The organism is Lysinibacillus sp. NPDC093210, from assembly GCF_044753985.1.
Taxonomy (GTDB): domain Bacteria; phylum Bacillota; class Bacilli; order Bacillales_A; family Planococcaceae; genus Lysinibacillus.
Genome location: NZ_JBIVOE010000003.1, coordinates 261,744 through 319,414, shown reverse-complemented (window position 1 = coordinate 319,414; position 57,671 = coordinate 261,744). Strand labels below are relative to the sequence as shown.

Genomic DNA, 57,671 nt, shown 5'->3' with positions numbered 1-57,671 from the left:
GGACCTCGATCAATATAATCCCCAAGTAAAAATAGCTCATCTTGTGTTGCATCGAACTTTACCTTTAGCAATAATTCTTCCAAAAGTTCTAGTTCTCCATGTATATCACTAATTGCTAGTATACGTGTCATAAAAAAGCATCCTTTCCAGTATAACAGGCGTTACTTTACATTATAGAGAAGAATCTTACAAAATTCGACTTTTCTCATTTATTAATGACGGCACAAATACCTGAAACGTAACCATTTTAGAGGTTTATGTTCATTCGATAACGCTTCTTCTACAAATTATCGCCTTCTTTTATCTTATGTCAGTGAGAGTTTGAGCATTTAATCGTTTGTCTATAGATTTGCAATAAATGAGAGGAGGAGTTGTGGTAGTGTAAGCGTTGATAGAAAATAAGAAATATTCTAGATGTTCCTTAGATATTTGTTGCGAAATAAATAATTTGAATATAAACCTCCTTGGGATTAGAGGATTATATTCAAATTAGAAATTAACTGTTTTTAATTTTGTTCCATTCTTGCTCCGCAATACTTTCGTCAAAAGTTGAAAGCAAGCGGTAGTTGTCGGTATCTAAAATTCGATAATGTTGACTAATGACATTTTGTTGTAAACGATAACCTTTCCATTCATTTACATTTTTCCACCATATGTATCCGCCCATCGTTTTTTCCTGTGGTTGTAATGTGCCATTATTGGCGATTAAGTCAACAACCTCAAGGGGATCACCGCCTAGCTCATGCTGTAAAATTGAACTTTCACGACATAGTGCGCATACAGCAACTGCAGTGGTCCAGCCGGTTGTAATACGACCTTTCTCAATTTGCACGAGTGTTTTTTTTGAAAGACCTAATAGGTTGCTCATTTGATCTTGCGTTAATGTTTTTTCTGTTCGAATTAATTTGAGTTTCTCTGAAATGAGGGAAATTAGTTGTTCACGATTCATGCAAACATCCTTTCATCAGGTTGTTACGCTCCATTATACATGAAAGTCAAAATGGTAGTGCGAGATTTGGGGAGCTTGCATTTGAAGTGGTAATAGAATACGGAGCGAAAGAAAAAGACTGCTCAAAGAAGAATCTTACTCATTGAGCAGTCTGTTGTTGATTGTGATAACAGGCAATTAATATTCATATTTTTTTGTGTCAGAAATAACACGGAAATGAATTCCTTTAATTTGGGCACTTACTTTATGGCGTAACGTATCAAGATCGACTAGCTCGTCTCCATCATTTACACACTCAGCGATTTCCTGTAATAGTTTCGTAAATGCTTCTTTGAATAATGAGCGCATATTATCGAAGTCAAGGCTTCTGAAACTTCCATCAATATCAAATGCCTCAACAGAATTTAACTGCTTAGAAGCACCAGCGAAGCGGTCATCGTATACTGTATAGTTTTCGTCGGTTACAACGATAATATATAAAATTTCTCCTGTAATCGTTTTTAATTCGATATTTGTCTTGTGTTTTTTAACATCGGTAATAATGTGGATACCGTCAGAATGATAAAGTTTAAAAAGTTTCATAACATTGCCCCCTGAAAATAGAATCATTTATATAAACATTATATATAAATATGGCTAATAATGGAATGGTCGAAAAGTATATAGAAATATTCATATAGCCTTATTTATCTTCAGTTTTAATTGCCATTTGATGATTCTAACGAAGGGAAATAGTCCAGTTAACTTTCTGTTGTAACAGGGGCAGCTTTATGGAGCGGACGTACTTCGATATAGTGAAGCTGATGACCATGTTGTTCATAAATGCTAAATACATATTGTTCCAGCTCGATGTTTTTACTAGCCCTAATGCCATTATTCACGGTTAAGAACCAACCACCGAGTGTTTCTACATCATCTGTATCTAGTGAGATTTGTAGTAAATTTTCTACATCTTCAACAAGCATTTTGGCATTCAAAATATAATGATTGTCACTAATTTTTCGAATTTCAGCAACTTCATCATCGTCAAACTCATCACGAATTTCTCCAACGATTTCTTCTAAAATATCCTCAACCGTTACAAGTCCACACGTACCACCATATTCATCCATTAAAATGGCCATATGAATGCGTTCCTTTTGCATGCGGCCTAGTAATTGTTGAATAGGTGTCGTTTCTATTACTCGAATAACAGGGTTAATAAAATTTTCAAGCACAAAAGAATCATCAGTTAATTGTTCGAGTAGACCATGAGTAAATAACTCTTTTGCATTAATAAATCCTAAAATATTATCTCGGTCACCATCATAAATAGGGTAGCGAGTATATTTTTCAGCGGCGATAAAATGAATAATATTGGTATAGGTTTCGTTTTTTTCAATGCCTGCTATTTCTGTTCGGGGAACCATAATTTCACGAGCAATACGCTCGTCAAATTCAAAGACATTATTGACGAATTTTAACTCAGTTTTATTAATTTCACCGCTTTTAAAACTTTCAGATAGCAATGAGCGCAATTCTTCTTCCGTATGCGATATTTCGTGCTCATTTGCTGGCTTCATGCCGAAGAAGCCTAGAAGAATACGAGCTGATCCGTTCAAAAACCAAATGAATGGGTACATCAATTTATAGAAAGCGATAATCGGTTTAGCAAAAAGTAATGCAATTTTTTCCGTCTTTTGGATAGCTGCTGTTTTTGGTGCCAATTCACCGACGACAACATGTAAAAAAGTAGCGATAGCGAAAGCGGTACCAATTGTGAAAATCGGTATATACTTATCAGCAATTCCGATCATTTCAAATAATGGATGCAGCATAAATTCAAAGGTTTTTTCTCCTACCATCCCGATACCAAGTGCTGTTATCGTTATGCCAAGCTGACAGGCGGATAGGTATTCGTCTAAGTGATTGACAACATGCTTCGCGGGAATGGCATTTTTATTGCCTTCTGCGATTAATTGGTCAAGTCTAGAGGAACGCATTTTAACAATTGAAAATTCCGTTGCGACGAAAAACGCGGTTAACGCTAATAAAATCGTGAAAATTGATAAATTCAGTATGGTCTCCAAATAGTCGTTCTGCAAAACAGAACGTCACCTCCTAGGTATTAATAAGTAATAATAAAGATTGCATAAGTGCAATACTTTCAGGTGAAACATTTTTTTTAATTGATTGGATATTATTAGTGTCTTGATTGTTCATTTGTTCAAGTAAAGATGATACATCATGTTCTAAATCTTGCATTTTTAAACGTAGCATTTGAACATCGATTTCTTCATAACTAGTAATATTGAGTGCGTTTTGTATTTCTCCTAGTGAAAGCCCTTCTTGTTTACGTTGTTCAATAAAATAAAGTCGATCAATCATGGCAGGGTCATAATAGCGATAGTTTGACTCGGAACGTTCTGCCTCCAACAGGCCTAAATTTGTATAATAATCGATTGTTCTTTTTGTAATGCCTGTTTTTTGAGCAAGCTCACCAATTTTTAGTTTTTCTGTCCCAATGCAATGACCTCCCAACCATCACGTGATACTTTGATTATAACGTGATGGTTTACTAGCATTCAAATAATAAGCTTTAATATTTCTAAATTGTAAGATTTCTTTGTGTCATGGAAATTTGTAGAGGTAAGGTTTTGCAAATGGCGTTAATCTACATAAAAATAGCTTTTCTTAACGATAACCGTCAGAAAAGCTATAAGAATTATTTTTTTAAATATGTATCATATAGATGATGTAGGGCATCATCACCACTTAATTGTAGTATCTTCTCTTGATTGTACACAAGCGTTACTTCTGTCTGTGAGCTATCAATTTGATCGTCTTGCATTACACAAATAACGGTTACCAAACCCGTTTCAGCAAGCTGTTCTTGCATACGATCATCCCAAGCTTGTTCAGAGAATAACGGTGCTTGCCAAGTGCCTTGTACATGAAGCTCGTTTTTTTCGCCGTCATATTCCCAGCGTATGTCACGTAAAATAGTTTTAAATAGGTCATTAATAGTAAAGGATTCGTCGTTGTAATTAATTGTAAGTGCTCTTATTGCATGCACATCTTGGCTAACTGCGCTAGCTGCTGCATCAGCTGCTGAGTTAATGCCCGAAAAAGCATCTTTAATTTCAGTTAGTCTATCACCACAGCCAGCAAGTAAGACAGACAGGCATGTAACAATAGCGAGTTTTGTCATCCATTTCACAAGGAGTACCCCCAGTTCCACTAGTTGTTACTACTATATTAACGAAAAGAAAATTATGAAGAAAGGGTATGTAAGCGGCAGATTGTGACGTTTTTTCAACGATACTGCCTTCTCCAAAGTATGCTTGATTGCAAAAAATCAATAGACTGAATTTTTAAATAATTATTATTTGAAAGGGGAGCGTTTTGGGATGAAAATTAATGATGAAATACTCGACCGATTAGGAACATATTTTGTTTATCACGCAGTATATGATAATTATGGGATAACTTTTGAAAATTTTGTGGAGCGTTGGTTACGGGGGATTCTTGAAGTTTAAAGTACAATAAATTTCTTCGTATACCCGATGTGTTGCCATGGGCGATTTTTAGACAAGTTCTGCATTGTAACAATCTGAAAAGAGTCGTGTTTCACAAAGGAAACACGACTCTTTTATTTAAGATTTTTTTAATAAGTATTATTTAAAGTAATTAGTAATAAATTGATTTGCTTCTTGCCAATTGTAAACGCGCACAACATTGTCAGGTACAGCAAGTCGATTGTATGGTGTGTCGAATAACACGACGGGTATTTTTAATTCTTCAGCGAGCATCACAGCGTTATCATGTTTATCCTCAAAGAAAGCAGCTACACTATGCTTTTTCGCTGTAGCTAGTTTATCATGGCTACCTATAAGTTCAATATGATCGAAAGGGATAGCCTGTGACTTAAACCAGTTCATCGTAATATCAGATACATTTTGACCGCGTGCGGAAATGTAATATAGCTCATAAGTATTTTGCCAAGCACTTAAAATGTCTTTGGCATCTTTTGCAGCTTCAGAAACTTCATACATATAAGGCTCATTTTCCTTAAACCACGCGTTGAATGCTGTGCGATCTACTGGGTGCGGGAAAGCTGATAAAAAATCATATTCACATACATCATCCAGAGTAATATTCACATTGTACTGCTTATTGATGTGAGGAATGAGTGTACTCGGACATGTTACTGTTCCATCAATATCGATTCCAAAACGAGGCTTTGTCATGCAAGCACCTCCTTAGGCGTTCGCTTTTGCTGCTTCTTCAGCCGCACGTTTTTCTGCCATTTCAGCAGCTAGCTTATCGATTTCTTTTTTCAACTCTTCTACCATTGTTTCTTCTGGCACTTTACGGACCGTTTTGCCTTTCATGAATAAGAGACCCTCACCACGCGCACCAGCGATACCAATATCTGCTTCACGTGCTTCACCAGGACCATTTACTGCACAGCCTAGAACAGCAACTTTTAAAGGAACATTCAATTTTGAAATGTATTCCTCAACTTCGTTAGCGATAGAGATAAGATCGATTTCAATACGTCCACATGTAGGACAAGAAATCAATGTCGCCATATTAGAGGCTAAACCAAATGATTTTAATAGCTCACGTGCAACTTTCACTTCCTCCACAGGATCTGCAGAAAGAGAAATGCGAAGAGTATTACCAATGCCTTTTGACAAAATGGCGCCTAGCCCAGCAGCTGATTTTACAGTCCCTGCAAAAAGTGTACCTGATTCTGTAATACCTAAATGTAGAGGGTAATCAAATGCTTTTGCAGCTTTTTCATATGCTTCAATAGCTAAATTAACGTCTGATGCCTTCATTGACACGATAATATCGTGGAAATCTAAGTCTTCCAAAATTTTAATATGGTGTAATGCAGATTCTACCATGCCATCTGCAGTTGGATAGCCGTATTTTTCAAGAATATGACGCTCTAGTGAACCAGCATTTACGCCAATACGAATAGGAATACCTTTTGCTTTCGCTGCTGTAACAACTGCTTCAACTTTTTCTTTACGCCCAATATTACCTGGGTTAATACGAACTTTATCAATACCATTTTCAATTGCTTTTAAAGCTAATTTATAGTCAAAGTGAATATCAGCTACTAATGGAATATGGATACGTTTCTTAATTTCTGCAATTGCATCAGCTGCACGCTCATCTGGGACTGCAACACGAACGATTTGACAGCCTGCTTCTTCAAGTCGAAGAATTTCTGCTACTGTTGCTTCGACATCATGTGTTTTTGTTGTACACATACTTTGAATGAATAATTCATTACTACCACCTATTGTTAAATTACCGACACGTACTGGACGTGTTTTTGAACGGTGACAAATTTCACTCATTAACTTTCTCTCCTTTTCGGGCCACTACTTTCAGCCGTCACTGACACTTATTTTATCAGTGTAAGAAAATAAGGACAAGGAAGAAACGTTAACTTTTCATTTTCCGCATTTATTTTCGAATTCAAATGAGAGGGGAAGCTTAATATTTTCGCCTGGGACAAGTGCTTGTAATTGTAAATGTGGATTTAATTGATAAAAAAGCTCTAGTCGTTCTGGAAAGGTCATCGGCATTTTTGCAGGATGTAGTGCAAATAAGCTATGTATCGTATCACCTTGAATCGTTTGTACACTGATGTAAGTAGGTTCGCGTTGGTCTTCACAAAATGCGTTTTGACTTTCTTTAGGATAGAAGGCAGCAAGAGATAATGTTCCCTCTGTTAAATCTACTTTAACGACAAATGCGATAAGCACAATTGCAACGGTTAATAAGAATGCACGCAAAAAATCCCCTCCTTTTTCTACACTATATTGAGAAGAGAGGGGAATCATGCCTATTATTTTGAAATTGGTTGTTTTGGATATTTTGTAAAGGCAACGATTAATAGAGTTATAGTTAAAAGTAATGACAATATAGAGATAATTGTAGCGGCATTTGGAATGTACTCTGCTAGCATACTTAAAATAGTGGCCCATGTAATAGCGAATGTTGTTGTGCGCCAAATATGGCGGTATTCACCACGGCGTTTCATAATTTTTAAAATAAATAATCCTGCTAACGCATAGAGAGCAATTTGCCCAAAAATCAACATTGTTGTCATTACAAACAGCATAATGAATGTGACAGGGTATAAGAGCCACTTTATTTGTTCTATGTATTCGGTTATACCGCTAATGTCAATCGTATTGATAGACATATCAGCAGAAAAACGCCCAAAAGAAAATACTGTAACAATCGTAATTAATAGAAAGGTATATTGAATAACTTTTCCAATAGGTAGTAAACGATAGGCTGCTAGTTTTTTAGGATGTATTAAGCTATCGATAAATAATTGTGAGTGTTTCATTTATATCTCCTCCAAACGATATTCTAACATGTTCAGGAATGACTAGATATGGAATTTAGTAACTTTATCTGAGAATACGATGCTAAAATGTTAACATTGTGTAAAGAAGTTAAAGGTTTTCTTTACTTTTTGTACAATTTCATTTAATGATTAGGAATAGAGTAGTAGAGACGTAGGAATTGGAGCGAAAACCATTGACAATAGATTGGCAAAGCATATTATTTCAATTTTTAGGTGGATTAGGGGTCTTTTTATTTTCCATAAAATATATGGGAGAAGGTTTACAAAAATCGGCAGATGATAGACTTCGAGAATGGTTGAATCGATTTACAACAAATCCGCTAATGGGTGTGTTAGTTGGTATAATCGTAACGGTTTGTATCCAGTCAAGCTCAGCAACAACAGTGATTACTGTTGGCCTAGTAAGTGCAGGCTTCTTAACACTTCGTCAAGCTATTGGTGTTATCATGGGGGCTAATATTGGTACAACAATAACCGCATTTATCATCGGCATTAATATTGGTATTTATTTTTATCCGCTACTTGCGATTGGTGCAGCATGTTTATTTTTCTTTAAAAAAGCAATCTATCATCATATTGGGCAAATTTTATTTGGCTTTGGTGGTTTGTTTTTAGGGCTAGAGTTAATGAGTGCAAGTATGCAGTCGCTGCATCAATTAGCGGATTTCGCATCATTAACCATTCATCTAAGTAACCAGCCGGTAATTGGAATATTTCTAGGTACTATTTTTACGTTGCTCGTACAAAGCTCGACAGCGACAGTCGGGGTACTTCAAGGCTTATATGCTGAGAATTTAATTGGCATAGATAGTGCGCTACCGATTTTATTTGGTGAAAATATAGGGACGACGATTACAGCTGTTTTAGCTTCATTAGGTGCTTCAATCTATGCAAAGCGTGCTGCGGCAGCACATGTGTTGTTTAATGTTATTGGGACAGTTATTTTTATGTTGCTTTTTACCCCATTTATAAACTATGTACAGTGGATTAGTGGTCTGTTTCACTTGGAGCCACGTATGCAAATTGCTGTAGCACATGGATCATTTAATGTTTTTAATATGATGATTCAGCTACCATTTATTGCAGGATTGACGTTGCTAGTAACAAAATTATTACCTGGTAATGATGGTAATATTGATGTTACGACGAAACATTTAGATCCAGCATTTATCGATTCTTCTCCTGCCATTGCGCTAGGGCAGGCAAAAGAGGAAGTTTTGCGGATGGGCGAGCATGCACTTAGGGGATTAGAAGAAACATTTTTATATATGAAAACTGGGGAATCTGCACATATTCCGACAGTATTACAATTGGAAGTTGGACTCAATCACTTAGATAAAGAAATAACAAATTATTTAGTTATGGTCTCAAAGCAACCACTTTCTCATGCTGATTCGGTTCGTCACCATACTCTTTTAACAAATGTACGTGATATTGAGCGTATCGGCGACCATTTTGAAAATATATTAGAGCTTTTACAATATAAAGATCACCATGAAGTAAGCTTAAGTAAGTCAGCTCGACAAGATTTAATTGGTATGTTTAGTCTCGCAATTGAGGCAGTACGTAAAAGCATAGAAGCGCTTGATACAGCTAGTCTTAGTTTGGCACAAGAAGTTACAGAGCTCGAGAGTTTAATTGATGATATGGAGGATAAACTAAGACAAAAGCATATCGCACGCTTAAATACGAATGAATGTAGTGGCGCTGCGGGTATCGTGTATACGGATATTGTGAGTAACTTGGAGAGAATAGGGGATCATGCTGTTAATATTGCAGATTCTATATTAGGTATTCGTCATTAGGTATGAAACTTTTGGCAATATGTTTCGTATTAAAGGCAATGCACGACAAAAGGAGAGAATGTTTATGGAAGTCGTTGGCTGGATCGTAGTAATTGCCTGCTTTATTATTTCATTTGTAGGTTTAGTGTATCCGATAATCCCTGGCGTTTTATTTTTACTCGGTGGTTTTTTACTGTATGGATTATTTTTCTCATTCGCCGATTTAAGCTGGTGGTTTTGGGCTATTGAAATATTATTTGTTGTCCTGCTATTTGGTGCTGATACGGTTGCAAATGCTTTTGGTATTAAAAAATTTGGCGGCTCAAATGCAGGAATGTGGGGAAGTACAATTGGCTTATTGATTGGTCCATTTGTTATTCCAGTTGCAGGAATATTAGTAGGTCCATTTTTAGGAGCGGTTATTGCGGAGCTTCTAGTGGAGCGAAGAACAGTTGGGGAAGCAGTAAAAAGTGGTGTTGGTTCCCTTATCGGCTTTTTAACATCAACGGTAGCGAAAGCGGTTATTCAAATTGTGATGATTGTCATTTTCTTTATTGCCATATAATGTGGTCGTGCACTTTTGTGGGTGTAATTATAAAGTTTAACAAAATAAAGAAGTGGGTATGATAGAGATTGGATTGGTTTTTCGGTCAAAAGGCTGAAATCTTTGATTTGAGGTATTTTTAATTGAATGGTTTGACCAATTTTGATAATCTAAGGATGTACTAATTATTTCTTTATTTTAGGGAGGAACTTAAAAATGGCTTACGAATTACCACAATTAACTTATGCTTATGACGCATTAGAACCAAATATTGATGCAAAAACAATGGAGATTCACCATTCTAAACATCACAATACTTATGTAACAAATTTAAACGCAGCAGTAGAAGGAACTCAATTTGCTGAAAAAGACATTAATGACTTAATCGCAAATATCGACGCACTTCCAGCTGACAAACAAACTGCAGTTCGTAACAACGGTGGCGGACATGCTAACCACACACTATTCTGGGAATTAATCGCTCCAGGCGGTTCAAAAACTCCAGTTGGTGAAGTAGCAAAAGCAATCGATGCTAAATTTGGTTCTTTCGATGCTTTCAAAGAAGAGTTTGCTAAAGCTGCAACAACTCGATTCGGTTCAGGTTGGGCGTGGTTAATCGTTGATGGTGATTCAGTAGCTGTTACATCTACACCAAATCAAGACTCTCCAATTATGGAAGGTAAAACACCAATCTTAGGATTAGATGTTTGGGAGCACGCTTACTACTTAAACTACCAAAACCGTCGTCCAGATTATATCGGTGCTTTCTGGAACGTAGTAAACTGGGATGTAGTAGAAGCTAAATTCCAAGCTGCAAAATAATCATTTGCGAGAAAACAATTATGTTTCTGCGAAGCTGACATTAGTGAAGTGGAACTATAAAAATTAATTTTTAAGTAGAGGGCTATGCAAAGGGTGAAAGATCACCTGGGCATAGCCCTTTTTAAATGAATTTATCGCATCAAACTGAAAACTTACTATAGTCGTTAACTGTTTTAAAGAAATCAATATATATTGAAGGAAACTTTTCTTGCAAAGTACCGTCAAATAATTGAAGCTATTAGTAAGGAATTCTAAAGTGAGTTTATTTCATATGGTTTTTTTAAAAGGGAAAATAACGATTTTCAATGGAACAAAGTTCGAAGATTCCAGTGGGATAAACAAGCCTGGACTTAGCATAGCGAAGGAAGGTGCTCGATGCTTGCCGAGGAAAGCGTTTGCCTATTGCATAATGATGCAAACAATCCTATTCTATATTTTTTCAATATTTTCTTTTAATGGAAAACAACAATTATAAAATTGATTCAAGTGTATGCTTTTCTGACTCAGCTTCGAATGGTATACTAGGTATCGTGTATTTAAACAGTTATTAGATGAGGAGGGTAATACATATGCGCAAAGCACCGGGAAAAAATCGCGCAGCGAGTGTTAAAGCAAAGCATCACTCTAATTTAACATTTCGTATGAATGTCCTTTTCTTTGCTATATTTATCGTGTTTTCGATGTTAATTTTTAGGCTTGGTTATATGCAAATAGTAAAAGGGGAAGATTATGTTCGTATTTTAGAACGGACAGAGGAAGTACCTGTTAATACTAGTGTGCCTAGGGGTAGAATGTATGATCGTTATGGGCGAATTTTAGTTGATAATCAGCCAGAAAATGCAATTACATATACGAAAATGCAGACGACAAAAACTGAGGATATGCTTGCAATAGCAGAAAAGCTTGCGCAGCTAATTGATCAGCCGACAGATCGTGTCACATTACGTGATAAATATGATTTTTGGATTTTAAAAAATCATGATGCGGCATACGCAAAAATTTCTGATGCAGAGCAAACGAAAATTAAAACGCAAGAAAATATTACGACAAGTCAAGCAAATGCAGAGATTGATAAGGTTGTGCGTGAGCGCATTACCGACGAAGAATTAGCACAATTAACAGATGCTGATTTAGAAGTACTAGCCATTTATCGTGAGATGGTATCAGGCTATAATTTATCGCCACAAATCATTAAAAGTGAAAATGTAACTGCTGATGAATTTGCACGTGTTTCCGAACGTTTAACAGAGTTACCAGGTGTCAACACGACGACAGACTGGAAGCGTGTCAAGCTATCTTCACTTTCTGTGTTAGGACGGACAACAGTTCCAACAAAGGGTATACCGAAAGATAAGCTAAATTATTATTTAGCACGAGATTACTCACGTAATGACCGCGTAGGAGAAAGTTATATTGAAGCGCAATATGAGGAGCTTTTACAAGGGCAAAAAACAGTTGTCAAAAATATTACGAATAAAAAAGGGCAAGTAGTCGATACTGTCACAACCTATGAGGGTGAACCTGGAAAAGATTTAGTATTAACTTTTGATAGCGAGTTACAAGCAGCGAATGAAAAAATTGTTGAGGAAGAATTGCTTAAATTAAAAGCAATGTCAGGCTCTAGTTTATTAGACCGAGCATTCTTAGTCATGATGGATCCGAACACGGGTGACATTTTATCAATGGTCGGTAAAAAAATCGAAAAAGATTCTGAAACAGGAAAAAATGTCGTTGTGGATTATGCGTATGGATCATTCACAACAGCTTATGAAGCAGGATCTGTAGTAAAAGCAGCCACTTTGCTGACAGGTTATAAACTAGGGGCCATTACGCCGAACACAGTATTGGGAGATGAACCGATCCATTTACTTGGTACACCAGTAAAAAAATCGATCTTTAACCATACTGGGTATATTTCAATGGACGGCTTAAGTGCACTTGAACAATCTTCGAACGTTTACATGTTTAAAACAGCAATGCTTATCAATGGAACACCATATAGTTATAACATGCCACTACGATTAAATGATAAGACATTCCCAAATATGCGAAATTCCTATGCACAGTTTGGCTTAGGCGTTAAAACAGGTATTGATTTACCGAATGAATTTAGTGGAGTAGAAGGTCCATCTGGCCCGACAATGGGTGGTAAAACGCTCGACTTAGCGATAGGTCAGTATGATACGTATACACCGCTACAACTTGCTCAGTACATTTCAACGATAGCAAATGGTGGTTATCGTATTCAGCCCCATGTTGTGAAAGAAGTGCGTGATCCATCAAAAGATGGTCAACAACTAGGACAATTAGTGACAGAAGTAGGACCAAGAATATTAAATCATATCGATAATACAGATGATGAAATTAATTATGTTAAACAAGGTTTGCGTCGTGTTTATACAGGTACTCGTGGTACAGCACGTTCAGCATTTTCAAATGCGCCGTATACAGCTGCCGGAAAAACTGGTACAGCCGAAGTAGTTTACTATGGACCGTTACGTGAGCGTTATGGCACAAATACGACCAATTTGACGCATGTTGGTTTTGCGCCATATGAAAATCCTGAAATTGCTTATGCTGTTGTAATTCCATGGGTGTCAACGAACCTTGATCAACATATATCAAGTAATAACATTATTGCAAGACGTGCATTAGATAAGTATTATGAGCTAAAAGAAAAGTATGACACTACAAAAGTGACAGATAATAAAGTAGAGCAACCAATTTTACCTGCAATTACAGATGAAAAAATTGGTGAGGATGAACAAGAATAAAAAAACCGCTAGCGCATGTTAAATGCCTAGCGGTTTTATTTTGTTTATAGTCAAAGCGTTTGGATTTCTATCGGCGATTATGTCTAGGTAAGCGGCGATTCTTGGGCATTTATCGGCGATTTTTGAGTGCTTATCGGCGATTTCTACATATCTATCGGCGATTTACTATACAGAAAGTTGTTGAATGGCTAATTCAAACTGTTGCTTCGGTTTTTTTCCATACAGCTCTATATTATTAAAGAAATAAGATGACATCATAAAATCAATAGCCTCCTGTAAAGACAACTCTCGATGGTCCATGATAAGTGTTAAATATGTTTTGAAGTAATCGGCATTTTGTACTTTTGCATGATTAATCACAAAGTCAAACTCCTCTTATAGTATTTCCTGACACAAATGCTTATTATAGCATTTTTCCTAAAGGAAGCAAGTATGAATGGGATTGTAAATGAATCTTTACAATCGTTTACAAAGCATTACATTCCTTTACGTGTCTTTTACGAACGATTTATACGAATTCAACAATAAGTCATTATAGTAAAGATTGTAAGGCAAACAACAAATAAAAAAGTTAGTGACGGAGGCAAATGAGATGAAAAAGTGGAAGTACTTAACGATGACAGCGGTAATGGGTTCAGCATTAATGCTAGGTGCATGTAGTGGAGACAACTCAGCGCAAAATGGTAACAATGCAGAAACGAATGCACCAGCGAACTCAGGACAAGAAGCTGCTGACGAGAAACTGCAAGGTTCAGTTGCTGGTGATGGTTCATCAACAGTAGCACCAATCATTGAAGCAGTCGTTGAAGAGTATGCAGGTGCACAACCGGATGTCAAAGTATCGGTAGGTGTTTCTGGTACTGGTGGCGGTTTTGAAAAATTCATCGCAGGTGAGACAGACTTTTCAAATGCATCTCGTTTTATAAAAACTGAAGAGAAAGAAAAACTAGAGCAAGCAGGAATTGCTTACACTGAGTTAGCTTTAGCATATGATGGTTTATCGGTAGTGGTGAACCCTGATAACGATTGGGCAAAGGATTTAACGATAGATCAATTAAAGAAAATTTGGACTGAAGATGGCACAGAGAAAAAATGGTCAGATATCGACCCATCATGGCCAGCAGAGAAAATCGTATTCTATTCACCAGGTACTGACTCAGGTACGTATGATTACTTTGATGAAGTAGTTTTAGATGGTGCTGATCTAGTAAGTGCTGCAACATTATCAGAGGATGATAATATGCTAGTCCAAGGTGTTGCTGGTGACAAAAATGCTATTGGCTTCTTCGGCTTCGCTTACTACTTAGAAAATAAAGATAAATTAAACATTGTGAAAGTAAATGGCATTGAACCAACACATGACACAATTGAGGCTGGGGAGTATACGCCACTTTCACGTCCGTTGTTCACATATGTGAAAAACAGTGCAATTAAAGATAATGCAGCAGCGTATGATTTCATCAAATTTACACTTGAAAATGCAGGGGATATGGCAGAGGCAGTAGGTTATGTTAGTCTACCTGACGAAAAATATGCTGAAGGCTTAAAAACTTTAGAAGGTTTAAAATAAGCAAACATGCATAGAGGGAAAGAGATGTATGCTCTTTCCCTTGCTTAATGGAAAGGAGTACCCAATGGTTTCTCATAAAGAAAATAAGACTTCATCTGTGCAACAATTAATTGCAAATTCGCGCAATCATAAAACTAAGAAAATAGTGGAAAAAGCCATGCCAGCTTTATTATTTTCTGCAGCGCTTATCTCGATTTTGACGACATTTGGCATTGTTTTCACCCTTATTTTTGAAACGTTTGAATTCTTTAAACGTGTTTCGATTACGGATTTTCTATTTGGTACACAGTGGCTACCGTTTTCTGGTAAGGAACCTTTGTTTGGGATATTACCACTTATCGCAGGCACACTTAAAGTAACATTTATTGCAGTAGCAGTAGCAGTACCATTTGGGATTGCTTCAGCAATATATTTGAGTGAGTATGCAAGCGAGAAAATACGACGTACAGTTAAACCGATATTAGAAGTGTTAGCAGGTGTTCCTACAATCGTCTATGGTTTCTTTGCATTGACGTTTGTAACACCAATGCTACAAGGAATCATTCCACAACTTAAGCTGTTTAATGCACTTAGTCCAGGGATTGTCGTGGGCATTATGATTTTGCCAATGATTACATCACTATCAGAGGACGCGATGTCATCTGTACCAAACAGTATGCGTGAGGGTGCGTTAGCCCTAGGTGCAACGAAGTTTGAAGTTGCTATAAAAGTCGTGCTACCAGCGGCTTTATCAGGGATTATAGCATCGGTAGTACTCGCTATTTCCCGGGCAATTGGCGAAACGATGATTGTATCACTTGCTGGGGGATCAACACCGAAATTTGATCTTGATGTTACAGATTCCATCCAAACAATGACAGCGTATATTGTACAAGTGTCAACTGGTGATGCTGGTTATGGGACGACGATTTATTACTCGATTTACTCAGTTGGATTCACTTTATTTATCTTTACTTTAGTAATGAATCTACTTGCTCATTATATTTCGAAACGCTTCAGGGAGGTTTACTAGAATGCGCTATATCGATGATACAGTCGTCAAGAAACGAATGACAAAGCGTATTACATTCAATAAAGTGTGGAAGTTCTTATTTTTCTTGGCAACTACATTTGCACTTGTGATGCTAGCTATTTTGCTCTACCGTATTGTGACGCAAGGAATTGGCTATTTAAACTTTGATTTCTTAACAAATTTTGCTTCTCGTTTTGCGAATAAGGCGGGAATTAAAGCGGCATTAGTGGGCTCTTTGTGGTTAATGGCGGTTGTAGCTCCCGTGTCAATCATTCTAGGTGTAGGAACAGCGATTTATCTAGAAGAATATGCAAAGAAAAATAGACTAAACGATTTTATTCGTATGAATATATCAAACTTAGCAGGTGTACCTTCAATTGTTTTTGGTTTACTTGGCTTAACAATTTTTGTTCGGATGTTGGGACTTGGTAAAAGTATTTTAGCTGCAGGTTTAACAATGAGTTTGTTAATTTTACCAGTGATTATCGTGGCAGCACAGGAAGCAATTCGTGCTGTACCGAATGAACAACGTGAAGCATCCTACGGTATGGGTGCGACAAAATGGCAAACAATTTTACGTGTCGTATTACCAGCAGCTATACCGGGAATTTTAACAGGTAGTATTTTAGCTTTGTCACGTGCGATTGGTGAAACAGCGCCATTAGTAGTACTTGGGATTCCTGTTATTTTACAGTTTTTACCTAATGATCTTCTAAGTCAGTTTACTGCATTGCCAATGCAAATTTACGATTGGGCAAAACGTCCGCAAGAGGCATTTCAATATGTAGCGGCAGCGGGAATTTTAGTGCTGATGATCGTGCTGTTACTGATGAATTCGATTGCCATCTTTATTCGAAATAAATTCCAAAAACGTTATTAATGAGGTGACCTTATGGTACTAGATTTTAAAGAGGAAAAATCAGTTGTTAAATCGATTAATATAAATGTAAAGGCTAGCGCTGAAGTTGCGAAAAAAGTAGTGTATGATACACGTAACTTAAATTTATGGTACGGGGATCATCATGGTTTAAAAGACATTAATTTAAGTATTTATGAAAATGAAGTAACAGCCATTATCGGCCCTTCAGGGTGCGGGAAATCAACTTATTTAAAAACATTGAATAGAATGGTAGAGCTAGTACCAACTGTCCGTACTTCCGGAGAGATTTTGTATCGTGAGCGTAATATTTTAGATAAAAGCTATACAGTAGAGGAATTACGTACTCGTGTGGGGATGGTTTTCCAAAAGCCAAATCCGTTCCCAAAATCTATTTATGACAATATTGCTTATGGTCCTCGTATTCATGGCATTAAAAACAAAAAGATTCTTGATGAAATTGTTGAAAAGTCTCTGCGTGGTGCGGCAATTTGGGATGAAGTAAAAGATCGTTTAAATCAAAATGCATACGGGCTATCAGGTGGACAGCAACAGCGAATTTGTATCGCTCGCTGTTTAGCGATAGAGCCAGATGTTATTTTAATGGATGAGCCAACATCTGCACTTGACCCAATTTCTACATTAAAGGTAGAAGAGCTTGTACAAGAGCTTAAAAAGGATTATTCGATCATTATTGTTACACATAACATGCAACAAGCAGCACGTATTTCGGACCGTACAGCATTTTTCCTTAGCGGCGAAGTCATTGAATATGACAAAACAGATGTGATTTTCCAAACACCTGCTGATCAACGTACAGAAGACTATATTTCAGGTCGCTTCGGCTAAGCATAGGAGGAACGATAGATGGCAGTACGTGAACGCTTTGAGCAAGAGCTTAAAGAAATCCAAGAACAGTTTGTGGAAATTGCAACAAGTAGTATTAATGCGTTAAAAATTTCATTTGAGGCATTACAAGAGCAAAATTTAGAGAAGGCGTTAAAAATTCTTGAGGATGATTTAATTATTAATCGCCTTGAAGAGGAAATTAATGATCGAGTTATTTTAATGATTGCCAAGCAGCAGCCCGTTGCGACAGATTTACGTCGTCTTATGGTGCTTGTAAAAGCGGCATCCGATATGGAAAGAGTGGGCGATTATGCGGTCAATATTGCTAAAGAGACAATCCGTATAGGCAAAGAGCCATTAGTCTTTCCGACAACCAATTTACAAACAATGTGCAATAAAACAGTAGAAATGCTTGAGAGCATTATTACCGCATTTAAGGACGAAGATACTGTTCGTGCCAAGGAAATTGCTGAGCTAGACGATTATGTAGATGATTTATACGGAGCTACGGTTACATTATTGCTTCGTGCAGGTGCTGAAAATCCAGCACATATTTCGCAAATAACACATTTAACGTTTGTTTGTCGTTATCTTGAACGCTCAGCTGATCATGCAACTAATATTGCTGAACATTTATTTTACTTAATCAAAGGTAAACATTATGAATTGAATAATTAAAAGAAGGTTGCATTGAGGCCCTCCAGACTATAGCTAACTCGAAAAACTTCGAATTGGCTATAGTCTTTTTTCGTTTTAAAATTGATATTTTCGGCCATCTTTACCTTTACGTATGAAGCATTAAATTGTTTGAGTGCCTGGCACTTTGGGTTGCTTTCGGCATTAAATAACTAAATAAACAAAATTGCAGCAACATTGCACTCTGCGGATGCGTCAAATACTGTAGGGTGTTATTGTATTGTCAAAAAAATAATTTGGTTATACTATAGACATTATCCCGAAAAAATAGGTGCTTAGGAGGTGCTGCTGCATGAAAGACAGTGTAGAATCACTTATTAAGAAATTTGGTCTAGAAATTTCAATAGAACAACGCAAATACTTAGGTTTTCTATATGAAAATTTACATCTAGAAGAGTTAAGTGATAAGGAACAACATTTTTTTATTGACTATTTTTACAAGAGTGAGACACTACGTAATATGGCAGCATTTGCACTTGAGCTAGCGGATGTCATGCATGAGATTCGTGAAAACGTTCCAACTATTGAACAGGCAGAGCAGTTAGCGAATGGAAAAGAGCAACGTTTGTATTATGAGCAAAAGTGGCAAGAAGCTAGACGCCAAAAACTAAAACAACAAACGACAAAAAATGGGAATATCCTATACGTTCCATTTGTTGATTATAAGGAAGAGCAAGGTCCAATGGTTATATGTCTTGAGCAAACATCTGGAATGGCCAAATATTCAGAGCTGTGTAAAAGCATGATTTTGTCTTTATTTATGGATGCGCATCAGGAGCAAAGAGATTTATATATCGTGCCATACGATTGTCAAATTCATGTCCATTATCGCTTTGAAAATGGACATTTAAATCTATCTGATTTTAAAGATTTTATTGAATATAAGGCAAAAGGGGAAGCGGCGATTTTGCCCGTTCTCCAGTTTGTGAAAGGATTGCTACAGGAAAATCAGCAATGTGCAGAAACAGATGTTATTATTTTTACTGAAGGTAATCCTGTTGATGGACAATATTTATTAGGGAAGCGTGCAAAGACTATGATAGAGGAAATGAAGCAGCGTTATCATGCCGAATTTTCAGTAATTGCAATGAATGAACAACGTTTTAATGAGCATCATTTTTGGTTTGCAAATAAGGCTATTTTTGCAGACGATGCGATTCAATAAAATGTACAGCTGACCAGAGAGCTTTTGGTCGGCTTATTTTTACTGAACAGTCATATCGTTTTGACAGTATAAAAACAATTTACAATAATGTACATAGGTAAGTAAAAGGAGAATTACATGGATTCAATGAAGTGGTTATTACCGAACTTGACTGCACCAACATGGATGGATATTACAATTGCAGTCGCGTTTTGTGTATTTGGTTGGCTATTCCAGCATTTTGTGCTGAAGAAAATAATTACGAGCAGTGTAACGTTTTTAAAAAAGAGACAACGTAATTTTCAAGCGACTGTACTTGCACAATTTAATAACGCAATCCGTTATGCGTTTATGTCAGCAGTAGTTGTACTTAGTTTATCAAATTTACTTAAAATATTTTTATTTACACATTTTGCAACAAAAAATTTCGTATTATCTATCATGGTGTTTTTTGCATTTAAAGGTATATATGATGTGCTTCATTATTATACGAAGCAACCATTACAGTTAAATAACGATGAAGAGCAAAATGTTCTTCTACCGTTCTTCCTTCGTATCGGTAAAGTGCTTGTGATGATATTAGCCATGTTTACAATAGCTTCATTTTGGAACTTTAATATAAATGGCTTCTTAACAGGGATTGGGCTAACAGGAGTAGCGATTGCTTTTGGTATACGTGATACGTTGGCGCATGTTTTTGGTGGGATGTCGGTTGCACTTGACAATCCTTTTCAAATTGGCGACTGGATTGCAACGGAGGACCAAAAAATAGAAGGCACAATTGAAGATATCAATCTTCGTAGTACGCTCATTCAAACAGGCGACAAAGGGCTTGTATATGTGCCAAACTCTTATTTAGTTAATCGTCCAATCTATAATTTATCAAAACGAGAAAAACGAAAATGTGAACTGTTTTTATATGTAGCAGCAGAAAATGAAGAGGAACAATTGCGTAGTGCTTTAAGTACAATTCATCAGCAAATTTATTTGCATGCTAATACTGAAAAAGAAATGATTCATGTTTATATTGATGAGTTTCACCAAACATCATATCGTGTTCTTGTTCGCTTCTATGTTGCTACAAATGATACGGCAGTTATGCTAAGTGTCCGACAGGATGTTTTATTTGCTATTCGACAGGTTGTACATGAGTATGACATTGTCCTTGCCGAGGAAACGGACGACGAATGTTGATGACATGGTAAAATATAATTTGAATTGTTTGATACTTTACATTACAATGTATACTAGTAATAAGCTTAGATGAAGAGTAGTAACTATTATGATTTGTTCTAGAGAGCTAGCGGTTGGTGGAAGCTAGTACAAATAAATAGTGAATGGACTTCGGAGCTCTAATTCAGAAATGAGTAGTATGGATTAGCGTTTGCCTACGTTACAAGGCATTGAGAGGGTCTTTGTAATAAGACCAATGAAGGTGGCACCACGGCTTTTCCGTCCTTTTGTGATGGAAAGGCCTTTTTATATGGATTTCTGGTGTAGCAGAGCAGAGTAGAGCATAGCGAAGGAGAGATTAAGTATGACAGTTGAGCTTAGCAGATTTGCCATAAAGGTATTACAAGGGGACATGATGACGCCCATTTCGGTGTATCAATCCCTTGCAGGAAAACATAAGATGTTATTTGAATCTTCAGCCAAGCATGAAGAAAGTGGTCGTTATTCCTTTATCGCCGTTAACCCAATAGCTGAACTTATTGGGGATAGAAACGGGTATCAATTTTCAAAGGGCGACGAGATTGACAAGTCTAGCGATAATGTGTTGAAAAAATTAAAAGAAGTCATGCCATTCCATGAAGCGGACTATCCATTTGCCTTTTTCGGGGGCGCGATTGGCTATTTTGGTTATGAAACGGCCTTTTATGCAGAAAAAATTGGTGAGTATTTACATGATAATTTAGCTATGCCAGATGTCCATGTTTTTTTCTATGATACATTTATCGTATTCGATCATTTAAAACAAGAGGTTACATTAGCGGCAATTGATTTATTTAATGAAGGACGCACACTTGAAACGATGGAAGCCGAACTCGTTGAAATGGAGAATCAGCTATGTGCTGGTACTACATTTGGTTTGATGGATCTAGGTACAGTAGATTTCCAGCCAATGATACAGAAGGAAGAATTTATTACTATTGTTGAGCGCGCAAAACAGCATATTGTAAAGGGAGATATATTCCAAATTGTATTATCTCAACGTTTTTTCTCCCCATTTGCGGGCAATCCATTTGCCTTGTATCGTCAGTTAAGAACATCCAATCCATCGCCATATATGTTTTATATGGATTTTGAGGCTTACACTATTTTAGGAACTTCTCCGGAGAGTCTTGTAAAGGTCAAAAATCGGAAAGTCACGACAAATCCAATTGCTGGAACAAAACCCCGTGGTATAACGCAACAGCAGGATGAGGCAATTGCAGATAGTTTATTATCGGATGAGAAAGAAATCGCTGAACATCGAATGTTAGTTGATTTAGGGCGTAATGATATTGGCCGAATTGCCAAGGTTGGCACAGTGAAGGTTACTAAATATATGAACATTGAACGCTATAAACATGTCATGCATATTGTATCAGAGGTGGTAGGTGAGCTTCGAGATGAAGTGCACGTATTAGACGTCCTTAGTGCATGTTTGCCAGCTGGGACAGTATCCGGAGCACCAAAAATTCGAGCGATGCAGCTAATTAATGAGATGGAGCCAGTAAAACGTGGTGTTTATGCAGGTGCAGTAGGCTATATTTCGGCTACAGGGGATATGGACTTAGCGCTAGCGATTCGTACAATGGTTATTAAGGATGGGCATGCCCATGTGCAGGCAGGTGCAGGAGTCGTTTATGATTCAATCCCTTTATCAGAATATGAAGAAACACTTAATAAAGCTCGTGCGCTACTGGAGGTAAAAAAATGATTTTACTAATCGATAATTATGATTCATTCACATATAATTTATTTCAGCAAGTTAGTATGCTTGGTAAGGAAGTAAGGGTAGTACGCAATGATGAAATAACAATTGAAGAAATAAAAGATATGGATCCAGAAGCGATTATTTTATCCCCAGGTCCAGGAACGCCGAATGAGGCTGGAATTACAGTGCAAGTCGTACAAGAGCTATATAAAAAGTACCCAATTTTAGGAATTTGCTTAGGGCATCAGTCGATAGGGCAGGCTTTTGGGGGCTCGATTGAACAAGCAAAAAACATTATGCACGGCAAGTTATCAGCATTAAGCTACAAACAAACAGGGATTTTCGCACAATTAGATGGAGAAGTAGAAGTAATGCGCTATCATTCGTTAATAATAGAGCCGACTACATTACATGAGGATTTTATTATTACTGCAACTTCTAAAGATGATGGGGAAATTATGGCTATACAGCATAAACACCATCCACTAGTCGGATTACAATTCCATCCAGAGTCAATAGGAACAGAAGCAGGTAACAATATCGTGCAAGCCTTTTTAAACCAATATAGTGCCAGTCACTAAAACAATTCTGATAATTTAGTAACTAATTATCCAAGTGAAAAATCCACTAAGGCTTCTGCAGCTTACGAGTTCCCGCAGAAGACGAAGTGGATTTTTTAAATTTACGAGTGCCAGTCACTCAAACAATTCTGAATTTTGGCAGTGTATTTATTGTTTTTTACCTGTAATTAACTTAGCGATTTCCTCTAGTGTCATAGAAGAATTGACTTCATAGGATCCAATCTGTAAGCTTCGAGCATATTTTGCATTGGCAAGGAGTAGTTCCATTTCGACACTATTTGTAATAATGCCACCATCCTCTAGCTTCTGTGCCACAATATAAGGCGTTATTCCGCTATAAATTTGAAGCGTCATCGCTACTTCATCGTCGGAATCAGGTGTACTACTCTCAGCATGCTCACTCTCAGCAGTAGCGTCAGTTGCATTTTCTTCCTTCGTATTTTCTATAGCAGTTTCTTTAGCAGTTTGCGCTTTTAATGAAGCAATTTCTTTCGTTGCCTGTTCAAGCTTTTTTTGTAGCTCCTCCACATCCTTATCATTTGTAGAGGCAACTGTTGGTAGACCAATATTGAGATCAAAGCGGTCTGCTATGGATAGTAACGCGCCGACTAGAAAAAGGGCGACCCCAAATGCACGGATAGAGGATTTGTTCATAATCAGCGACCTCCGTTTGCAATCACTTGTTGCACTTGCTCTTCTGTTAAGTTGGAGCGAATACTAATATCAGCAATAGAAAGACCTTGTTTGTTCAATTCAAGCACTTGACTGATAATAATATCGTGAATTGGTTTAAGGTTGTGAGGCATCGGCTCTGACTTTTTTGCTTGTGTTGCTTGTTGAACAGCCTGCATAACCTGTTGAACCTTTGGATTGTGTAGCGTTTGATTTTTAGTCACTGGTGATTTAACTTGGAATTCTGGTTCTAGTAATAGCTCCTCTTCCACAATTTTTAGACGACGCTTTAAATTATTAGTTTCTTGGAAAATAGAGATAGATAATTCTTCGACATCTTGTTCGACTTTTTTCGCACTATTTTTGAAAAAGAACGATAAAACGATAAGAACGATACCGACAATCATAAGTATGATGGATAAATCCAATAGTTTCACCCCGTTAAATTATGTAATTATAAGGTATTTTACCACATGCAAACTTAATATGAAATGAAGGTAGATTTTTTTTCAGTTTATGTTATAATAGGTTAGTCGTATAAATCATGCTCAAATTTAAAAATTTAATTCTTGATATAGAGTGGGAGGGTTAATGATGCGCGTAAACATTACTTTAGCTTGCACAGATTGCGGCGAACGTAACTACATTTCTAAAAAGAACAAGCGTAACAATCCAGAGCGTCTTGAACTTAAAAAATATTGCTCTCGCGAGAAGAAATACACTCTTCACCGTGAAACGAAGTAATCGCTCATTAGGCCAAAACCACATGTGGTTTTGGCTTTCTACATTTTAATAGGAGGTAACTTATCGTGGATAAAACAACATTACGCAACGAAGTACGTGAAGCACTTGCAAATCTGAGTGCAGCAACGTATCGTGATCAATCATTTGCTGTAGCAAAAAAAGTGCTACAGGAACCATATATAATAGAAGCAAATACGATTGGCATCACAATTTCCAATAAGCCAGAAGTTGACACTATTCATTTAATTGAAGCACTTTGGCAACTAGGTAAAAAAGTGGCTGTTCCTAAATGTAACGCAAAAACGAGAGAAATGTCGTTTTATGCTATAGAGTCATTTGCACAGTTAGAAACTGTTTATATGCATTTGCGTGAACCAATTCCTGCAGTTTGTGAGTTCGTTGACGCAAATGAAATGGATATCATACTTGTTCCAGGTGTTGTTTTTGATACAAAAGGTTACCGAATTGGCTACGGCGGTGGTTATTACGATCGCTATGTATTACACTATAAAAAAGGTAAACTGATGTCTCTACTATTTGATGAGCAACTTTATGAACAAGTGCCTAGTGAGACGCACGATTGTCCAGTGGATCTTATTATAACACCGACAAAACGTATTGATTGTGTAGCGCAACGAGGAGCGAAATAAAATGGATAAAATGTTAGATATTTATGAATTGTTAAAAACATATGGCACTTATATTTATACTCGGGATCCAATCGGCGATTTGATGTTAATGGAGGATGAAATTCGTGAGTTGTATAAGGCGAATGTCCTGGACATTAAAGATTACCAAATGGCTTTATTATTAATTCGACAAGAAGCTACAAGACTTCGAGTTGAACAAAATAAGCAATAATGTTTTAATTGCGAATAATTTGGGTATCGTAAAAATATTGTAATATGTATGTAAAATTTATCAAAAACAGTGGTTTTCCACTGTTTTTATGATTTTACGAAACTTTTTACAATTAAAGACGTATATATTATTGTTAAGTGTATAATTGGGTAGTCGTGAGGGCTTCCAAAAAAATATATCTGTTGATTATCTGTAAAAAAAGGATTAAGATATATTTTGTTTCAGTAACAATTTGTAACAGTTTGATTAATTTTATTATTTTTTTGTAAGGAATAGGGAGGATGTTAGGAATGAAATTAACAAAGTGGCCTAAACATTCATTTATGATACTAGCAATTTTAGCAACTTGGATAAAAACGGTCATTGTTTACCACACAAGCTTTGAGTTGAAGTTAGAAAATGCGATGCAACAATTCATATTGTTTATCAATCCATTAAGTTTTGTGCTGTTTATTTATGGATTATCGTTATTCTTTAAAACACCAAAAATACGAAATCGTTATATAATTACTATTAGTGTATTATTATCTATTGTTTTATATGGAAATGTTGCGTTCTATCGATTCTACAATGACTTTATTACATTACCGGTATTATTCCAAACAAGTAACTTTAGTGATTTAGGAACATCAGCTGCAGCTATTATCAACCCTTGGGATCTTTTATATTTTGCAGATGTATTTATATTAATTATTGCAAATAAATATTTACCAAGAATGAAAGAAGCGGTAAAAGTAAACGTTGAATTCCGTCGAGCATTTTTCGTTTTAGCGATTGCAATGACTTTCTTAAACTTAGGTTTAGCTGAAACTGAGCGTCCTCAATTGTTAACACGAAGCTTTGACCGTGAACTTCTTGTAAAAAACATCGGTACGTACAACTATCATTTATATGATATTTATATTCAGTCCAAATCATCTGCACAACGCGCATTAGCGGATGGCAGTGAATTAGTAGAAGTGAACAACTACATTCGCTCTAATCAAGCAGCTAGCGACGAAAATATGTTTGGCAAATACAAAGATCGCAACTTAATTGTTGTTTCACTTGAGTCGTTACAAAACTTTGTAATTAATAATGATATGGACGGTCACGAAATTACGCCGTTCTTAAATTCTTTAACAAAAGATTCAGATACGTATTATTTCAGTAATTTCTATCACCAAACAGGTTTAGGAAAAACGTCTGACTCAGAGTTTATTTTAGAAAACTCTATGTTCGGACTTGGTCGTGGTGCAGTATTCTTCACACATGGTGGTAATACGTATAACTCAATGGCAGAGCGTCTTGGGGAAAATGGTTACTTTACAAATGTTATGCACCCGAACAACAAATCGTTCTGGAATCGTGACATGATGTATCAATCTTTAAAAATCAATAAATTCTATGATGTAGATTCATATACTGTAGAAGAAGGGCAAGCTGTCAACTGGGGAATGAAAGACATTCCATTTATGGAGCAATCAGCTGCATTGATGAAAGACATGCCACAGCCATTCTACTCTCGTTTAATTACGTTAACGAACCACTATCCGTTCACATTGGATCCAGAAGACGTAATGATTCCTGAATACACGTCGAACTCAGGAACATTAAATCGTTATTTCCAAACAGTTCGTTACATGGATGAAGCTTTAAAAGACTTCTTCCAAGATTTAAAAGATCAAGGTGTTTACGATAATTCGATTATCGTTATGTATGGTGACCATTACGGTATTTCTGAAAACCATAATAAAGCAATGGCGCAATATTTAGGTAAAGATGGCATAACACCATATGATAATGCATTGTTACAAGAGGTACCTTTATTCATCCACATTCCTGGTGATGGGGAAGGGAAAGAAATGGAAGAGGTTTCTGGTCAAATAGATTTACGCCCAACAATTTTACATTTACTGGGTGTTGAAACGTCGAAAGATATGCAGCTTGGTGCAGATTTATTCTCACCAGAGCATGAGGATTTCGTTATTTTCCGTGACGGACGGTTCATTACAGATAAATATGTTTATGCTGGTGAAGCATGCTATGATAAAGCAACAGGTGAACAAATTGATGTTGAGCCTTGCCAACCATATGCAGATCGTGCGACAACCGAATTGGAAAACTCAGATGCCATCATCAATGGAGACTTACTCCGATTCTATGATGAAAAAACAGGTAATTTAAAACAAAATGCTGTGAAGTAAAAAGATAAATGGTGTACTAGTAATATTTCTAGTACACCATTTTTTAGTTTATCAAGTGCCAGGCACTCAAACAATTTTGAATATTTATAGTATTGCTAGTAGAGATATCGAAGTAAAAATCCATGAAGACTCCTGCGGGAACATACAAAATGTAAGAGGCAACATGCCGCGCGACAGCGAGCGTTGCGGCTTACATTTGTACCCGTGGAAAGCGAAGTGGATTTTTACGACATAGAAAGAAAGAGACGAAGAAAGTAAGAGCGACCGAATGTGAAAGCAAATAACCAATATGCTTATGACCCTGCTTGATAGATATTTACAATATGTAATGGCGGACTAATAGTTAGTAATTTAAAGATTCGTTACTAATTGCTGTAATTGTTGTTGAGTTAATTGCCCCTCGATTGTATGCTTTAACACACCTTCAGTATCAATAATAAAGGTAGTAGGGTAGGCCATAACTTCAAATGACTTACCGAGTGATCTATCAAAATCTAAAAAAATAGGGAACTTCAAATCGTATAATTGCTGAAATTTGATAGCATTATCACGACTGTCATTAGAAGTTGCATTAATCGCAATTAGCTCAACATTCGCGGGCTTTTGCTCATAAAAAGTATTTAAATCTGGCGCTTCCGCCTGACAAGGACCACACCAAGATGCCCAAAAATTAATAACAAGAATTTTACCTTTATAATCTTTGAACGTCGTCGTTGATTCATCTAAAAGAGTTAATGTCGTGTCAAAGTTAACCGATTTTGAACCACTTTGTTTATCTACAATCAATTTTGGTGCTTCCTCTTTGAATATTTCGTTCTTCACAGTAATGCCAATAAGTGACAATATTACTACTAATGAAATGACGATAAAAATGTTTTTCCTTTTCATGACAATCTCCTTTATGTAAATGTTAGAGGATTATAAAAATAGATATTCCATTTTTTCAAAATCCTTACTTATATCATATCGTAATTTATAAAAAGATACCTCCTAATTTTAAACATTATATCGTATGCAGATGACGCTATAAAAAAAGAGCAGTCTCACATAGAGACTGCTCTTTTTCTGTCTAAATTTTAGTGTAATGTTGGAGGATATCCGCTATGAATGATTGTCATGATGACGAACCAACCGAATACCCCAGCGCTTGCTAAGTTGAAAACAATACTTAGTAAGTTCTTTTCTTTAATTGCTTGGAATGTACCAACGACAGCTAAAATCGCTACTAGACCAAAAATAACCATTAATAAGTTCATTAAAAAAGACACTCCTTTCGACATCAGAAAATGAATGTCGTAAACAATATTCCTCCTTAATTGTAAACGTTCTACCTGTTTTTGTCGAGGACTATTATAGTGCAAAGTATGAACTTTTATCGTCAAATTGTGGCAAAGAATGTATAATATGAAGTTGAGGTGATAAGTATGATGAACGTACGAAGCTATTCCCTTGGACCAGTCCAAACGAATTGTTATATCGTATCGAATAAAGAGAAAGAATGTTTAGTTTTTGATCCAGGAGAAGAAGCTGCAAAAATTATGAAAGCGATTCGCAGTAATGGACTGAAGCCATTAGGCATTTTTTTAACGCACGCCCATTTTGATCATATTGGTGCAGTGGATGAAGTAAGGGAGACTTTTAATATCCCGCTATGGATTCATGAAAAAGAGGTAAGCTGGCTAAGTGATCCAGCGAAAAATGGCTCTAGTAAATATGCGGCACTACCAGATTATACAGTTGCAGCTCCTATGGAAGAACATATTATTAAAAAAGAACAACTTTTTGAAATAAGTAATTTCGTTTTTAAGGCAGTATTTACACCTGGACATTCACCAGGGAGTATTTCATATATTTTTGAACAGGATGGATTTGCCATTGTTGGAGATACACTGTTTGAGCAAGGTGTAGGGCGTACGGATTTGCTTGGAGGGTCGACAAAACTATTACTTACATCTATTCATGATAAATTATTATCATTACCTGAAGATACTATTGTTTACCCAGGCCATGGTAATTACACGACAATTGGTGCAGAAATGGAAACAAACCCATTTTTAAATGGATTTTAATTGTTATCGACATGATATGATGTGTGTTTTACAATAGTGTTAAAGTGAAATAAGTATGTATACGGATTAAAAAAAGCGTGTCTCAAAATTGTTTTGAGACACGCGATTTTTTGTATTAATGACCGCCGCCAGGTACGTGTATGAATGTTGTATAGTACGTGAAGCCAGCGAAGAATACAGTTAAATATGCTCCGAAAATGTACATGTACATACGCTCTGAAAGGTTTAAGAAGCCTAATAATAAGAATAAACCTGTATTACCTAAGAATAATAGCGATACCTCGTTCATACCACCAAGGTAGAACATAACTGCAAAAATACCTGTCCAGAATGCCATAACTTTATACATATTATCCATGAAGATTTCCCCTCCTTTTGCCCACGACACAATAATCTCTTACTCATTATAAATGATATGAAAGGTGTCTGTAAACTGGAACTTCTGCTTCTTTGTGACAAACAAATGGATTTTTAATTTAGCTATCGATTTCTGTCACGTTAATTTCATATTTGCATAAATCGCAGTTATGTACCATACTTTCGATTTGAACAAATTCATTATTGGAAAATAATGCGTTTAATTGTCCTTTTAAATAAGATTCATGTAATGTACAAACAATATCAGAGTGGGTATTAAGCTGCTCTTGGAACGGGCAGTTAAAAATGGAGAAAATCACTTTTTTACCTTTTTCCGACTGTTGTATTTGTGGAATATAGCCAATTAATGCGGCATTATCTGTTAATAGCTGAAGCTTTTGTTCAAAGGAAAGCATATTATTTAATTTTAATTCCGCGTTAACATAATTTTTCATTTGCTGATAACCATCTTGATAACTAATTTCCTGACATTTTGTTAGAGCAGATGGCCCTAATTCTTCTACTAGCTGAATTGTCCATTTTAATAAGCGCTCTTCGTCACGTCTTGGGAAGGTTAGTGAAACTCCTTTTTCAGAAGCCTTATAAACACGCCCAGGTCTTCCGCCTTTACCAGTTTTTGCGAAATCTGCCGTAATAATATTAATTTCAGAGAGCTTTGTTAAGTGAAGACGAGCAACGTTAGGATGAATGCTGAATTTATCAGCAATATTTTGTACCGTTACTGTTTTTTTCTCTTTTAAAATATACTCGTAAATGGAGTATCTTGTTTCATCGGCTAATGTACTAGTAATTTTTAATGGATGGATCATTTACATCACCTCAATTTAATTTTTTTGGAAAATTGTAGTTGGTCAAAAGCTAGGAAAAAAATCATGTTGATTCTATTATATTGTATTATTGGAAAAGTTACAGTTTCTTTAGGCATAATTATTATCTTTTTCATGTGTTTTGTTCATATTTTGTGAAAAAATGTATGTTGTCCACAACTTTTTTTGAAAAATCTAGATTTCATAGTGAAATGGGTTTCAAGATTTTATTTTAGAAAAAGGGCTTTTCTCGTAACGTAGACATCCTTATACTAGGAAATAACGAATAGAGCGGTCATATTCGAATGAACTAGAAAGAAGGTGTAAATATGCAAACTTTTGAATCTGTCATAGAACAAAAAAGTGAGCATCTTTTAGTAAAGGCCTACCATTTTGGTGCTTCCGATTTATTACTTATACCGGAAGAAAGTCGATATATCATCTATTTTCGTAAATATGATAAGTTGCTGCAGGCAGGGGAACTCCCGAACGAAATTGCTGAGCGAATCGTGTCATATTATAAATATTTAGCAGCATTAGATATTAGTGAGCGTCGTAAACCTCAAAGCGGCTCATTTCAAAAAATAGTTGAGCAAAACCATTTTGCTTTTCGAGTTTCTACACTTCCTTCCGCTTATTTAAAAGAAAGCCTCATCATTCGGCTTCTACTTCAAAACCACGCATTTCCACTTACTTCTTTAAGTTATTCCGAAGGTGCAGCACATAAGTTAACCAAGCTAGTTGAAAATCAGCAAGGAATTTTATTATTTTGCGGTGCAACGGGTTCTGGTAAAACTACTTCTCTGTACTCTTTAATTCACCATTGTACTACTGTCCTTCATCGCCATGTGATTTCATTAGAAGATCCAGTGGAGAATAATCAGGTCAATCTTCTACAAATACAAGTAAATGAACGCGCAGGTATTACCTATGCCACAGGGTTAAAAGCGATTTTACGTCATTCGCCAGATGTTATTATGATCGGTGAAATACGTGATCAAGAAACGGCTGAAATTGCAATCCAAGCGGCATTAACTGGTCATTTAGTACTTTCTACCATTCATGCTAAAGATTCCGTAAGCTGTCTCTATCGGCTCATTGATTTAGGTGTTTCACAAGAAGAGCTTCGTCAAACAGTAATTGGTATTGTGGCTCAAGTTCTTATCCAAATACCACAACAACAAGAGGAGCGGCGAGCATTGTTTGAAATATTAAGTGAAGACCATCTCAATATGGCTTTAGAAGCGCTAAAGCAAAATGCTGTCTATGAATTGCCTTATGATCTAACGCTTGCTGGACAAAAAGAAGAAATTGCGAGGCAACGCTATGCCAAAGCTCAGCGCGTTTATTAATAGGCTTATACTGGACTACAAAAGAGCTACAATATGGCGACTAAAGGAACAAGCACAGTTTATCAGTCGCTTAAGTGTATTAATCCAGGAAGGTTATTTGTTTCCACAAGCAGTTTCCATGCTATTGCCGCATCATGTAACCAAGCATGAGGAGGTACAACAGTTTGTAGATGAAGCACTTAGGCAAGGTAAAGGAGTGATAGGTGTATTTGAAATATTACAACTAGCAAAGCATTATTTAATAGCCATTTCTATTGCTGAAAATAATGGACATATGATTGAAGCATTAAAAGCTATTGCAAAACAAATGGCTATGAGCCAAGAGACAAAGCGAAAATTTATAAAGCTACTTTTGTATCCAGTAGTACTCATTGTGTTTTTGCTTCTACTGTTTTTAGTATTTCGTACAGTGTTCTTTCCTAACATAGAAACAATGGTTATAAGCCGTAACATTGGGACAGAGAAAGAGGTAAGTATTGCACTATCAAAACTTTTATTACATGTGCCCGACGCATTTGTGATAATCGTTTTTGTCATGACATGTAGTAGTATTGTTTTTCAACGTTTGCTATTAAGACAATCGATTGCTCGTAGGCTCTACGTAATATTGAAAATACCTTTTATTAATCGATATTTTCGGTTAACGATAACAAGGCAATTTGCTGCATATTTGGGTAGCCTGCTTCAAAGTGGCTTTTCTCTACAGGCTAGCTTGCAAATTTTAGAAGAGCAACGATTTCAACCATATGTTCAATATTTGGCGAGTCGTATAAAGGAAAGAGTTACATATGGTGATACGTTAACACAGGCTGTCATGTTTATTACAGCGTGGCAAAACGATTTTTTAACTTTCGTAGAACATGGTGAGCAAAGTGGATATTTAGGGAAAGAGTTAACATTATATAGTGAACTGTTGTTAGAAAAGCAGGAATTCCTATTACAGAGAATGCTTGCCTTTGTACAACCTTCATTTTTTGTTTTCATTGCGTTGTGTATAGTTGCTGCTTATGTAAGTTTGTTATTGCCAATATATCACATGATAGAACTAGTATAGGAGGAGGACCTTCAATGAAGCTTTTTAAACAAGAAGCTGGATTTACACTAATTGAAATGTTAATCGTCTTGTTGATTATTTCAATACTTATACTAATTACAATTCCAAATGTAACAAAACATTTTGCAACAATTGATGAAAAGGGCTGCGCAGCCTATATAGCTATGGTGCAAGGACAAGTAGAGGCATACCGAGTAGATTTTATGGAGTATCCTACATTAGATGATTTGGTATCGAAGGGTTATTTAAAAGAGCAGGGAAAGACTTGTCCAAATAAAGAAGAAATTATCATTACGAATAAAGGAGAGGTTCGATTAGCCAAACAGCCTTCCATATCAGAGGCTGATGGCCAATGAATTGTCAAAAAAATGAGCGAGGCTATACATTAATCGAAATAATAATTGTGTTGTTTGTTGTGATGATGTTAACAGCTATTGTGACAAAATTTTCGTTAAAAGTAGCAGAAGCAAAAGAAGTGGAACGCTTTTTTAGCCAAATTCAATTAGATCTTCAATATTTGCAAACATATAGCATGCAGCATAAGGATTATATATTTATGAAATTTGAAAGTTCATCACATAGTTATAGTATAAAAAAGGATTTTTATACGAATGTTTATATTCGCCCTTTTCCAAAGGGGGTTGAATTATTGTCTGATCGGAGTACCGTCCAAACGATACGATTTAATTTTAAAGGGAATGTCATGACTCCAGGAACTGTTTATTTTAAAACACCGCAGGGAACTAAAAAGGTTGTTATAACTTTAGGTCGAGGGAGAGCAAGAGTTGAATGAATGAAACAGGCTATTCGTTTGTCGAGACAATCGTATCGATTTTTATCTTCATGGTACTCTGCTCAACTTTAATTCCTATTAGCTACACGATGAAAACAAATTTATACAATCAAAAGCTTGAGGTTGCTGCTGCTGAAACAGCCTATGAAGGATTGAAGCAATATTTGTTTTTACATCAAGTCGAAGGGACAAGGACAGTTGATGAGGTAAACTATCACTGGCTGTTTGATGGACAGGGGATATGTGTAACGTTTCGAAACACAAAAGAACAACGTCAAAAGTGTATTCAACAAACAGGTGAAATTCGATGAATGAAAAAGGCTACACATTACTAGAAGCATTGTTTCAATTAATCGTATTTGTGCTAGTTTGTCATGTATTTATATTGATTTTCCTTTGGGCTGCTAATATGAAAACAACTATGATGACGGATGAACAAACAAAATGGGAGTTATTTGTTTTCGAAATGAATACGTATTTAACAAATGCTACAACAATAACAATCAGGAGAGATCAAAAAAGAATTACGCTGCAAGCGTCTAATACACTTCATCATTTTGATTGCTATCGTAATATGATTCGAGATCAGGTGAATGGTGGCCATGTCCCAATGCTTATTGGGATTAATAAATGTCAGTTCCAATTTAACAATAATGAACTCACAATAGCTGTCGAATTTCCAAGCGGTTTAAAAAAGGAGCGGACCTATTATGTACCAATTTCTGAAAAATGATAGAGGGACTGTATTTTTAATCGCAATTGCATTATTATTTTTTGTAACTACTTTTGTTCTTGCGTATTGCATGTCTTATGAGATTCAGTTTCGAACATATGATGGATTGGAAGAAATGAATGTTCGATCTACGATAAATTTATTAGGACAAATTTTGTCAGACAGTGTAGAATCGTAGTAAGAAGGTGATTCGAATGCGAAAAATATATTTAGTTGGCTTTATGGGCTGCGGGAAAAGTGCGTTAGGAAGAAGGTTAAGCTATTTATTAAAGTTACCGTACTATGATATGGATCATGAAATTGTCAGACAGCAGGGGATGACGATTCCACAGATTTTTGAGAAATATGGAGAGGCTCGTTTCCGAGAAATAGAAACGGAATTTTTGAAAAATTTCCGCGACGAGGCATGTATTATCTCTACTGGTGGCGGTGTAGCTGTAAATGGGGAAAACCGGAAAATTATGAGACGCAGTGGACTTGTATTCTTTTTAGATGCGACATTCGAAGATATTTATAAAAGAATACAGCATGATCCAAATCGACCAATTGTACAAAGATCAACAAAGGAAGAGTTAGAGGAGCTGTATCATTACAGAAGAAAATTCTATCGTGAAGCAGGACATATTCAAGTGCTTACAGAAGGTAGAACAATTCGACATATTCTCGAGTATTTAGTATTTCAAGTAAAAAGATTGAAAAACGAACGATAGTTGTATTAAATGAACTTAATATTCGTCTTTTAAGTTAATTTAAAAAATGTTTGCCTTTTCAATACAATCAATGTTAGGATATAGACTAATAAGGTAACTTTTTGTACATTGAATACTAAATAGAACCAAGAGTATTCTTGGGCGGATGATTGTACGGGGAGAGCGCGTGTAGACGCCACCGAAGGAGCAAGTAGCAAAGGGCTATGAATCTCTCAGGTAAAAGGACTCGTACAAGACGCAACTCTGGAGAGAGCTGTAATACAACAGCCACCAAAGGGGAAAGCCTACTTACTGGCATTTTCGTAATGCGAGTTAGTTTGGTGTAACTTTCAGGTGCAAGGACAGAGAATCCCGAAAAGGGGTTCGTCTGTCTTTTTTTATGTCTAGACATTTGTCAAAAGTACAATCGGGCAGTATTAATGCTTGCTACGTACTTAAGATGTCGAAAAAGCAGGCGAACTACTACCAGTAAAAATGATACTAACAATAAGGAGGCAAAAGTAATGACGAATGAATTAAAACGTACACCTCTATTTGACGAATATGCAAAGTATGGTGGTAAAACAATTGACTTCGGTGGATGGGAATTACCAGTGCAATTCACTTCTATTAAAGATGAACATGATGCGGTGCGTAATCGTGCAGGCTTATTTGATGTGTCACATATGGGTGAAATTTTAGTAACCGGTACTGAGGCTTTAGATTTTTTACAAAATCTGTTGTCGAATGACATTTCGAAAATTGCTACAGGTCAAGCGCAATATAATGCGATGTGCTACGAAGATGGTGGGGTTGTCGATGATTTATTAACTTATAAACTAGCAGACAATCATTATTTACTATGTGTCAATGCGGCAAATATTGAAAAAGATTATGACTGGATGATGGAAAATCAACATCAATTTGATGTGACTATTGACAATCAATCTGATTCATATGCGCAAATCGCTCTACAAGGGCCATTAGCTGAAGAACTTCTACAAACATTAACAGCAACGGATTTAACTGCAATTAAATATTTCCGCTTCCAAGATGATGTTGACATTGCAGGACATAAAGCATTAGTTTCTCGCAGTGGTTATACGGGTGAAGATGGTTTTGAATTGTATGGGGCTCCAGCGGACATTAAAGCATTATGGGATATCATCCTAGAAGCTGGAAAAGATAAAGGCGTTGTGCCAGCAGGCTTGGGCTGCCGTGATACACTGCGCTTTGAAGCAGGACTTCCTCTTTATGGGCAAGAACTTTCTGCAACGATTTCACCACTTGAAGCAGGCATTGGCTTTGCTGTGAAATTGAATAAAGAAGACTTCATTGGTCATGACGCGTTAGCAGAGCAAAAAGAAAATGGATTAGCGCGTAAAATAGTAGGTATTGAAATGATCGATAAAGGGATTCCACGACATGGCTACAAAGTGTTCAAAGATGGTAAAGAAATCGGTGAAGTGACAACAGGTACACAGCTTCCTTCTTCAAAACGTAATGTTGGTAACGCATTAATTGACAGCCAATTCGCAACAATCGGAACTGAATTGGAAATTGAAATTCGTGGTAAGCAATTAAAAGTAGTGACAGTTGAAACACCGTTTTACAAGCGTTCAAAATAAAATTTGAAAAGAGGGACCTACATTTATGAAACATCGTTATTTACCAATGACGGAGCAAGACAAAAAAGAAATGTTAGACGTAGTTGGTGTATCATCAGTCGATGAGTTATTCGAGGATATTCCAGAAAAAGTACGTTTTAAAGGCCTTTATGATATTAAAGAAGCGAAATCAGAATCTGCACTTTTAAAAGAGTTATCTGCACTTGCTGCAAAAAACAAAGATACGAATGCGAACGTATCATTCTTAGGCGCAGGTGTCTACAATCACTATAAACCGATTATCGTAGACCATGTCATTTCTCGTTCAGAGTTTTACACTGCGTATACACCGTATCAACCTGAAATTTCACAAGGTGAATTACAAGCGATTTTTGAATTCCAAACGATGATTGCTGAGCTTACAGGAATGGATCTTGCGAACTCGTCTATGTATGATGGTGGAACGGCACTAGCAGAAGCAGGTATGTTAGCTGCAGGACATACACGTCGTAAGAAAATTTTAGTATCTGAAACGGTTCACCCTGAATATCGTGATGTCGTTGCTACATATGCATACGGTCAATCAATTGACATCGTAACAATCCCTCATAAAGATGGTGTGACAGATGTAGAAGCTTTAAAAGAGCTGATTGATGATAATACAGCGGCTGTTATTGCACAATATCCAAACTTCTTTGGTCAAGTAGAGGATTTACAAGTAATCGGTGATATTGCACATGATGCAAAAAGTTTATTTGTTGTATCATCTAACCCACTTGCGCTTGGTATTTTAACTCCTCCAGGTAAGCTTGGTGCTGATATTTGTGTTGGTGATGCACAAGTATTTGGTATTGCTGAAAGCTTCGGTGGTCCACACTGTGGTTTCTTCGCGGTAACAACAAAATTAATGCGTAAAGTTCCTGGCCGTCTTGTTGGTGAAACGGTAGATGGGGAAGGTCGCCGAGGTTATGTGTTAACGCTACAAGCACGTGAGCAACATATCCGTCGTGATAAAGCTACATCTAACATTTGTTCAAACCAAGCACTTTTAGCACTTGCAGCTTCGGTTGCAATGACAGCTTTAGGAAAGCAAGGCGTTCGAGAAATGGCTACGCAAAATATTGCGAAAACACGCTATGCAAAAAATGCCTTTGAAGCGGCAGGATTTACTGTTGCATTCCAAGGTGCACACTTTAACGAAATCGTTGTGAAAACAAATAAATGCGTGAAAGAAATTAATAAAGGTTTACTTGAAAAAGGCATTATCGGTGGTTATCCATTAGGTCAAACTTACGATTCACTTAAACAACACGTACTAATCGCTGTAACAGAATTACGCACGAAGGAAGAAATTGATGCACTTGTTGCAGAAATGGGGGCTCTCAATGCATAACGAAAATCAAACACTCATTTTTGAAATTACAAAAGAAGGTCGCGTAGGGTATAGCTTAGAAGCACTAGATGTACCGGAAGTCGATCTTGCAGATTTACTTCCTGCAAACTGTATTCGTGAAGAAGCAGCTGAGTTACCAGAAGTTTCGGAGCTTGATATTATGCGTCATTATACAGCGCTATCTCGTCGTAACCATGGTGTAGACTCTGGGTTCTATCCACTAGGATCATGTACGATGAAGTACAACCCGAAAATTAATGAGTCAGTTGCACGTTTTTCTGGTTTTGCCAATGTTCATCCATTACAAGATGAATCAACGGTACAAGGTGCAATGGAGCTTCTTTATGAACTACAAACTTCATTAGTAGAAATTACAGGTATGGATGAAGTGACATTACAACCCGCTGCAGGAGCCCACGGTGAATGGACAGCATTAATGATGATTCGTGCTTTCCATGAAGCAAATGGAGAAGGACATCGTAATAAAGTGATCGTTCCTGACTCAGCTCATGGTACAAATCCAGCATCAGCAACTGTTGCAGGCTTTGAAACTATTACAGTAAAATCCGATGAAAATGGTTTAGTAGACATCGAGGATTTACGTAAAGTAGTAGGTTCAGATACAGCTGCGTTAATGCTAACAAACCCAAATACGCTTGGTCTATTTGAAGAAAATATTATCGAAATGGCGGAGCTTATTCATGAAGTTGGCGGTAAAGTATACTATGACGGCGCTAACTTAAATGCGGTTATGAGTAAAGCACGTCCTGGCGATATGGGCTTTGACTGTGTACACTTAAACTTGCACAAAACGTTTACAGGTCCACACGGTGGCGGTGGTCCAGGTTCTGGTCCAGTAGGCGTAAAAGCTGATTTAATTCCGTTCCTACCAAAACCAGTACTTGTAAGAACAGAAGATGGTTCATACCACTTCGATTACGAGCGTCCACAATCAATCGGTCGTGTTAAACCTTACTATGGTAACTTTGGTATTAACGTACGTGCATATACGTACATTCGTACGATGGGTCCAGATGGCTTAAAAGCTGTAACAGAATATGCTGTACTAAATGCAAACTACATGATGCGTCGTCTAGAGCCATTCTACGATTTACCATATAACCGTCATTGTAAGCATGAATTTGTTCTATCTGGTCGTCGTCAGAAGAAACTTGGCGTTCGTACACTCGATATTGCAAAACGCTTGTTAGACTTTGGCTACCATCCACCAACAACGTACTTCCCACTAAACGTGGAAGAGGCGTTAATGATCGAGCCTACAGAAACAGAATCAAAAGAAACGTTAGATGCATTCTGCGACATTATGATTCAAATCGCGAAAGAAGCAGAAGAAAATCCATCGATCGTACAAGAAGCACCACATACAACAGTCGTAACTCGTCTTGACGAAACACGCGCTGCTCGTACACCAGTGCTGCGTTACCAAAAAGCATAATAAATCACAATGCCCGACCAGTATTTTAATATACTGATCGGGCATTTTTTTTGTGTTTGAGGAAAATTGAAGTTACTTGAAAAAGAGAAGAATATTATTCCCTTGAAACGTGGGAGGTCAATAACGTCAATTAATACGAACTTTAATCAGCCAAATTCGACACTTGTTACTGTGAAAAGATTTAGTAGCACTACGCCATTAATTGCTACATCAAACCAAAACAATGACAAGAGCATTAAAAATTTTGCCATGCTACAGCGTGACACCGTAAAAATTTGTTAAATACGCTCCAAGTAGGACTAGATCTCGCAGGGCTCATCCCGGTTGTTGGAGAAGTAGCGGATGGCTTGAATGGCATTATTTATGCGGCAAGGGGCGACAAGTTGAACGCTAGCCTCTCCTTTGCAGCGATGATTCCAGTGGCGGGCAATGCAGCAACAGCTGGAAAATGGATAAATAAAGGTGCTAATGCAACGAAGGATATAGCCGAAGGTGTTAAAAACGCTAATAAATCTGCGGGAACAGCAGGGAAAAATACACCATCGTCAAATCCAAAGCCATCGAATAGTTCCAAACCACCTGCAAAAGATAGTAAACCTGCTGAGGCGACTAAGGGTACGGATAAAGGTAAAAGGTTAGAATTGTCGGATTTCACTAAAGAAATAATGGAAACTAAGCCGAAGAATTCACCTGTACCTAAAAATGGTATGATAAAGGTGGAAACATTTCAAGTGATGAAAATGGAATTTGGACCTACACTAATAAGAAGGGGCAATCTGTGAGTTATCCAGATGGCTACCCTGATTTTTCAGAGTTTTATCATCCAACTGTCAAGCCAGTTGAAATTAAATTCGCTTCACCAACAAACCGACCAGCAGATTATAAAGCAGCAAATCTGGAGGCCGGTTTGAGTAAGGACTCTATTCCCCCTGTACTAAAGCCTAATAAACCACCATCAGGTTACATTTGGCATCATCATCAAGACGGTAAGACAATGATCTTAGTTGAAGAAAAGGTACACTCTGAATTTACTCATAGTGGGGGAATATCGAAAGTCAATGGTAAGGGTAATGAATAAAATAATCAAGAGGTGTAACTATGATACAAATGGATGGATCACATCGACCTATTACAGTAGAAGAAATTAATGAATTTCAGCAGAAGCTTAATTTGAGTTTTCCCGAGCAATATATAAATTTCCTATTAGAATCGAATGGAGGAGATCCCTCCCCAAGTATGTTCAAAATTTCTGATGAGCAAGGAGAAGGAGTAATTAATATATTTTATGGTATTGGAGACATGTATAGTAACTTAGAAGAGTACATGGATATTTATGAAGGCAGACTTCCATCAGGGTTTATTCCTATTGGAAATGACCCCTCAGGGAATGTGATTTGTTTGGGATTAAACGAAAAGTACTGTAATAATATATATTTTTGGGATCACGAACAAGAATCTGATAACCCAGATGATATGAGCAATATGTTCTATCTTGCAAGTGATCTTAATGAATTTTTGAATTCACTATATGATGAAAAAGAAGAATAAGTCGGAAAAAAGCACTTGATTGCCTATAACAGGCGACAAGTGCTTTTTTTGCATGTTTAAATAAGTAAATTGAAAGATTACGATTATTAATTAGTGTACTAAGTGTTAAATTTTATATAAGTACTTATAAGGGGAAGAACGGGCGATGAAAATAGCGGTATCGATAGATAAATTTGTTATAGATTATAAAGATGTACCACATTCTACATTTTTACGTTTTTTATGGTGGGAGTGCAGAAATATAAAGTGAAAATGAAGGTTTATAATAGATGCCGACAATACTCTTGTTTTTAAATTAACCCACTTTGTACATTTTAATGTTTTTGAAACTGAAGAGGGGCTCCTACTAAACAGATTGCATAATATCTTCGTTTAGTAGGAGGTCCCTCTAACTAATGCTAAAGAATTTGTTGAAAAACGAACCTAGTGAATGAAATATCAATATATTACTATTTAGTAATGTTTAATAAGGAGAATTTACACCTTTTAGAAATATTCAATAAAACGAAAGAAATTATTGAAATATGACCGATATACATAATAGATGTATGAAGGAGGTATAAAATTGAATAAAAAATTATTTATCACAGTAGCAGCTATTCCTGCAGTTCTTATTGTCCCAACAATTGCGGGAGCGGCGGAATCAGAAGTGACAGTGACAGGTCAAAATATGGTGAATGAAGTTTTAAAAGCTTCAATAGAAAATTTACCAGCCAATACAATTGTTAAAGGTTACCAATGGTATTATGTTGAAAAGACTTCGGGCGAAAATGGAACGACAAATGTTACGAATAAACCGATTTCTGGTGCAACTACTTCATCATTCACAGTACCAGTAGATGCTGCAGGGAAAACAATTTTTGTAGAAGCAATCACAACGACAGATAATCGATATAAGAGTGCAACACGAACTATAAATACACTACAACTTGCGATTACAAAACCAGAATTTTTAATTGCTTCAAAGTATATTGTGCCTGGGGAAGAAGTAAAAGTGACAGTCGATGTTACTGATAGTGCAGGAGCAAAATTACAAAGTAGTCAAATTACATATAGTTACCAATGGTTCTATAAAGTTGGTGATTCTTTCACAATTATTGATGGAGCAACTAGTGGTACATATACAGTTCCAAAAAATGCATTAGAAGAAAATATAAAAGATATTATGGTTAGGGTAAAAGCAAAAGTTGGTCCTGCAATTGTAGAATCAGATTTTTCTAATGAGATTACAGTATCCAATGAACCAACAAACACAATGATTAATGAAATTAAAACAGTGCTTAAAAATGACCATCAATATAATATCTCAAGTCTAGCTTCATTTAAAGCTGATGTTACGGCGTTAGAGGCTAAGTATCAGGCATTAACAGCACCTGCAAAGGCCAATGTGACAAATTATGATGTTTTGAAGCGAGCACTTGCTGATATAGAGCTATTGAGCAAGTTAAATGAGAAAGTAGATAAGGTGAATGAGGTTGATGAAAAGAACCTAACACAATATTTAAAAGAAATTGAAGAGACTTATGATAAGTTAGATTTATTACAACGCAGCTTAGATATCAATGATACTTTATATAATAGTATTAAAAATATATTGAAAAATCCAACTGATATCGATGAATTTAAGGAAGTTAGAAGATTAAATCAGGAAATTGTTGCATTATTAGCATATGAAAACTCCCTTGTGAAATATGTACCAACTAACATTAAAGCGTTACAAACAGCAGTGGAAGCAATAGAAAAAGATATAGCCAAATTATCTCAAAATTATCGTTCAGCTGTTCAAAATCAAACAATTTTAAGTGATGCGAAGCAGGATATAAAAAAGGTTGAGCAATTTATTAAACTTTTCGATAAGTTGTCACCAAATAATACACCTAGCAAGCAAGTGACGACAGCAAAATCGATACGTACGGCTTATGAAAAGCTAACATATAAACAATTACAGTTAGTACCAGCCAATTATGTCACGTCATTACTTGAAGCAGAAAACGCAGAAGACAGTCAAATTGATAGATTAAATGCAGAAATCGACAGCTATGTTGGTGATGCAGAAGACATGTACCCAATAGATCCGTCCGTACATTCTTGGCAAAGTCATGTTACGAATGTAAACCGAATTATTAATGAATATAAAGGGCTAACGAAAACTTCTGCTGCAAAAATTATTGGTTATGACCGCATTGTTACGTTGCAGAAAGATTTAAAAACAGCGGAAAAAGTAATAAAAGAAATGGATGCTTATAAAAAGCTTTCCGAAGTTTCTGGTGTGGCCCAAAACAAGCTTAATTCAAGCTATACTAGTACGTTGAAAGCTTATAATAAGTTAACTAGCTTGCAACAATCACTCGTTTATAGTGCAGATGATTTTTTATTAAATTCGCCTAATGTTACGGTTGATGGAAATGGTAAGGTGCCTGCTGATAAGGATGCTGCAGAAGCTTTGAAAGCAAACGTTGCAAAGCTTGCTGACGTTACAAACTTTACATTTGCCCAATTTGAATCGGCTGTCAATGCAGCGACAGTGACATATAAAAGTCTATCTTCGCCAGCACGAAAGTATGTCACAAACTATTATTTATTAACTGCTGCTAGCAAAGACCTTTCTGGAGTAAAGTCATTCCATAAAAAAGTTCAAACTGCACGAGAAGAAACAGATGTTACAAAACAAGCTAAAAAAATTCAAACCGTACAAACTGCTTACGCTAAACTACCTGCCAACCAGCAGCATTTAGCGAAACAGCAATACGAAGATTTACTCAACAATCGTTTAGTAGATGGCAATGCACCAGACATAGTGGATTTAAATAAGGCAATTGCTAATATCATCTCTAACGATATATATACAGTTTCAAAAGAAAAAATAATGGAGCTTTCCTCACAATATAATAAGTTAAGCGCTAATGACAAAAAACGTATTACCAATGCTTCGATTTTAACTGCGGCAGTTTCAGATGTAAAAAAAGTAGAGACTTTCTTAAAGCAGTATGAAAAATCATTTATTAGTAATCCAACAACAGTGATTAAGGCTTTTGCAAAGCTATCTTCAAAACAAATGAGTTTAGTTAGTTCAGAAATCCGACAAGCCATTATTGATAAAGAACAAGGACAACAACAATCGAATGAAATTGCTCTGAAATTAATTGAATCCATTAATTCACTGCTTATTAATGGCGAATATACTGATGATTTAGAAACGAAGGTAAAAGATATTCGTACAACATATGACGCTCTAGGAACTTCCGAAAAAAGTATTGTAAAGAATTATTCGAAGTTAACACAGGCAGAAAGTGACTTGAAAAAGGTTGCAGATGTTCATGCGCTCTATGTGCCAGCTACTGAAGGCAATGAAACAGCTCGTAAAGCATGGCAAAATGCATATGCTAAGCTTTCTAAGAAATTAGAAATCCTTTATAATAAAATGTATACAACTGATAAATAATAAGCAATGCCCCGGATAATTTTCTATTATTCGGGGTTTTCGTATAGGTGAATTTCTGCGTATTAAACTGAAAATATTGGCTATCATTTGTCCAGACAATCTAATTTTCGCTATACTATTTACAGTTAAATGGTTTAAGCAGCGAGAATACCTTAAGAAAAAGTTCAGTTTGATAATAGAAAGTAGGAAGTTATGATGTATAAAATAGGTGTTGTTGGACCAATTAAATCTGTTGAAAAAATCATCGAAATGGCACAAGAAATAGAACAGGATATGGAGTTTATTCCATATATTTATGGCGTTGCTACTGAAACAAAGCACATTGTGGAGACTCATAATCAAGATGTTGATTTTTGGCTATTTTCAGGATACATACCTTATACAATTGCGAATCAGACAAGCATTTCAAAGGATAAGCTTGCGCATATTATCTTTTCTGAGGCAGCCATCTATAAAGGCTTTTTAGAGCAAACTTATAAAATGAAGAAATTTATTGAGCGTGTAAGTGTTGATATTATCCCTTCACCTGCCCAAATGGCATCAGAAGGGTTAGCTGAAATTGAAAAAAGCGTGAAAAAAATGTATTTAAAAGAATTTGATGTCGCTATTGATCCAAAGGAATTATTTAATTTCCATTATGAGCTATGGAAGGATGGTAAAATTGATTTTGCGATTACATGTTATCCATCGGTGGATGAACAATTGAAAGAAATGGGTGTTCCTTCACATTGGGTTTCACCTACAAAGACTGAAATTTATCATACAGTGCAGTTGTTTACCGAGAAAATCAAAACGTCCTATTATAAAGAAACGCAAATTGGAGCAGTGATGCTCGAAATAAAAGATTTCGATTCATTGAAGGAACGAATGAAGCAAGGTTATCGTATACAGTATCTAGAATTACGGATGAAGGAAAACTTTCTGCAATTATGTGAACAGATTGACGGCTCTCTAATTGAGGAAGGAAATGGAAGATATACAATCTTTAGTACAAGGGGAGCAATTGAAGGGCATATACAATTTATTACAGAAAAAATGTATCAATTGTCTATTGAATTGGATGCCAAGGTTACAGCGGGGATTGGTTTTGCACAGACTGTCTTTAATGCGGAATTAAATGCGCATCGAGCTGTACGACAAACGAAAGAAAATGATTCCATCGATATTGTGATGATTCAAGAAGATGGAACTATTATTGAATCCGTTGGGAATACCGAAGAGCTCTCCTATTCCTATCGAGCAGATGATCCTGAAATACTCGAAAAATTAAAAAGGGGTGGTGTCGGCATTAAAACCTATACAAAAATACTGGCACTCGTCCAGAAAATGCGATGGAAGCATTTTACGACAAAGGATTTAGCTACACAGCTTCAAATGAGTGAACGAAATGCGCAGCGTATCGTTGCTGATTTGTGTAATGTCGGTTTAGCAAAAATGTGCGGTGAGGAATTACAGCATACACGTGGCCGACCGATTAAAATCTATCAGCTTGTCATGCAACAGTCTACTTATTAAATTTATATTTATTAATGTCCCAAACCATTTAATGGTTTTTGGGACATTTTTTGTTTTGAGAATAGATACTACAAGTTAATTAACAATAAAAAATTATTAATGATTTTTCTTTCCGATAATCATGCTAAAAATGTAGATAAATCAACGGTTTCTTTGTTTTGACAAATCCATTTTGTACCGATTTCTCCCTCGACTATCTATTAGAAATTTTCAAAAAAATATTGTCAGATCTTAATAATTTGATTATTATACGAATATATAACGAAAATGTCGCTATATAAAGGGGATATTTATTTTAATAGATAGGGAGAGGTGGAAAAGTAGTAATAGCAAAAAATTGTGGTATGGGAAATATAAAAAATTACACACCTTTTGCCTATACTATCGATTACAGCATAACTGGTATTTGTTTCGTGAAACATGGGAGGGATATGGATGACAACAAATGAAATGACAAAAAAATCTAGAAATATTATACTGGCGCTATTATTTTTAGGATGGTCGTTGGGGAATTTAGATCGTTACATTATGAACTACGCAGTTGTAGCAATTACAGGGGATTTAAGCTTAGATGCGTCTTCTACAGGAATTATTTTAAGCGCTTTCTTTTTAGGCTATGCGATTATGCAAATTCCTGGTGGTTGGTTAGCAGATAAATTTGGTGCGAAACGAATTTTATTAATAGCTGTCATTATGTGGTCCATCTTTACGGGCTTAACTGCTATAGCATGGTCTTTAGCGGCAATGATTGTTATTCGATTTTTATTCGGAATTGGTGAAGGTGGCTTCCAGCCAGCTAGCTCTAAAATCATTGCAACTGTTTTCCCTAAAGAAGAAAGAGGGAGAGCAATGTCGATTATGCTTACCTCTGGAGGCATTGTATCGTTAATCGTTCCACTTCTTTCTGCTTATTTATTAGGAACAATTGGCTGGCGTATGATGTTCATTATTATCGGCTTAATAGGAGCATTTATCGCCATTCTGTACTGGAAATATATTAAACTTCCACAAGAGCAAACCGAATCAACAGGTAATGTTGGTGGTGAAGGGAAAGTTACTACTAAAGTTAGCTTTAAGGAGCTACTTAAAACGCCACTTATGTGGAATTTAATTATTGCTTATTTTTGTATTTACGCAGTGAACTGGGGATTAGTATCATGGATTCCAACTTATCTTCAAAAAAATAGGGGACTTGATTTGATGTCAATTGGTTGGGCACAAACAATTCCAGCGATTACAACAATTATTGGTGTTTATGGTAGTGGTTTTATTATTGATAAGCTACCACGTGGAATGGACAAGATCTTAGGTTCCATTTCTTGTGCAGTTATTGGAATTTTATTGTATTTAATGTTTACAGCAGAATCTGTGACATTATTTATTGGCTATCAAACTGTTGTGTCGATATTTATTGCATTTGTTATTACATTACTACCTGCCATTGTATTGAAAAAATTGCCATCATCTATTACAGGTTCGGCAATGGGGGTTGCCAATACTGGCGGTCAATTAGCAGGATTTGTAACACCAATGGCTATCGGCTTTATGGTCGATGCGTTTGACGGTTCTTTTGACGCAGCCTTTTGGATGCTAATAGGATTTGCAGGAATTTGTATTATTTCACTACTAACGTTAAATGACCAAAAAGGGAAATTATTGAATTTATAAACGACATTGGAGGAGAAAATATGAGTATTCATGAAAAAATATCTTCGTTAATTGAAGCAAAAAGTGAAGCTAGTGTAGCATTGAGCAATGCGATTTGGACGGTGCCTGAACTGCACTTTCAAGAGAAAAAATCTGTTCAGTATATGAAAGCTGCATTAGAAAAAGAGGGATTTGCCACAGAAGTTGGCGTTGCTGGGCTTGAAACGGCACTCGTCGGAACATTCGGTTCTGGAAAGCCTGTTATTGCATTTCTAGGTGAATATGATGCACTCCCAGGCTTGAGTCAAAAGGGTGGTGCTACACATTATGAGCCATTAGAGAATGGAGGAAGTGGTCATGGTTGTGGACATAACTTATTAGGAACAGGCGCATTTGCTGCTGCTGTTGCGGTGAAAGATTACTTAGAACAAAATAATCAATCGGCGACGATTCGATTCTACGGTTGTCCAGCAGAGGAAAATGGTTCAGGTAAAGCTTATATGGCGAACGTAGGTATTTTCGATGATGTCGATATTGCGATATCTTGGCACCCGGGTACTTTTTCAACGGTCATGACTTGTAGCTCTCTAGCAAACTATGCAGTAACTTTTAAGTTTACTGGGAAAAGTGCACATGCTGCCGCTGCACCCCATCTTGGCAGAAGTGCGTTAGACGCAGTTGAGCTAATGAATGTTGGGGTAAACTATTTACGCGAGCATATTATTCCAGAAGCGCGCTTGCATTATGCGATCACAGATTCAGGCGGCACGTCTCCGAATGTTGTCCAACCATATGCGGAGGTAACTTACTTAGTAAGAGCACCTAAAAAACAACAAGTACAAGAGATTTATCAACGTGTTGAAAATATTGCGAAAGGCGCAACGTTGATGACAGGAACTTCAGTAGAGATTGCCTTTGAGGGAGCTGCCTCCAATCTTATTTCAAACAAAACGCTGTATGACGCAATGCAAAAACAAATACTTGAAATTGGTATGCCAACTTATACAATAGAAGATGAGCAGCATGCGCAATCTATTTTTAATACGTTTAGCCCTGAAATTCAAGCATCATCATTAGTTGGTCTAAAAAAAGAAGACGCGATGCAGTTAAAAGATAAAGTGATTGCAGACCACATTCCAAGTGTCCTACCTGAATTTATCATGGGCGGATCAACAGATGTAGGGGATGTTAGCTGGATTGTTCCCACTGTTCAATGTACAACTGTCTGTATGGCACTCGGTACACCGCTTCATACTTGGCAGGTTGTATCACAGGGCGTCATGCCGATTGCTCATAAAGGAATGCTACAGGCTGCCAAAATTATGGCTTGCACAGCAGTTGAATTAATAAATAATCCAGCGCTTATTGCAGAAGCTAAAAAAGAATGGAAGGAACGCCTAGATGGGGAAACTTATGTGTCATTAATCCCAGAAGGAACAATGCCTCCAAAGCGTTAAATTGAAAAAGGAGTCTTCGTAGATGAACTATGAGGGCTCTATTTTTCCCTAGTTAGAAAAGATGATGGCATTCATCCAAGAGAGGAGAATAGTATAATGCTTACCAATCATACTAACAACGATTACGATAATCCGCATCAACTTCTTGTGGCTGAGTGGGTAAAGGAGTTTCGACCATTTGCACAAGAGGGTAAATGTGCAAGCTATATTCCAGCATTAGCTCAAAAAGATCCTCATCAATTGGCCATTTCAATTATCGGACCAAATAATGACGAAATCAATGGAGGGGATACAACTGAACTTTTTACGCTTCAAAGTGTTTCGAAAGTTGTAACATTTATTTTAGCGTGTATGGATCGAGGGTTGCCTTATGTGTTAGAGCGTGTAGATGTAGAGCCTACGGGTGATACTTTCAATTCAATTATTCGTCTGGAAAGTCATCAGCCTGGAAAACCGTTTAATCCGATGATTAATGCAGGAGCCATTACAGTTTCCTCGATGCTAGCTGGTAATTCCCCACAAGAGAAAGTTTCAAAAATCCTCTATTTTTTAGAGAAAATTGTTGGGAAGAAATTAAAGGTAAATGAAGAAGTTTTTCAATCTGAATGGCACACCGCCAATCGCAATCGGTCTTTAGCTTATTATTTAATGGATTCAGGCTTTTTAGATTGCCCTGTAGAAGAGGCATTGGAAGTGTATTTAAAGCAATGTGCAATTGAAGTAAATGTTTCGGATTTAGCGATGATCGGTTTAATCATTGCTAACGATGGCTATCATCCGCTATTACAAACACAGCTGTTTCCTAAGCAAGTGGCAAAACTAGCGAAGGCACTTATGGTGACATGCGGTATGTATAATGCATCAGGTAAATTCGCTGCATTTATTGGATTACCCGCTAAAAGTGGTGTCTCGGGCGCCATTGTTGCAGCTGTTCCAAGTCACGCAAGTTTAGGTTCGCCATTCCCAGCTGGTTGTGGTATTGGCATTTATGGGCCTGCTATTGACGAAATCGGAAATAGTGTTGCCGGAGTAAAATTACTAAAACATGTTGCGACAGAGTGGAACATGAATATTTTTTAATGATAAAAGACTGTAGATTAGCATGAAGCCTTATCTACAGTCTTTTTTTATAAAATTTAAAAGTAAAGAACTACTGCCATTGATTTCCGTTACGTTCGGGCGCTTTCTGCGGGCACAAAAGTAAGCCGCAAGAGTCTATTTTTTTGAAAATAGCAGGGATCTTACTTACTTGCGTAATGGGAAATCTCATCTTGAGGGGGCTTCATGCTTAGATGATTAACAATAGAAATGAATCGCCATGCTTTTTAGTTGTACTAGAGGGATGGTACTTTTAAAATTTATATGCCTTTTGAAGTCTTGTTTGATCAATGACTTTTTCTTTTGTAGTGTTTCATTGAGTTATGCCAAGCTTGATTTGAATGCTTGCGGAGTGAAAGTTTTCACTAAAAAGCACCAGAATTGAAACATAGTTTCACAATCTGCTAAAAGGCTATTATATTAATTTAAACATCCACCTGCTGCGGAGGCTCCTAACCACACTCCTCCAATAGCAGCACCGAGGGCCCAACCTACTAGACCGCTAACACCTGCAAGTGTCATAAGTCCTGTAAATGCTGTTGTATGTGCTGTAGCTGCAAGAGCAGCTGCTCCACATCCACTAATTCTTGACATCACAACAGTTGTATTTGCTTGATTTAGAACATCATCCTTCAGCTTTTTACCTTCTGGACTAGCGATAACTTGATTTAGTTTTTCCATTGTTTGAACCAATTCATTAAAATAATCATCACCGATTCGTGCTTTTAATTCTTGCTCTCTTTCAATGAAAACTGTTTCGCTAATTTCATCTAGTTTTAAATATTCAGTGACTATATAACTTACTTCGTCTAATGTTAAATTTGCAGCTACTGCAGTATTGTGTGGCAAAATTATTATACTAAACATTAATAGTAGAGTAGTTAATATAAAAGATAGTTTTTTCTTCAACATTAAAATCTCCCCTATTCATGAAATAATTTTACTCAAATTAATACTCACTACAAAATGAACGGACTATAAATATGAAACTTTATAAACCCCCTTTATTATTTACTGTATTTTTTTTTTTTTTTCAGACAATAAAGACATACATAGATTGATAATAAAACCGATGATTATTAATACTTGTAGTAATGGCCATGTTATTCTTGCTTGGACTAAGCTTATTATGAAAAATACAATGACAACACTAACTAATGTAATCAATAGATTTTTCATTTTCATTGTCTTTACCCCTTTGTATTAATAGTGGATGTTTGAATATCAAATTCACATAATTTTGCACCAAACCTACATATAATCAACTATTCAAACATGTGCTACCAATTTCTTAGTGACATTATAAAAAAATAACTAAAAATTTTCAATATAAAATAAATGAAATTACACTGTTTTTTCTTCCTATTAATTAGTCTAAAAAGGAAGTTACTTTTTTGATTAATAATAGGTTTACATTAAAAACATTAAGTATGCGGGAGGGGAGACTTTTGTTGAAAAACTATTATTTGTTATCACAATTATCGCCTGTCATCTAGATCGCATAACGCTAGTTTAGCATTAAAAAGGAGATACAAAGTTAAATGAACAGTCAATAAGAGAATGGGGTACGGCAGAGATAGCAATATCAGTTGTACAGCTACACATTGTAGTGTTGGATAATTGGAGAAAGGTAGGCAGTCAGTGTAATCAACTATAATAATGAAAAACAAGACGCAATGCTTAGTGATTGCGTCTTTGCTGTGATTTGTCACAAATGATGATAGAAACAGTGGAGTTTAATGTTGGCGATTTTTGCGTTTGTATAGGATGAAAAGACCGATAAACCAGATAGGTGTTAGTAAAAGAGCCGTTCTTGTTTCTTCGGAAATCAACATAACAACTAATAAAAATGCGAAGAAAGCAAGTATTAAATAGTTCACAAACGGTGTTAATGGTGCTTTGAAAATCGATGCTTCATGTAAGGCTCGATTTTTACGTTTATAAATGATATGAGAGATTAAAATAATACTCCATACCCAAATGAAACAGATTGCACTAATAGTTGTCACGACGCTAAAGGCGTTTTCAGGCATTAGCTTACTAAGTAATGCCCCCACTGATACAACGATTGCAGAGATGATAAGTGCATTACTTGGTACACTGTTTTTATTCAGCTTTGCAAATGAAGCGGATGCTTGTTTATTGCGACCAAGATTATACAGCATGCGACTTGTCGAAAATAAACCACTATTGCCTGCTGAGGCGGCAGATGTCAGTACTACAAAATTAATAATACCAGCTGCAATAGGTATGCCAGCTAATGTAAATACTTGTACGAAGGGACTGCTTGTTCCAGACATTTCATACCAAGGGTTGATGCATAAGATGATTACTAATGCCCCTACATAAAATAATAAAATTCGTAGTGGAATTTTGTTAATCGCAGAGGGGATATTTTTTTTTGGATTTGCGGTTTCTGCAGCAGAAACACCGACTAATTCAACCCCAACAAAAGCGAAGACAACCATTTGGAATGCCATCAGGAAACCGTATATGCCGTTAGGGAAGAGCCCACCATGTGTCCAAAGATTTTCTACTGTTACCGTTCCAGAGCTTGTTTGGAATCCAGTGAATAGCATGAATAATCCAATAATTATAAGCGCAACGATTGTTACAACTTTAATGAGAGCAAACCAAAATTCGAGTTCCCCAAATAGTTTTACAGTCAGTAAGTTTAAAAATAATAAAAGTACTAGACAGCCAATTGCAGGTACCCATTGTGGGATATTAAACCAATATTGTATGTAGACACCGACGGCAATAATATCAGCCATTGCGGTCATAATCCAGCAAAACCAATAGGTCCAGCCAGTGACGTATCCTGCCCAAGAGCCAATATACTCTGTGGCGAAATCAGTAAATGAAGTATAGCCAGCGTTCGATAATAATAGTTCCCCAAGCGCCCGCATAACGAAAAATAAGGCGGTTCCGACAATAAGATATGCCAATATAATAGAAGGCCCTGCTAAAGCAATTGCTTTACCTGCTCCTAAAAATAAACCGGTACCAATAGTTCCGCCAATCGCAATAAGTTGCACATGGCGATTTTTTAAATCACGTTTTAATTGTTGCTGTTCCACGTTCATTCCCCCATAAGATGCGTAGAAGCTGTGACTGGAAAATAAAAAGAGACTAGTAGCGACACTAGTCTCGTAAACGTCAGAATAACAATTACCATGTTCGAAAGTTCGGTAGTTAAAAATAAATTCAACATTCGTGTGGTATAGCTTTCGTGATGAAAGTTTATATTACTCCTCTGTCCTTTTGCCTGAGATAGTGAACCCTTCGGCGACGCAAATTGCGCTCTCTCCAGAAATGCTCCTGCTATAGTTTGATCCATAGCATTCATAGCTTTAATCTATACATTATTTTAAGATATTATTTATCCTATCAATGCCTAGCAAATAATTCAAGGGTAAATTTCAGTTGTTTTCAGCAAAAAAAGAAGAATTCGGTTCATGCTGATATATTTGTTACGAAAAATAGTTATTTTAGACATATTGTTTTTCTTGCAATGGGAGATGGCTTACAACAAAGTAGGAGAGTAGAATTAGAACACATATGGAGGCTGTGGAAAATTCACTTTTACGACAAAAAGAGTTTTTTGATAAACGGGCTCGACAATACTTCGGAGCAGTTTGACATTTTACTGTCCACTGTATGAGGAAGAATAAGTTAAATTCAAACGAACTGGTTAGTCGTTAGACAACTACTATTATATAGAAGAAACTCTGGATTTTAGCAAAAAGAATCCATTACCAAAGCAGTTGGAATGGATTCTTTTGCGCGAAAATAAGCATTGGTGTCGATTTTTCGAAATACATGCTTTACTGTGAAAAGTACTATTTGAAATAGACGCTTTTGCCTTATTAAGTTCGCTTTAATTGTTATTTTTTTGTTTTAATTTTACCAGTCCAATTACGGAATCCACCATCAAGCTGATAGATTTGATTGTAACCACGTTTTTTTAGGTAAAGAGCAGCACGCGCGCTACGGCCTGTATTTTGACAGTATAAGTATACTGGTAAATCTGGGCGGATTTCTTTATGACGTTGACGTAATGCTGTAGAAGGAACGTTACGAGCTCCAAGAATATGACCTGCATCAAATTCTTTTTGTTCACGCACATCGATTAACTGTGCTTTACGGTAGCCTTCAATAAATTGTTCTTGTGTTAAGTTGGTTACGGCTTTTTTTAGACGCATTGCATTAATACCGATATATGCAATTAGAACTACTAAAATAACGCCAATTGTGATAAGTATATCCAATTTCTTCTTACCCCTTTCTATCTTCTTTATTATTATAAAAGATGCGCTAGCGATAGTCCAATGAGTTTGATAAAATTAACTAGATTGTGGCTAGAAATGATCTATAAATGTAGGAGATGACGTAATGACAACTTGGTATTTTCTAAATTCAGGAAAATGTAGTCCTTCTTTTAATATGGCACTAGATGAGGCATTGCTTGATTGGCATAGTGAGGGTTTAATTCCTCCAGTTATTCGATTTTATGAGTGGGAGCCAGCAACTTTGTCGATTGGTTATTTTCAACAAGCGAAAAGAGATATTAATTTAGAAGCATTACGTGAACAAGGAATAGGTTTTGTTCGTCGACCAACAGGCGGTCGAGCAGTATTACATGAACATGAATTGACATATAGCGTGATTGTTACTGAAAGCTATCCAAATATGCCTGAATCAGTGACTGAAGCGTATCGCGTATTAAGTGAAGGTATATTACAAGGCTTTCATAATTTAGGGATGGATGCTTATTTTAGCGTACCTGACACGGAAGAAAAAAAGGCAGATTTGAAACAGCCAAAAAGTGCCGTATGCTTTGATGCACCGAGTTGGTATGAGCTTGTTGTAGAAGGCAAAAAAATAGCAGGTAGTGCACAAACACGTCAAAAAGGTGTAATTTTACAGCATGGTGCGATTTTACTTGATCTAGATGAAGAGAAATTATTATCTGTATTTAATTTTTCTAGTGATGAGGCAAAAGAGCGTATGCGCAAAAAACTACCAGAGAAGGCGGTTGCTATTAATAGCCTTGTTAAAGAACCTGTTTCTATCGAACAATGTGTAACTGCATTTCGAGATGGCTTTGCAAAATCGTTGCAAATTGAATTAAAACCATTTACACTTTCTGAGGAGCAATTAAAATATGTGCGCGATTTAGAAGAAAAAAAATACGCACATGATGATTGGAACTTTAAAAAGTAAAATATGGTATAAGAAAAATATTTTTTCACCGTTTAAACCTTGTAATGGCAAGCAGTAACCAATCTACTTGAAATTGCAAGAGTTGAATTAAAAATCTATATATAGTATCTTTTTAAAAGAAACATACACAATATGTAGTGTTTACCGACACATGATATTGTGTATTTATTATTGTAAGGCTTAAAATAAGGGAGGCAAAACGATGGTACTCACAAATCATCAACCCGATGTAAACAAACAAATTGAACAGTTAAACAAAGATATTGAGCAATTCCCACAGGTTCACCCTGTTACGCCCGATATGCACATAACGCATAAAGGTGTATCAAGACTTGTAATGATCGATCGCTACTCGTTTAAGGATACGGAAAAGAAAACGCTAAAAGCTGGTGATTTCGTCGTATTAACAGTTAAGGCAGATCCAAAATTCCCAGCACGCGGTTTAGGAACAATACAACATATCGATATGTCTACAAAAACAGCAGACATTTTGATTGAGGAAGACTACCGTAGCGCATTAGATGATCCAAAAGAGCAAGAAACAGGTGTGATTACACGTTCAATTGACGTGCTAGAAAAGCCTCTTGAAATATTTTATGAGCAAATCGCAAAACGAAATGCAACAGGGCTTGCTTCAGTTGAAAAAACAGCTGAAAAACGCCAAGAATGGTTTGAGAAATTTTATAAACAGCTTGTATCATTGAAATTTGTACCAGCTGGCCGTGTCATTTATGGAGCAGGTTCTGAAACAGATGTAACCTTCTTTAACTGCTATGTAATGCCGTTTGTTGCGGATTCACGTGAAGGTATTAGTGATCACCGTAAGCAAGTAATGGAAATTATGAGCCGTGGTGGTGGTGTAGGAACGAATGGTTCAACACTTCGTCCACGCAATACGTTAGCACGTGGTGTTAATGGTAAATCTTCAGGTTCGGTTTCATGGCTAGATGACATTGCAAAACTGACTCACCTTGTCGAGCAAGGTGGATCCCGTTAACCAAAACGGCGGGATTAAAATCTCGTGAATTGCTGGAACACCCTTAGAGCTTTTCTTGCTACAACGTAAACTGTGAAGTTAAACGTGAATGCTTGAAAAAAGAAAAGATTGGGCAATCAGCAGCGAAGCATCTGTGGAAATGCAGATGAACGTTCAACGACTATTGAACCTTCCTAAACTTTTAAGCCACTTAGGAGGTGGAAGCATGGAAGAAGTAAATCGTAATGTACGGAGACGTCCTTACGAGGCGCGAGACAAAGAACGATTGATTAAAGAGATTATTGAGTTACATGAGCATGGAATGAGCCAAGTAGATATTGCGAAAACACTTCGTATAGGTAGAGGAACAATTCTTAGATGGAATAAAGAATTAGAACTTTTTAAACCAAGAACACCTGGTGAAGCTGGTAAGCTGAAAAATAAGAAATATCGTTATAATGAAAACTACTTTAAACAAGTTGATACAGCGAATAAGGCTTATTTAGTAGGTTACATTACAGGTGATGGAACGATTTTTGACCGCAGAAAATCTAAATGCCTTGTGTTATCACTCGCAGAGCAAAATCGACAACTACTTGAAGATATCGCTAAAGAATTATGTATGTTGGACGCAATTAAATTCCGACCACGCACAGCGCCAAATGAACAAAATAAATACGCTTTACCAATCAATTCAACAGAAATGTGTAATGATTTAATTAAATTAGGAATTACACCACGAAAAACAGGTTTTGAACGTTGGATTAATTTTGGAAGAGAAGATTTACAGTGGGCGTATTTAAGAGGTTTTTTTGATGCAGATGGTCATATATCAAGTCGTGGAAGACTCGGGTTTACAGGAAATAGTCATATGCTCCTGTCATTGCTACAATTTCTTCATAATAATCAACTGGCTTTATCTGTCCACAAACTTTATCCGAAACAAGGTTGTGTAGACTTATACATTACTCGAAAAGATGATGTGAAAAAGATTGCTCAACAGTTATATAAGTATGGCTCCATTCAACTCAATCGCAAATATGAAAAAATCAAATCCTTCTTTGA

Annotated in this window: 60 protein-coding genes, 1 pseudogene, 2 riboswitches and 1 other annotated feature (2 of these 64 cut by a window edge); of the genes and pseudogenes, 41 read left to right on the top strand and 20 right to left on the bottom strand. The window is 36.4% G+C overall.

Features of this window, described 5'->3' with window-relative positions; genetic code table 11:
* The 6 genes from ACIP9C_RS10805 to ACIP9C_RS10780 form a co-directional block, all read right to left on the bottom strand.
* Positions 1-131: the beginning of a metallophosphoesterase gene (locus ACIP9C_RS10805; RefSeq protein ID WP_401010426.1), read on the bottom strand. Its footprint begins 604 nt before the window's first position; the window shows 131 of its 735 coding nt (coding positions 1-131); its start codon is at positions 129-131; the stop codon falls past the left edge of the window.
* Positions 132-496: 365 nt separating this feature from the next.
* Complete coding sequence (locus tag ACIP9C_RS10800) at positions 497-949, bottom strand: helix-turn-helix transcriptional regulator (RefSeq protein WP_401010424.1); 453 nt, start codon at positions 947-949, stop codon at positions 497-499.
* A gap of 177 nt (positions 950-1,126) precedes the next feature.
* Complete coding sequence (locus ACIP9C_RS10795; protein ID WP_172772022.1) at positions 1,127-1,531, bottom strand: hypothetical protein; 405 nt, start codon at positions 1,529-1,531, stop codon at positions 1,127-1,129.
* 158 nt (positions 1,532-1,689) lie between these two features.
* Positions 1,690-3,018 carry a hemolysin family protein gene (locus ACIP9C_RS10790; protein ID WP_401010680.1) on the bottom strand — a complete coding sequence of 443 codons (1,329 nt, stop codon included), beginning with the start codon at positions 3,016-3,018 and terminating at the stop codon, positions 1,690-1,692.
* 31 nt (positions 3,019-3,049) lie between these two features.
* Positions 3,050-3,469, bottom strand: coding sequence for a MerR family transcriptional regulator (locus ACIP9C_RS10785; protein ID WP_401010422.1), 420 nt, complete (start codon positions 3,467-3,469; stop codon positions 3,050-3,052).
* Between the two features lie 184 nt (positions 3,470-3,653).
* Positions 3,654-4,139 carry a hypothetical protein gene (locus ACIP9C_RS10780; RefSeq protein WP_401010678.1) on the bottom strand — a complete coding sequence of 162 codons (486 nt, stop codon included), beginning with the start codon at positions 4,137-4,139 and terminating at the stop codon, positions 3,654-3,656.
* Positions 4,140-4,338: 199 nt separating this feature from the next.
* Here ACIP9C_RS10780 and ACIP9C_RS10775 point away from each other — a divergent pair, with 199 nt between their 5' ends.
* Positions 4,339-4,467, top strand: coding sequence for a hypothetical protein (locus ACIP9C_RS10775; protein ID WP_255313805.1), 129 nt, complete (start codon positions 4,339-4,341; stop codon positions 4,465-4,467).
* 138 nt (positions 4,468-4,605) lie between these two features.
* Here the strand turns inward: ACIP9C_RS10775 and ACIP9C_RS10770 are convergent, their stop codons facing one another.
* The 4 genes from ACIP9C_RS10770 to ACIP9C_RS10755 form a co-directional block, all read right to left on the bottom strand.
* A complete protein-coding gene (locus tag ACIP9C_RS10770) occupies positions 4,606-5,178 on the bottom strand; it encodes a 5' nucleotidase, NT5C type (RefSeq protein ID WP_401010419.1) in 573 nt (190 codons plus the stop codon).
* Between the two features lie 12 nt (positions 5,179-5,190).
* Positions 5,191-6,306 carry a flavodoxin-dependent (E)-4-hydroxy-3-methylbut-2-enyl-diphosphate synthase gene (ispG, locus tag ACIP9C_RS10765; protein WP_401010417.1) on the bottom strand — a complete coding sequence of 372 codons (1,116 nt, stop codon included), beginning with the start codon at positions 6,304-6,306 and terminating at the stop codon, positions 5,191-5,193.
* 96 nt (positions 6,307-6,402) lie between these two features.
* Positions 6,403-6,747 carry a hypothetical protein gene (locus ACIP9C_RS10760; protein ID WP_401010415.1) on the bottom strand — a complete coding sequence of 115 codons (345 nt, stop codon included), beginning with the start codon at positions 6,745-6,747 and terminating at the stop codon, positions 6,403-6,405.
* A gap of 53 nt (positions 6,748-6,800) precedes the next feature.
* Positions 6,801-7,310, bottom strand: coding sequence for a DUF1189 family protein (locus tag ACIP9C_RS10755; RefSeq protein WP_340823728.1), 510 nt, complete (start codon positions 7,308-7,310; stop codon positions 6,801-6,803).
* Between the two features lie 194 nt (positions 7,311-7,504).
* Between ACIP9C_RS10755 and ACIP9C_RS10750 the strand changes: the two genes are divergently transcribed.
* The 4 genes from ACIP9C_RS10750 to ACIP9C_RS10735 all read left to right on the top strand — a co-directional run bounded on the left by ACIP9C_RS10750 (position 7,505) and on the right by ACIP9C_RS10735 (position 13,255).
* Positions 7,505-9,136, top strand: coding sequence for a Na/Pi cotransporter family protein (locus ACIP9C_RS10750; RefSeq protein ID WP_401010413.1), 1,632 nt, complete (start codon positions 7,505-7,507; stop codon positions 9,134-9,136).
* A 64-nt stretch (positions 9,137-9,200) separates the two neighbouring features.
* Positions 9,201-9,680: a DUF456 domain-containing protein gene (locus tag ACIP9C_RS10745; protein ID WP_401010411.1), complete on the top strand. Its 480-nt coding sequence runs from the start codon at positions 9,201-9,203 to the stop codon at positions 9,678-9,680.
* 195 nt (positions 9,681-9,875) lie between these two features.
* Positions 9,876-10,481 (top strand): superoxide dismutase, encoded by a 606-nt coding sequence (locus ACIP9C_RS10740; protein WP_401010409.1) that lies wholly within the window; start codon positions 9,876-9,878, stop codon positions 10,479-10,481.
* A 569-nt stretch (positions 10,482-11,050) separates the two neighbouring features.
* Entirely contained in the window at positions 11,051-13,255 is a 2,205-nt protein-coding gene (locus ACIP9C_RS10735) for a peptidoglycan D,D-transpeptidase FtsI family protein (protein ID WP_401010407.1), read from the top strand.
* Between the two features lie 165 nt (positions 13,256-13,420).
* Here ACIP9C_RS10735 and ACIP9C_RS10730 read toward each other — a convergent pair whose 3' ends face one another.
* Entirely contained in the window at positions 13,421-13,615 is a 195-nt protein-coding gene (locus ACIP9C_RS10730) for a hypothetical protein (RefSeq protein WP_217270153.1), read from the bottom strand.
* Positions 13,616-13,847: 232 nt separating this feature from the next.
* On the opposite strand from ACIP9C_RS10730, the gene ACIP9C_RS10725 reads away from it, so the two are divergent.
* The 9 genes from ACIP9C_RS10725 (at position 13,848) to ACIP9C_RS10685 (ending at position 22,904) form a co-directional block, all read left to right on the top strand.
* Positions 13,848-14,825 (top strand): PstS family phosphate ABC transporter substrate-binding protein, encoded by a 978-nt coding sequence (locus ACIP9C_RS10725; RefSeq protein WP_401010405.1) that lies wholly within the window; start codon positions 13,848-13,850, stop codon positions 14,823-14,825.
* 64 nt (positions 14,826-14,889) lie between these two features.
* The gene (gene pstC / locus ACIP9C_RS10720) at positions 14,890-15,837 is read left to right on the top strand and encodes a phosphate ABC transporter permease subunit PstC (RefSeq protein ID WP_401010403.1); all 948 of its coding nucleotides are present in this window, start codon (positions 14,890-14,892) and stop codon (positions 15,835-15,837) included.
* Between the two features lies 1 nt (position 15,838).
* Complete coding sequence (gene pstA, locus ACIP9C_RS10715; RefSeq protein ID WP_401010401.1) at positions 15,839-16,717, top strand: phosphate ABC transporter permease PstA; 879 nt, start codon at positions 15,839-15,841, stop codon at positions 16,715-16,717.
* Positions 16,718-16,771: 54 nt separating this feature from the next.
* Complete coding sequence (gene pstB / locus ACIP9C_RS10710) at positions 16,772-17,563, top strand: phosphate ABC transporter ATP-binding protein PstB (RefSeq protein ID WP_401010676.1); 792 nt, start codon at positions 16,772-16,774, stop codon at positions 17,561-17,563.
* 18 nt (positions 17,564-17,581) lie between these two features.
* The gene (gene phoU, locus ACIP9C_RS10705) at positions 17,582-18,241 is read left to right on the top strand and encodes a phosphate signaling complex protein PhoU (protein ID WP_401010400.1); all 660 of its coding nucleotides are present in this window, start codon (positions 17,582-17,584) and stop codon (positions 18,239-18,241) included.
* A 310-nt stretch (positions 18,242-18,551) separates the two neighbouring features.
* On the top strand, positions 18,552-19,424 hold the full coding sequence (locus ACIP9C_RS10700; RefSeq protein WP_401010398.1) for a hypothetical protein: 873 nt from the start codon (positions 18,552-18,554) through the stop codon (positions 19,422-19,424).
* Positions 19,425-19,541: 117 nt separating this feature from the next.
* The gene (locus ACIP9C_RS10695; protein WP_401010396.1) at positions 19,542-20,597 is read left to right on the top strand and encodes a mechanosensitive ion channel family protein; all 1,056 of its coding nucleotides are present in this window, start codon (positions 19,542-19,544) and stop codon (positions 20,595-20,597) included.
* A 57-nt stretch (positions 20,598-20,654) separates the two neighbouring features.
* Positions 20,655-20,866 (top strand) — a binding site (T-box leader).
* A gap of 74 nt (positions 20,867-20,940) precedes the next feature.
* On the top strand, positions 20,941-22,326 hold the full coding sequence (gene trpE, locus ACIP9C_RS10690) for an anthranilate synthase component I (protein WP_401010394.1): 1,386 nt from the start codon (positions 20,941-20,943) through the stop codon (positions 22,324-22,326).
* Positions 22,323-22,904, top strand: a complete 582-nt coding sequence (locus ACIP9C_RS10685; RefSeq protein ID WP_401010392.1) for an anthranilate synthase component II — start codon at positions 22,323-22,325, stop codon at positions 22,902-22,904. Before trpE ends, ACIP9C_RS10685 begins: the two co-directional genes overlap by 4 nt.
* Before the next feature lie 147 nt (positions 22,905-23,051).
* On the opposite strand, the gene ACIP9C_RS10680 is transcribed toward ACIP9C_RS10685, so the two are convergent.
* Positions 23,052-23,558 (bottom strand): hypothetical protein, encoded by a 507-nt coding sequence (locus ACIP9C_RS10680; protein ID WP_401010390.1) that lies wholly within the window; start codon positions 23,556-23,558, stop codon positions 23,052-23,054.
* Positions 23,559-23,560: 2 nt separating this feature from the next.
* The gene (locus tag ACIP9C_RS10675) at positions 23,561-24,013 is read right to left on the bottom strand and encodes a hypothetical protein (protein ID WP_401010388.1); all 453 of its coding nucleotides are present in this window, start codon (positions 24,011-24,013) and stop codon (positions 23,561-23,563) included.
* A gap of 157 nt (positions 24,014-24,170) precedes the next feature.
* Here ACIP9C_RS10675 and rpmG point away from each other — a divergent pair, with 157 nt between their 5' ends.
* The 4 genes from rpmG to ACIP9C_RS10655 all read left to right on the top strand — a co-directional run bounded on the left by rpmG (position 24,171) and on the right by ACIP9C_RS10655 (position 27,367).
* Positions 24,171-24,320, top strand: coding sequence for a 50S ribosomal protein L33 (gene rpmG / locus ACIP9C_RS10670; protein ID WP_008408521.1), 150 nt, complete (start codon positions 24,171-24,173; stop codon positions 24,318-24,320).
* A gap of 65 nt (positions 24,321-24,385) precedes the next feature.
* Positions 24,386-24,970: a 5-formyltetrahydrofolate cyclo-ligase gene (locus tag ACIP9C_RS10665; protein WP_401010386.1), complete on the top strand. Its 585-nt coding sequence runs from the start codon at positions 24,386-24,388 to the stop codon at positions 24,968-24,970.
* A 1-nt stretch (position 24,971) separates the two neighbouring features.
* A complete protein-coding gene (locus ACIP9C_RS10660; protein ID WP_340823752.1) occupies positions 24,972-25,181 on the top strand; it encodes a YqgQ family protein in 210 nt (69 codons plus the stop codon).
* 290 nt (positions 25,182-25,471) lie between these two features.
* Entirely contained in the window at positions 25,472-27,367 is a 1,896-nt protein-coding gene (locus ACIP9C_RS10655) for an LTA synthase family protein (protein WP_401010383.1), read from the top strand.
* A gap of 351 nt (positions 27,368-27,718) precedes the next feature.
* On the opposite strand, the gene ACIP9C_RS10650 is transcribed toward ACIP9C_RS10655, so the two are convergent.
* Positions 27,719-28,255: a TlpA disulfide reductase family protein gene (locus ACIP9C_RS10650; RefSeq protein WP_401010381.1), complete on the bottom strand. Its 537-nt coding sequence runs from the start codon at positions 28,253-28,255 to the stop codon at positions 27,719-27,721.
* Between the two features lie 188 nt (positions 28,256-28,443).
* Complete coding sequence (locus ACIP9C_RS10645; protein ID WP_401010379.1) at positions 28,444-28,623, bottom strand: DUF2759 domain-containing protein; 180 nt, start codon at positions 28,621-28,623, stop codon at positions 28,444-28,446.
* Positions 28,624-28,791: 168 nt separating this feature from the next.
* Between ACIP9C_RS10645 and ACIP9C_RS10640 the strand changes: the two genes are divergently transcribed.
* Complete coding sequence (locus tag ACIP9C_RS10640; RefSeq protein ID WP_401010377.1) at positions 28,792-29,436, top strand: MBL fold metallo-hydrolase; 645 nt, start codon at positions 28,792-28,794, stop codon at positions 29,434-29,436.
* A 115-nt stretch (positions 29,437-29,551) separates the two neighbouring features.
* On the opposite strand, the gene ACIP9C_RS10635 is transcribed toward ACIP9C_RS10640, so the two are convergent.
* A complete protein-coding gene (locus ACIP9C_RS10635; protein ID WP_004231035.1) occupies positions 29,552-29,794 on the bottom strand; it encodes a DUF2626 family protein in 243 nt (80 codons plus the stop codon).
* Positions 29,795-29,912: 118 nt separating this feature from the next.
* Complete coding sequence (locus tag ACIP9C_RS10630; protein WP_401010375.1) at positions 29,913-30,623, bottom strand: helix-turn-helix transcriptional regulator; 711 nt, start codon at positions 30,621-30,623, stop codon at positions 29,913-29,915.
* 326 nt (positions 30,624-30,949) lie between these two features.
* On the opposite strand from ACIP9C_RS10630, the gene comGA reads away from it, so the two are divergent.
* The 19 genes from comGA (at position 30,950) to ACIP9C_RS10535 (ending at position 50,386) form a co-directional block, all read left to right on the top strand.
* Positions 30,950-31,972 carry a competence type IV pilus ATPase ComGA gene (gene comGA / locus ACIP9C_RS10625; protein WP_401010373.1) on the top strand — a complete coding sequence of 341 codons (1,023 nt, stop codon included), beginning with the start codon at positions 30,950-30,952 and terminating at the stop codon, positions 31,970-31,972.
* Positions 31,947-33,026 carry a competence type IV pilus assembly protein ComGB gene (comGB, locus tag ACIP9C_RS10620; protein ID WP_401010371.1) on the top strand — a complete coding sequence of 360 codons (1,080 nt, stop codon included), beginning with the start codon at positions 31,947-31,949 and terminating at the stop codon, positions 33,024-33,026. The genes comGA and comGB overlap by 26 nt, the downstream gene beginning before the upstream one ends.
* A 14-nt stretch (positions 33,027-33,040) precedes the next feature.
* Positions 33,041-33,382 (top strand): competence type IV pilus major pilin ComGC, encoded by a 342-nt coding sequence (gene comGC / locus ACIP9C_RS10615; RefSeq protein WP_401010370.1) that lies wholly within the window; start codon positions 33,041-33,043, stop codon positions 33,380-33,382.
* Positions 33,379-33,819 (top strand): competence type IV pilus minor pilin ComGD, encoded by a 441-nt coding sequence (comGD, locus tag ACIP9C_RS10610; protein ID WP_401010368.1) that lies wholly within the window; start codon positions 33,379-33,381, stop codon positions 33,817-33,819. Before comGC ends, comGD begins: the two co-directional genes overlap by 4 nt.
* On the top strand, positions 33,816-34,130 hold the full coding sequence (locus ACIP9C_RS10605; protein ID WP_401010366.1) for a hypothetical protein: 315 nt from the start codon (positions 33,816-33,818) through the stop codon (positions 34,128-34,130). The genes comGD and ACIP9C_RS10605 overlap by 4 nt, the downstream gene beginning before the upstream one ends.
* A complete protein-coding gene (gene comGF / locus ACIP9C_RS10600; protein WP_401010364.1) occupies positions 34,127-34,552 on the top strand; it encodes a competence type IV pilus minor pilin ComGF in 426 nt (141 codons plus the stop codon). The genes ACIP9C_RS10605 and comGF overlap by 4 nt, the downstream gene beginning before the upstream one ends.
* Positions 34,530-34,730 (top strand): hypothetical protein, encoded by a 201-nt coding sequence (locus tag ACIP9C_RS10595; protein WP_401010363.1) that lies wholly within the window; start codon positions 34,530-34,532, stop codon positions 34,728-34,730. Before comGF ends, ACIP9C_RS10595 begins: the two co-directional genes overlap by 23 nt.
* Before the next feature lie 16 nt (positions 34,731-34,746).
* The gene (locus tag ACIP9C_RS10590; RefSeq protein ID WP_401010361.1) at positions 34,747-35,262 is read left to right on the top strand and encodes a shikimate kinase; all 516 of its coding nucleotides are present in this window, start codon (positions 34,747-34,749) and stop codon (positions 35,260-35,262) included.
* A 145-nt stretch (positions 35,263-35,407) separates the two neighbouring features.
* Positions 35,408-35,500: riboswitch (glycine riboswitch) on the top strand.
* A 265-nt stretch (positions 35,501-35,765) separates the two neighbouring features.
* Positions 35,766-36,869 (top strand): glycine cleavage system aminomethyltransferase GcvT, encoded by a 1,104-nt coding sequence (gcvT, locus tag ACIP9C_RS10585; protein WP_401010359.1) that lies wholly within the window; start codon positions 35,766-35,768, stop codon positions 36,867-36,869.
* A 25-nt stretch (positions 36,870-36,894) separates the two neighbouring features.
* Positions 36,895-38,241, top strand: coding sequence for an aminomethyl-transferring glycine dehydrogenase subunit GcvPA (gene gcvPA / locus ACIP9C_RS10580; protein WP_401010357.1), 1,347 nt, complete (start codon positions 36,895-36,897; stop codon positions 38,239-38,241).
* A complete protein-coding gene (gene gcvPB / locus ACIP9C_RS10575) occupies positions 38,234-39,697 on the top strand; it encodes an aminomethyl-transferring glycine dehydrogenase subunit GcvPB (RefSeq protein WP_401010355.1) in 1,464 nt (487 codons plus the stop codon). Before gcvPA ends, gcvPB begins: the two co-directional genes overlap by 8 nt.
* Before the next feature lie 275 nt (positions 39,698-39,972).
* A complete protein-coding gene (locus ACIP9C_RS10570) occupies positions 39,973-40,479 on the top strand; it encodes a hypothetical protein (protein ID WP_401010353.1) in 507 nt (168 codons plus the stop codon).
* Positions 40,476-40,775: an HNH endonuclease gene (locus ACIP9C_RS10565; RefSeq protein ID WP_401010351.1), complete on the top strand. Its 300-nt coding sequence runs from the start codon at positions 40,476-40,478 to the stop codon at positions 40,773-40,775. The genes ACIP9C_RS10570 and ACIP9C_RS10565 overlap by 4 nt, the downstream gene beginning before the upstream one ends.
* A 20-nt stretch (positions 40,776-40,795) precedes the next feature.
* Positions 40,796-41,245, top strand: a complete 450-nt coding sequence (locus ACIP9C_RS10560) for an SMI1/KNR4 family protein (RefSeq protein WP_401010349.1) — start codon at positions 40,796-40,798, stop codon at positions 41,243-41,245.
* Positions 41,246-41,810: 565 nt separating this feature from the next.
* Entirely contained in the window at positions 41,811-44,687 is a 2,877-nt protein-coding gene (locus tag ACIP9C_RS10555) for a hypothetical protein (RefSeq protein WP_401010347.1), read from the top strand.
* A 192-nt stretch (positions 44,688-44,879) separates the two neighbouring features.
* Complete coding sequence (locus ACIP9C_RS10550; RefSeq protein WP_401010345.1) at positions 44,880-46,202, top strand: hypothetical protein; 1,323 nt, start codon at positions 44,880-44,882, stop codon at positions 46,200-46,202.
* Positions 46,203-46,637: 435 nt separating this feature from the next.
* Positions 46,638-47,870, top strand: coding sequence for an MFS transporter (locus ACIP9C_RS10545; protein ID WP_401010343.1), 1,233 nt, complete (start codon positions 46,638-46,640; stop codon positions 47,868-47,870).
* A 20-nt stretch (positions 47,871-47,890) separates the two neighbouring features.
* On the top strand, positions 47,891-49,306 hold the full coding sequence (locus ACIP9C_RS10540) for a M20 family metallopeptidase (RefSeq protein WP_401010341.1): 1,416 nt from the start codon (positions 47,891-47,893) through the stop codon (positions 49,304-49,306).
* Between the two features lie 96 nt (positions 49,307-49,402).
* Positions 49,403-50,386, top strand: a complete 984-nt coding sequence (locus ACIP9C_RS10535; RefSeq protein ID WP_401010339.1) for a glutaminase — start codon at positions 49,403-49,405, stop codon at positions 50,384-50,386.
* 438 nt (positions 50,387-50,824) lie between these two features.
* Here the strand turns inward: ACIP9C_RS10535 and ACIP9C_RS10530 are convergent, their stop codons facing one another.
* The 3 genes from ACIP9C_RS10530 to ACIP9C_RS10520 all read right to left on the bottom strand — a co-directional run bounded on the left by ACIP9C_RS10530 (position 50,825) and on the right by ACIP9C_RS10520 (position 54,675).
* Positions 50,825-51,316 (bottom strand): hypothetical protein, encoded by a 492-nt coding sequence (locus ACIP9C_RS10530; RefSeq protein ID WP_401010337.1) that lies wholly within the window; start codon positions 51,314-51,316, stop codon positions 50,825-50,827.
* Between the two features lie 824 nt (positions 51,317-52,140).
* Positions 52,141-53,484 (bottom strand): amino acid permease, encoded by a 1,344-nt coding sequence (locus tag ACIP9C_RS10525; protein WP_401010335.1) that lies wholly within the window; start codon positions 53,482-53,484, stop codon positions 52,141-52,143.
* Between the two features lie 166 nt (positions 53,485-53,650).
* Positions 53,651-53,727, bottom strand: a riboswitch (glycine riboswitch).
* Positions 53,728-54,291: 564 nt separating this feature from the next.
* The gene (locus tag ACIP9C_RS10520; protein WP_340823831.1) at positions 54,292-54,675 is read right to left on the bottom strand and encodes a rhodanese-like domain-containing protein; all 384 of its coding nucleotides are present in this window, start codon (positions 54,673-54,675) and stop codon (positions 54,292-54,294) included.
* Between the two features lie 124 nt (positions 54,676-54,799).
* On the opposite strand from ACIP9C_RS10520, the gene ACIP9C_RS10515 reads away from it, so the two are divergent.
* From ACIP9C_RS10515 to ACIP9C_RS10505, 3 genes and pseudogenes are all read left to right on the top strand, one after another.
* Positions 54,800-55,630 carry a lipoate--protein ligase family protein gene (locus ACIP9C_RS10515; protein ID WP_401010332.1) on the top strand — a complete coding sequence of 277 codons (831 nt, stop codon included), beginning with the start codon at positions 54,800-54,802 and terminating at the stop codon, positions 55,628-55,630.
* A gap of 202 nt (positions 55,631-55,832) precedes the next feature.
* A pseudogene (locus tag ACIP9C_RS10510) lies at positions 55,833-56,624 on the top strand (ribonucleotide reductase N-terminal alpha domain-containing protein); the annotation flags it as partial.
* A 208-nt stretch (positions 56,625-56,832) separates the two neighbouring features.
* Positions 56,833-57,671 carry the 5' portion of an LAGLIDADG family homing endonuclease gene (locus ACIP9C_RS10505; RefSeq protein WP_401010330.1) on the top strand. The gene runs 13 nt beyond the window's last position, so the window shows 839 of its 852 coding nt (coding positions 1-839); it begins with the start codon at positions 56,833-56,835; its stop codon lies beyond the right edge, outside the window.

Coding starts and splice junctions, on each gene's coding strand:
- ACIP9C_RS10800 (WP_401010424.1), bottom strand. CDS start 949: ATGAATCGTGAACAACTAATTTCCCTCATTTCAGAGAAACTCAAATTA.
- ACIP9C_RS10795 (WP_172772022.1), bottom strand. CDS start 1,531: ATGAAACTTTTTAAACTTTATCATTCTGACGGTATCCACATTATTACC.
- ACIP9C_RS10780 (WP_401010678.1), bottom strand. CDS start 4,139: ATGACAAAACTCGCTATTGTTACATGCCTGTCTGTCTTACTTGCTGGC.
- ACIP9C_RS10775 (WP_255313805.1), top strand. CDS start 4,339: ATGAAAATTAATGATGAAATACTCGACCGATTAGGAACATATTTTGTT.
- ACIP9C_RS10770 (WP_401010419.1), bottom strand. CDS start 5,178: ATGACAAAGCCTCGTTTTGGAATCGATATTGATGGAACAGTAACATGT.
- ispG (WP_401010417.1), bottom strand. CDS start 6,306: ATGAGTGAAATTTGTCACCGTTCAAAAACACGTCCAGTACGTGTCGGT.
- ACIP9C_RS10755 (WP_340823728.1), bottom strand. CDS start 7,310: ATGAAACACTCACAATTATTTATCGATAGCTTAATACATCCTAAAAAA.
- ACIP9C_RS10745 (WP_401010411.1), top strand. CDS start 9,201: ATGGAAGTCGTTGGCTGGATCGTAGTAATTGCCTGCTTTATTATTTCA.
- ACIP9C_RS10740 (WP_401010409.1), top strand. CDS start 9,876: ATGGCTTACGAATTACCACAATTAACTTATGCTTATGACGCATTAGAA.
- ACIP9C_RS10735 (WP_401010407.1), top strand. CDS start 11,051: ATGCGCAAAGCACCGGGAAAAAATCGCGCAGCGAGTGTTAAAGCAAAG.
- ACIP9C_RS10725 (WP_401010405.1), top strand. CDS start 13,848: ATGAAAAAGTGGAAGTACTTAACGATGACAGCGGTAATGGGTTCAGCA.
- pstC (WP_401010403.1), top strand. CDS start 14,890: ATGGTTTCTCATAAAGAAAATAAGACTTCATCTGTGCAACAATTAATT.
- pstA (WP_401010401.1), top strand. CDS start 15,839: ATGCGCTATATCGATGATACAGTCGTCAAGAAACGAATGACAAAGCGT.
- phoU (WP_401010400.1), top strand. CDS start 17,582: ATGGCAGTACGTGAACGCTTTGAGCAAGAGCTTAAAGAAATCCAAGAA.
- ACIP9C_RS10700 (WP_401010398.1), top strand. CDS start 18,552: ATGAAAGACAGTGTAGAATCACTTATTAAGAAATTTGGTCTAGAAATT.
- ACIP9C_RS10695 (WP_401010396.1), top strand. CDS start 19,542: ATGGATTCAATGAAGTGGTTATTACCGAACTTGACTGCACCAACATGG.
- trpE (WP_401010394.1), top strand. CDS start 20,941: ATGACAGTTGAGCTTAGCAGATTTGCCATAAAGGTATTACAAGGGGAC.
- ACIP9C_RS10685 (WP_401010392.1), top strand. CDS start 22,323: ATGATTTTACTAATCGATAATTATGATTCATTCACATATAATTTATTT.
- ACIP9C_RS10680 (WP_401010390.1), bottom strand. CDS start 23,558: ATGAACAAATCCTCTATCCGTGCATTTGGGGTCGCCCTTTTTCTAGTC.
- rpmG (WP_008408521.1), top strand. CDS start 24,171: ATGCGCGTAAACATTACTTTAGCTTGCACAGATTGCGGCGAACGTAAC.
- ACIP9C_RS10660 (WP_340823752.1), top strand. CDS start 24,972: ATGGATAAAATGTTAGATATTTATGAATTGTTAAAAACATATGGCACT.
- ACIP9C_RS10655 (WP_401010383.1), top strand. CDS start 25,472: ATGAAATTAACAAAGTGGCCTAAACATTCATTTATGATACTAGCAATT.
- ACIP9C_RS10650 (WP_401010381.1), bottom strand. CDS start 28,255: ATGAAAAGGAAAAACATTTTTATCGTCATTTCATTAGTAGTAATATTG.
- ACIP9C_RS10645 (WP_401010379.1), bottom strand. CDS start 28,623: ATGAACTTATTAATGGTTATTTTTGGTCTAGTAGCGATTTTAGCTGTC.
- ACIP9C_RS10640 (WP_401010377.1), top strand. CDS start 28,792: ATGATGAACGTACGAAGCTATTCCCTTGGACCAGTCCAAACGAATTGT.
- ACIP9C_RS10635 (WP_004231035.1), bottom strand. CDS start 29,794: ATGGATAATATGTATAAAGTTATGGCATTCTGGACAGGTATTTTTGCA.
- ACIP9C_RS10630 (WP_401010375.1), bottom strand. CDS start 30,623: ATGATCCATCCATTAAAAATTACTAGTACATTAGCCGATGAAACAAGA.
- comGA (WP_401010373.1), top strand. CDS start 30,950: ATGCAAACTTTTGAATCTGTCATAGAACAAAAAAGTGAGCATCTTTTA.
- comGB (WP_401010371.1), top strand. CDS start 31,947: ATGCCAAAGCTCAGCGCGTTTATTAATAGGCTTATACTGGACTACAAA.
- comGC (WP_401010370.1), top strand. CDS start 33,041: ATGAAGCTTTTTAAACAAGAAGCTGGATTTACACTAATTGAAATGTTA.
- comGD (WP_401010368.1), top strand. CDS start 33,379: ATGAATTGTCAAAAAAATGAGCGAGGCTATACATTAATCGAAATAATA.
- ACIP9C_RS10605 (WP_401010366.1), top strand. CDS start 33,816: ATGAATGAAACAGGCTATTCGTTTGTCGAGACAATCGTATCGATTTTT.
- comGF (WP_401010364.1), top strand. CDS start 34,127: ATGAATGAAAAAGGCTACACATTACTAGAAGCATTGTTTCAATTAATC.
- ACIP9C_RS10595 (WP_401010363.1), top strand. CDS start 34,530: ATGTACCAATTTCTGAAAAATGATAGAGGGACTGTATTTTTAATCGCA.
- ACIP9C_RS10590 (WP_401010361.1), top strand. CDS start 34,747: ATGCGAAAAATATATTTAGTTGGCTTTATGGGCTGCGGGAAAAGTGCG.
- gcvT (WP_401010359.1), top strand. CDS start 35,766: ATGACGAATGAATTAAAACGTACACCTCTATTTGACGAATATGCAAAG.
- gcvPA (WP_401010357.1), top strand. CDS start 36,895: ATGAAACATCGTTATTTACCAATGACGGAGCAAGACAAAAAAGAAATG.
- gcvPB (WP_401010355.1), top strand. CDS start 38,234: ATGCATAACGAAAATCAAACACTCATTTTTGAAATTACAAAAGAAGGT.
- ACIP9C_RS10560 (WP_401010349.1), top strand. CDS start 40,796: ATGATACAAATGGATGGATCACATCGACCTATTACAGTAGAAGAAATT.
- ACIP9C_RS10550 (WP_401010345.1), top strand. CDS start 44,880: ATGATGTATAAAATAGGTGTTGTTGGACCAATTAAATCTGTTGAAAAA.
- ACIP9C_RS10545 (WP_401010343.1), top strand. CDS start 46,638: ATGACAACAAATGAAATGACAAAAAAATCTAGAAATATTATACTGGCG.
- ACIP9C_RS10540 (WP_401010341.1), top strand. CDS start 47,891: ATGAGTATTCATGAAAAAATATCTTCGTTAATTGAAGCAAAAAGTGAA.
- ACIP9C_RS10535 (WP_401010339.1), top strand. CDS start 49,403: ATGCTTACCAATCATACTAACAACGATTACGATAATCCGCATCAACTT.
- ACIP9C_RS10530 (WP_401010337.1), bottom strand. CDS start 51,316: ATGTTGAAGAAAAAACTATCTTTTATATTAACTACTCTACTATTAATG.
- ACIP9C_RS10515 (WP_401010332.1), top strand. CDS start 54,800: ATGACAACTTGGTATTTTCTAAATTCAGGAAAATGTAGTCCTTCTTTT.